We start from the raw sequence: 57293 nt of genomic DNA, 5'->3' as shown, positions 1-57293 counted from the left end.
GTGACTGTCCAAATTGCTCTTTCTTCTGCTCCACCCGCTAATTCCTTTAACTCTTGCTCTGATACTTCTTCAATTGCTTTAACGTTCTTTTTCATTTGGTTTCACCTCCTTTCAAGTGGTGTTTTAATCTCCGCTCACTAAATATTGTTTATTTTTCTGCTTCACAAGAGTTACTTTTCCTTCCTTAATCTCATAAATAGAGTCAGCATGCTGAAGCCAGTCTGTTCGGTGTGTAATAGCAACTACGGTAATTTGTTTATTATAAATATTTTGCAAGACTTTTGTTTCAGTTTCCTTATCTAAGTTGCTTGTCCCTTCATCAATAAGTAAGATCTGAGGCTGTTTTGCTAATACTCTCGCAATAGCAATTCTCTGTCTTTGACCTCCTGACAAACTAATGCCATTTTCTCCAATAACGGTGTGATACCCCATTGGCATTTTCATAATATCATCATGAATACAGGCTTGTTTGGCAGCCTCAACGGCTGATTCATCAGACACGGTTTCACTGAAATATTTGATATTATTTAAAATGGTATCGTTAAATAAATTAATATCTTGAACAATAAAACCCATCGTTTCACGCAGTTTCATCAAGTTAATTTTTGTTCTTTCTTGATTTCCATAGTGAATTTCACCATCTGTTGGTTCATATAAGCCTGAGATGACTTTTAGAAGGGTTGATTTTCCACTTCCTGTTTTACCGACAATCATCATCTTTTCTCCTGGATGAATTTCCATATGAGCTTTTTCAAAAATATAACTTTCTTTTGTGTAGCCAAATGCTAAGTCTCGAATAGTAATGGAATCTTGCTTAGCATTAAACGTATAAGGTTGATCTTGATTAAGCTGTTCATCATCTTCCTGCAACACAGACTCTACTCGATCGACCATTTCTTCCACCATTTTAATAGACTCTAAACTACCGATAATAGAGCCAAGCGGCGTCATAAATCTACTAGCAATACTAGAAAAAGCTACAATAGCCCCAATTGTTAAGGCAGACTGCCCTTGCCACCATACTCCCACCGTTAGTACAAGAAGAGGTAGAGATAAATTAACCGAATTTGAAATTGCTCCTAACAAAGACGAATAATGCATTCTGCCTGAGAAATGATTCAGTTGATGATTAAACGAAGATTTCATTCCTTCTTCAATTGTATCTGTATTACCAATTGTTTTAATAAATGTCATAGATCTTAATACTTCTACAAGCTGCGTTTGGAAATGTGCCTGGCTATTTACTTCTTGTTTTGTGTACGTTTCTATTTTTGGTAAAAGATACTTTGTACTAAGCACTTGAACAAAGGCTCCAGCAAATACAATGACAGATAAAACCGGTGAATAAAACAACATCACAAAACAAAATACAATAAGAAGACTAATATCTAGGATTAAGGTAGAAGCAAGTCTTGAGATGACCTCTCTAATCACAGAGATGTTATTAATTCGCGTTGCAATATCTCCAACTGAATTGACTTCAAAGAACTTTAATGGCAGTGAGACAATCTTTTGAATAAAATGATTTGTCATATTTTTATTAAGATAAACTTGCAGCTTAATAATAAACAGCATCCTTACAAATGAAAGGATAAAGAACAATACAACAGATAAAATAATGAATAGTGAAAGCATATTAAGGGAGATGGACTCTGCTTTCCCTTCTAAAAATGAATCTACAATATACTGAGTCAAAAAGGGCGTTGCTAAGTTTAAGATTTGGAAAATAAAAGAGAGTAGGATAATATAAGAAATTAACTTTTTGTTGTTAAAAAGGTATTTTCCAATTTTCATAAATGAATGTTGTTCTTTTACAGAGGAAAGAGATTCTCCTTTAGATTGGACATCCTTTTTAACATGAATAGCAACCCCGCTATAAGCTTCCTGAAATTCATCTAAAGGAATATCCCTGCGACCTGAGTCAGGATCAATGATCAATGCTTTTTCGTTGTCCATTTTTTCGAGAACAACAAAATGATTATGATTCCAGTGCAGGATAACAGGGAAATCTTTAACAAGATGAGCTAAGTTCTCAAGCTGAGTTGTTCGATAAGCCTTAAAGGTATAGCCGTATTTTACAGCGGTCTCCTTTAAAAAGAATAAATTTGTTCCTTCACGTCCAATAAAATCTCTTCCACCTCTAAAAATTTTAGGGTTTAATCTAAGTTTCTCTTCACCGCTCATTACAATGGCTAAACAGGTAATTCCACAATCATATTTATTTGTTTGAAGAATAACAGGAAGCTTTCTTTTTCGTTTTGTCATTTTGCTTTCCCCTCTTTAAGAAGGTAGGTTAACTTCCAAAGTTAAAAGGTTCGGTAGTTTATCATGATAGGCATAAATCATGCCATATACCATGCCAGCAAAACCTACCATTAGATTTGGTGTTTCTGCAGTTTTTCCAATTCCACATTGGTAAGCACCGTTTTCTTTGCTCATAATACTTTCTGCTAACAAGTTTCGAGAAATCTGAATCATCTTTTCATCTTTCATTTTTCGGCCGTAGTCTAGTAAAATCATTGAATTCCCAACATCTCCATGACATAAGCTTTGCTCTCTCCCGAATCCATCTACAAAAATTTTACCTAAGGCCTTATCCATATCAGCTTGAGCTTGCTCTGCTACCTGTGGGATTGAAGAGTTACTTAATTCAATTCTGCTAAGTAGGATTCCTGGTGCTCCATGACACCACGCAGAAGATGCTGCTTCTTCCTGAGGTTTTCTAAGATCTATCCAATTTCCGTTAACACAATAACTGTTTTCAAATTTCAATCCTTCTTTAATCCCCTCTTCTACTTCTTTCTCAGGGCAGTGCTGATAGAAGAGATGAAGTGCAAAAATAATACCAGCGTTTCCATGAGAAAACCCTGTGAGGGGAATTCCAGCTACCCCTTTCCAAGTCAGTCCTTGTTCTGTTTTAATAGCTTGACTCAAAAGATGATTTGAACATTTCCGGGCTAAAAGCAACGTCTCGTTGTCGCCGGTCATTTCATAATAGCGGATGAGAACAACTAACGCTCCAGCGGTTCCACTGATAAGATCCAAATCTTTATCTTTCTCCACTAGTTCTGGAATGACCTTCGTTATCATTTTGGCACATGTTTTGTACTGTTCTTTTTTTGTAAGCGCGTAAAAGTTAAGAAGAGTATAAACAATAGAAGTAATGCCTGAAAAAGCCCCAATTGATATTTCTGTTTCGTTAGGTAAACCAGACTCAATATTTTCAAACCTTGACATAATATCTTTCATAATGTCTTCTGCTATATCTAGGTAGTTTTCATTATGAGTAGCCTGAAATAAAGCCATATACATCAGGGCCATCCCTGATAAGCCTTCATAGAGCATGTCACCCATCACCGAAACATTCCACTGAATTTCATCGACTCCTACTGGTGTTGTATTCATCCAGCTATACGTTCTTTTTCCATCCTCTATTCCTTGATAAGCTTCCTTAGTAATACGCATAGCTAACTCTTCCGCTTTATGAATTAAATAAGCTTTATGGTCCTTTTCTCCTTCGTATTGTGAGGGATCCTTTGAAACAAAGTGTTTAATAACTTCTTGACGATCATCCTCTGAAGCGAGCATTGATAACTCAATAATATTTAATTGAAACCTTAAATCTTCATCACTCAAATGTCCTATCTTACGTTTCACAAGGTTACTAGGTGTTTCCTTAAAATAGGAAGGAATCCTTTTTCCTCGTGAACTAAGAAGATTTGTAGAGTTTAGTCCTACCTTAAAATAAGGAATATCATTGTTCATTAAATCATTATGCTCATGTTTGATAAGTGGAACATATTCATCGCTATCTTTTGACTCTTCCCATAGTTTTGCAAGAAAAGCTTCGCGATCAATTGAATTGTGTAAAAAACGCGGATGAAAGCTTAGCTCTAAAAGAGAACTATATTTTACCGTTGGTCGTGCGATAAATCGGATATAAGTGTCTGCTTCCAATTTTTCAATAATCTCTATGAGCTTATTAGCATGTTCCTTGATTTTTAGAAACATTTGTTTAAAGCCTGCTTTTAAATCTTCTACATAGTCTTTTGCGTAAATTTGCTTTCCTTTTAAAACAGGATGATTCATAGAAGGATTCATTTCAATGAAGTTCCGTTCAATCTTCATATCATCTGAGTATTGATTAACAATTTGAGGAACTTTCATTACAGATTTCACTTTTCCCCTTCTTCCAATTCCGCTAATGTCTACATTCTTCCCTCCAAAAAAGAAAGGAAGAAGACCAAGAGAACGAACAGATGTATTCAATTTTTGCTGAGCTTTAAAATAGGCATCTTCCTTCACTTCCCTTTCATATGGAACATGAAATAAAGATTCAAGATCGATAAGCACAGGCTGAGAGCCATGCGCAATTAAATTTTCGGAATGAAAGTCAACAGCATTCAAAGCATATAAAAGCGCAATTTGGTTACCTAAGTTTTGGTAAAAAGCATGAATATCTATGCTCCTCTTACATTCTTCAAAATTGATATATTCAGCCCAGCCATAGTTCTCTCTCGCTAAAACTAGCGGCGTTTTAATTGTATAAGACTTATCTTTTATCTCTCCATCTAAGAAAGCAACAAGCTCATTATATAAGCAATCAACTTTCATATTTCGTGGCTTGTAGATTATCGTTCCTTGCTCAACAGAAACTTTCGCTACTTTGCGACCATCTGAATGCGAATCCCCGAGTCCTAGCTCAAATGTCATAATTTTATTGCTTTGTAATGATGAAAAAAATTTATTTGTAATGAGTTTATAATCACTGCTATAACGCTTAAGAAATTCCCCTATAAATTTTTTCACTTTTCTTATTTCATTAGCTATAATTCTTAGCAAACTTGGGTATACTGTAAAGAAGTGATAAACGTATGTGCTATCTGTTAATAAGACATCATTATAGTGCTCGTATTTCTCCTTCTTAGTCTCACCAACAAGATTTTCCTTTTCCCTTTGAAGATTCAAATCAAAAACAAGCGTTCGGTAGCACACTTTTAAAATATGTTGTTGAAACTGCTTTTCTATGTCATCTAGAAAAATAGTTTCTTCTAGAATATGTGACGTATGTAATAAATATTGGGGAGACATTTTTATAAGATTAATAAAATAAGACGCGATTTTTAAAGAAAAAGCATGAAACATCACTCTTTTATCAATTTGGGAAGAGTCAATTTTTTGTTTGGATATTCCTTCAGCAACATTTTTAAATACGCTTAGTTTAAAGTCGGATTTAGAAGTTTCTGTTTTGTAAAGTTTTTTCATTTGATCTAATGAGTCCACTGAAAGTATATGAGAAATGCTTTCATTTGCTAAATGAAGATCATTTTTGTACACAAGAGCAATATTTCGTTCAAAAAAAGCATCTTCATTTATATCGTTTTTATTGACTTTTTTCTCTTTACTCATTAAGATGTTGGTTAAGTTATTCATTTCGCTCACTCCTTATGTTTGGAAAGAGAGGTACTGGCATACCCCTCTTTTAAATATAGAAGTACACTGACCATATTTAAACGCTATAGTGTTTTATGTAGCTACCCGTTTACAAAACTACTATCGTTTAAAAACGGCCATCTTAGGAGTTACTAGCACCAGCACGTGTGAGTAGGACAAATACTGCATTCCCAAGTAATTGTACACTGGTGTCCATCGTTACCTTGTGAAATGCCTCTTTGTTCTGCTCCACCGCTAATTTCTTTAAGCGCGATTTCTTCTAACTCCTCTTCTAACTTTCCAGCAAATCCATAAAGTCTTTCTTCCATATTTGCCACCTCCTAATAATTTAGAAATTAATGGGTTTTAATCCCATTTCTTTTACCATCAATTTCTATATTTTTATATTAATACAAATTTTCTCAAAATTCAGCGAAAGGTTTCATTCGGAAAACCGCATTCTTTTTGCGGTCTTTACAATGATAGATTGCAATAATCTGCATACTGCTGTTCGGTAGCGCAAATATAAAAAAAGAGCAGGAACCCTATTAAGAGTTCTTGCTCTTTTATATTTCCCGCTTGTCCTTTGTACTTCACAAACTTTTAACAGTAATTAATGAATGTTTTGTTGCTTTTATAAGAGCTTCGGTACGGGATTTAACACCGAGTTTTTTAAAAATCCCTGTAAGAATATATTCTACTGCACGCTGACTAATTAACAACTCTGAAGATAACTCTCGATTTGTTAGCCCCTCTGCTACTCCTGATAAAATATATTGCTCTCGTTCATTTAGCGTAAGATCTCTTATTAAAGGCTCTTTTATTGGCTCTGTACCTTGTGCAGATGAAACTTCAGTTCTTCGAAGTTGGCGAAACAGTTCAGTAGGAATGACCGTTTCACCTTGTAAAGCTAACTGAATAGAAGCTATAATCTTTTCCTCTGGAGCAGACTTACTGATAAACCCCACAACCCCAGCTTCAACAAGAAGGTTAAAATGGGTTCCAATATCGAAGCCTGTATAAATTAAGATTTTTTCGTTTGGATACTTGTCCAAAATTTGTTTTGAAAGCTCTAAGCCGTTTAAAGTTGGCATATACAAATCAATAAGTAGAATATCATAGCAGCATTCTTCGATGGCTGTAAACGTATCTTTACTGTCACCTAAAATATCTACTTCCATCTCACCCTTTTTTTCTAAAATAGCTTTTGTACCTTGAGCAACGCCTATATGATCATCAACTAACAGTATCTTTATCATAAATAAGGTCCTCCACTATTGTTTTGGTGTTTCTTTGTATGCTTAATTCAACTTTAATCAACATGCCTTCTCCAATACTAGAAGAGAGGTCAAATTTCCCATTTAGACTATGAGTACGCTCTCTAATCGTTTTAATCCCAAAGTGCTCTCTTTCGCCTTTATGTTCACTCATATCCATTCCTATTCCGTCGTCCTCATATAAAAATAAAAGAGTTGAGCCTTTTTTATAAAGTGATAAAACAATAAACTTAGCTTGCGAATGCTTTCTTGCATTGTTTAGTAACTCTTGAGCAATTCGGTAAAGATTTACCGTTATCTCTTCACTGATTTGTTCTTCACCTGCTAAGTTATGGAGAAATTCAATTGAACAATTTCCTTTTTCTTGATGCTTAGCGACGAGATTTTGAATACTGCCTATAAGGCCCATCTCTAGTAAAAAAGGGGGGCGAAGTTCATAACAAGTTTCCCTTATTTGTTGGATATTTTCGAGTAGCTTTCCTCTTATTTTCTGTATTTGATGCTGTGTGGGAGAATCTTTTTCTAATTCTCTAACCATAAAAATCAGCTCTTGAAGAATAGTATCGTGGATATCTTGTGAAAGTTTAATTCGTTCATTTTCAGATAGAAAGAAAACGAGCTTGCTTAAAAAGGGAGAATGATTAGCTCTTAACTCGTATCCTTCAATTTCTTTAACAAAATCTTTTGTAAGCATAAATGTTTGTAATGTCATACATGTATAAAGAGCCATTCGGTTTAGCCAACCTACATCATAATAGCTCAGTTCAATCTTCTTTTCGCCGTGCTTCAAGTAAATGAAAAGAGACAAAGAGCGATATTTCCCTACTAAAAGAAGATAGCCAGTGGGAATATTCTCTAGTTTTCCAACTTCAAAATAGGTATCTGCTAGGTCAATATGCTCCAAGTCTGCTATCACATCACCTTCTGTCTTAAACACTTTCTCTTCTTGACAGTAACGACACACATACACATTTTGAATGTTCAATACGTTCGAAATTTCATTTTTAAGAATGTGCATCAAATTCTTCATATTGTTTTCTTTGTAACCTTTCTCTAGAAAGCCAAACAAACTCTTTCCATACTTTGATTCTTCCTTGAACAACGTTTCAACTTTTTTCACTTTCCTTCCAATCATAACCAAATACCATATAAGAAGGATGGTTCCCATCAATACGAGCAGCATACAGTTCTGAATCGTTAATATATCTTTAAAGAGAATATAAATAAAGATATTCATAAGCAAGAACGGGAATATTACAGCTCCCCATTCTTGCAAACTATTTTTAGTGAAATGCTTCATTTTGCACCATCCCTCTTCTAAACGGTAAGTAGCCCGGAAAGTTTCTAATTACTAATAAACATATAAACGGCAAATGTAACAACATATAAAGCAAAGAAGCTGAGCATTACTTTTACAGACTTTTGAGAGACTTTAAAAGTGGAACCTCCTAAACCTTCTGTTAATATCTTTCCGATAAAAATAACCGCTGCTATTCCAAGTGATGCAATGGCTATGATAAAAAACAATTGTTCCATTACAAATTCCTCCTTTTAATAACTTCTCGTTTTCTTTGAATAAACATATAAACCGATAAGAGCGGCCAAAATATAAGCAGCAAAGATAGCAGATCCTCCAGCCTGAAGGGCAAAATCACTATACCCCATTTCATAATCAAATGTTTGCATACTAATACGATAAATAAAGGAGAATGGGAACAGTATTGAAACATTTCCAGCTAGAAGAATCGTCATTACGAAGAAAGATAAAACTCCTGCAATTGAAACAACCATGATATTTTTGGTGATAGACGCAAGTAAAGCGGCAATCGGAATAACGCATAAACTCAAGACTGTAAACAAAACAGAAGTTAGAAACATTGATAATACGTCACTAAAACTTTGTTCATTTTGAAAGACGATCCATAATGTTGCCAGATGGAAAACATGATTCACAATGGAAATACTAAACAAAACGATAAACGTAGCGACAATCTTTGAAAAAATAAGCTGAAAATTTTTAAACGGATAGGACATCCAATTTAGCATCGTTTTATTTTTATATTCGATATAAAAATAAAACCCTGAAAAGATAAACACAATAGCTGGTAATAAGAAGGCATACTGATTAAAGACAAACATATAATACTTGGTAGCATCATATGGAGTTTTCTTTAAAAACAGCCCTACTGTATTTACAATATAAGGGAAGAAACTTAGTACAAAAACAAAGTAAATGGATTTTAATCTTTTTAATTTCATAAATTCATTACGCACTAATAAATTCATTTTTCTTCTCCTTTGTTATAAGTTTTAAATATAAATCTTCTAAAGAAAGCGTGTAAGCTTCTATTTCCTCTACTGAATGGCCGTTTTGTTTTAATATGTCTCGCAATTGATCAGGTGGAAGGGTTGCAATAAACTCATGAGTATCTCCATTGCTTGTCACTCTATAGTTTGTAATTTGTTCTTCTATGTCTTTATGGAATGAAATATGCTTAGGCATCTTATATAAGAAAACTTCCTGATCATTTTTCATAAACTGAGATTCGAAAATAACCTCTCCATCGTTCATAATAATGAGTTCATCTGCCATAAGATTAATTTCACTTAAAAGATGACTTGATACGATAGCTGTTACCCCTTTGTCACGCACTTCTTTTAACAACATCTCTCTAACTTCCTTAATTCCTTGTGGATCAAGTCCATTTGTTGGTTCATCAAGTAATAAAAGACTTGGATTATGAGCAATTGCTCTTGCAATGCCTAACCTTTGCTTCATTCCAAGCGATGTTTGAGAAAAAAGCTTATCTCTGTGCTCGTAAAGACCTACCGTATTTAAAATCGAATAAATCTCCTGCTTAGATAATTTCTTTTTCACGTATTTTAAATGAAGAACAATGTTTTCATACAGCGTTAAATTATCATAAAATCCTGGGAATTCGATAATGCTCCCAATTGAATTTCTTACGTCTCTTTTTGGATTTTTGTATAGGTTAGATTCATTAAACAAAACCTCGCCTGACGTTGGTGGAAATATACCGAGCAACACTTTCAACAATGTTGTTTTTCCTGCTCCATTGGGCCCTAACAGTCCATAAATCTTTCCTTTTTCAAATGACAAATCAATGTCTTTTAGAATTTGTTTATCTTTTAAAGAAACGTTAATGTGTTCTGCTTTTAAAATATCAACCATCAACTTTTCTCTCCCTTCGCTTTCCTTTTGTTACTTTTAGTATAGACGCGCTAATTTAAATTAAGGGTTGATTTCAGTTTAAATTTCGTTTAAATTTCATTATATTTTCTTACTACAATAAAAAAAGACTGCCTTCTTAGGCAGTCTTCATTCTTCTTTTTGATAAATTTTAAAAGTAGTACCATTCTTCCCGCTTGAAATTTCTTGTGTTAATCCCATCTGTTTTACCATAATCTCCACAATTGATAGACCAATTCCTGAACCTTTATGATCTGACTTCGCCTGTAAACCAGGACCTTTATCTTCTACAATAAGGTACTCATGTTTATCGTCACTTTCAATACGTACAGATACATATTTTCCACTGCTCGCATGTCTCATAATATTTTGAAACAAGTTATCTAAAATACGCTTCATCCATACTTCATCAATGTTCCAAATTAAACTTTTTTCTAGACCGATATCAACTTCAAATCCCTCTTTTTCAAAAATCGGATACCAGGCTGTTAGCGACGAACGAATAATTTTTAATACATCTACCTTTTTCCTATTCATAGGCATTTTTTGAGCTGTTAACAAATTAAACGAAGATAAGTTATCAATTAAATCCCCAACAAAACTAATCTTGTTATTAATAATCTCAACAGACTGTTTTCCTTGAGGAGATAAATTTTCCCCATTTAAGGTAAACGTATGTCCTCTTATAATCGTAAGTGGTGTTCTTAAATCATGAGAAACGTCTGAAATAAATTTCTTGCGCAGCTCTTCTTCTTGAATTTCTTTTCTCCGGCTTTCTTTTAATTTCTCTACCATTTTATTAAAAGAAAGCTCCACTTGACCTAGCTCATCTTTATTTTTCACTTTAAACTTTTCTGGAATTCCATCTTTCCCTTCTTTCTCCATATGACGTTGGATAAAAATAAGACGTCTTTGAATTCCATAAAAGAAAAACCATGAAACAAAAATAAATAAAGCCCATAGAAATAACAACATCAAATACCATACATATACATATTTTTCACGTAAGATTTTCCACTTCGAGCCTACATATTTCTCTGGAATTTCTAGCATTGCATAACCATTTTTTGTCCCATTGCCTAGCTCTTCTTTCAATAAAAGATTGTTTCCTTTACTTCCCTTCTCCATAAATTCAATTGTATATGCAATAGACCATTTTGAATTTGGCGTTTGCGAAGAATCAAAATATACGTCTCCGTCTGTACTAATCCAAACAATTCGCGCTTCGTCATATTCTTTTGAGTTATTAAAAAATGATAAGATATCTTTTACGCTTTTTCCCTCTAAATGTTCTATATCATTTTTCCATTTTGCTTCAACTTTCTGAGGCTCATAGTGGATATCAATATTATTGCTTGCCACATTCATAAGAAGGAAATAATAAATAAAATTGACTCCAAGGTAAGAAATTGGAAAGAAAAAGATTGATGCTACAATAATAAGTAGATATTTTTTAGAAAGCTTCATTGTCTAATTCGATACCCAATTCCTCGGATCGTTTCCACTATTTTAGGATTATTTGGGTCCTTCTCAATTTTTTGACGCAAATGTCTTATATGAACCATAAGCGTTTTATCCCCTTCAATAAATGTTCTTTCCCATACCATTTCATAGATTTGTTCTTTCGTTAAAATTTGATTTGGATGACGAAGCAAATAAAAGAAAATTTTAAGCTGTTTTTCTGTTAATAAAATCTCTTCCTCTTTCTCAATATTAATAATACGCTTTTCTTTTATATTTACTTTAAGATGATGAATTTCAATGCAGTCTTCACTTACTTTATCAAAACGCCTTAAAAGAATATCAATCCGGGCTGCAAGTTCTTCAGGATGAAATGGTTTAGTAATATAATCATCCGCAAAATTTAACCCTTTTAACTTGTCTTCAATTGAGGTCCGAGCTGTTTGTAACAAAAGAGGAGTTTCAGCATTTCGTTTTTTAATACGCTGTCCAACCGTAAAACCATCCAAACCGGGAATCATAATATCCAACAACACCAAGTCTACTTTCTCTAAGTATTTTTCGTGATCATATGATGATTTTAACCAAATGATTTCAAATCCTTTTGATTCCAAAAATGCTTTTGTAAAAGTACCAATTTCTGTATCGTCTTCTATGTAGAGAATAGTGTTTGCCAATCAGCTTCCCTCTTTCATTAGAATTTTTAATCTAGCTTACTTTTTATCCTTATTCTAACAAATAAAAAGAGGTATATCTCCTTTTTCTCTACAATAAAAATGATAGTTAAGCTCTATTTCATCTCAGTCAATAAAAAAGAATAATTTTTGCCTAAGTCTTTTTTACAAACTAAGAGAGATGGTATAGTATGTATGTATACTCATTTTACATATAGGAAAAAGGAGATTAATTATGGAAAAGATTCTTATTTTCGGTCATAAAAACCCAGATACAGACACAATTTGCTCAGCTATTGCTTACGCTGAATTAAAAGCAGCTCTAGGCTTTGACGTTGAACCTGTTCGCTTAGGAGAGGTAAACGGAGAAACTCAATTTGCTTTAGACAAATTCAACGCTTCAGCACCTCGTCTTGTAGAGACTGTAGCAAACGAAGTAAACAGCGTAATCTTAGTTGACCATAACGAACGTCAACAAAGTGTATCAGATATTAACGATGTTCGTGTTTTAGAAGTTATTGACCACCATCGTATTGCAAACTTTGAAACAACTGATCCGCTTTACTATCGTGCTGAACCTGTTGGTTGTACGGCAACAATTCTAAACAAACTTTATAAAGAACACGGTGTTGAAATTAAAAAAGATACAGCTGGCTTAATGCTTTCAGCTATTATCTCAGACTCTCTTTTATTCAAATCACCAACATGCACTGAAGAAGATGTAAAAGCAGCAAAAGAACTTGCATCAATTGCTGAAGTAGATGCAGAAGAGTATGGCTTAGCTATGCTTAAAGCTGGAGCTGACTTAAGCGACAAAACGATTGCAGAACTTATCACATTAGATGCCAAAGAATTCCAAATGGGTGAGTATCGTGTTGAAGTAGCACAAATCAATGCTGTTGACACAAACGATGTTCTTGTCCGTCAAGAAGACTTGAAACATGCTATGTTAGAAACAATTGCAGAAAAAGGCCTAGATCTTTTTGTTCTTGTTGTAACAGATATTCTTAATAGCAACTCAATGGCGCTTGCAATCGGTAAAGAGACAGAGGCAGTTGAAAAAGCGTTTGACGTTTCTCTTGTTGACGACAAAGCTCTTCTAAAAGGTGTTGTGTCTCGTAAGAAACAAATCGTTCCACCACTAACTGAAGCTTTATCATAATAAAAATCCTTGGAGACCTCTCCAAGGATTTTTTCTATTAAATACCTTATTTTCTTACCAGTTAAGTTTCTCTTTGCAGTGCCTAATAAATAACTGAGGATTTTCCTTTACCAAGTAAGAAAACACTCCTTTTGTTGTATGTAAGTAGAGAAAACCATAGCTTTTTGTTGTAATCCGATACGATACATCAAGAACTGCTTTAATAGCAAACTGCTCCGCTCCTGCTACAATTTTATCTTCGTAAAGTTCAAGCTGATATTCCAACTCCTCATATTCTTGACGATTATGTTTAATCTTTTTTGTAATATGGATATATGGATGTGAACTAATCATTCTTCTCCTCCTCCTCCCTTACTATCATTCCCTTTTCCAACAAAAACACACAGAAGAGAGCACATACTAACTCCTTATAGTTTTCTTTTTAATAAAAAGGAAGACCTACAGTAAGAATTGAATGATATTTATGAATGCGTAAAATTTAGAACTACTCTCTTTGGCGTAGTAAAAAAACTCATAAATATTATCTTCTTCTTTCTAAATTCCTGAAAACAGCCCATAAAATAAAGGCTAACTAAGATTTATAGCTTCAGATTTATGAAAATGTTCTTCTTATAGTTAACACAAAAAAGCTAGGCATTCAATCCTTTGATTCAATGCCTAGCTTTTTTTATGATTACATCTTATACGTAACCTTCGCTCTTCTCCATTGCTCAACCGCTCCACTTCCAGCTAAAACGCCAAAAACAATAAGCAAAAACCCAACAAATTGTGCTATATAAAGCGATTCTCCAAGAAAAAGGTAAGACGAAATTAACGCAAAAAATGGATTTAAATTAATAAATACAGCAGATTCACTCGCTCCAATGTGCTGCATTGCATAATTGTATGTCATATGCCCAAAAGCTGTGGCAAGAAGTGCCGAGCCTATGAAAACAAGCCAAATTAAATAGTTGTCTGTTTTCATCGTAGCTAATCCTTGTGGCTCAACAGCGAGGCTAACAAAGAATAAACCAGCTGAGCCAACAATCATAAGCCATCCTGTCATAAGACGGGCATCAATGTTCGTTGAAGCTTTTTTAATAAGCACAAAACTGATGGCTTGGGATACAGCGGCTAAAAAAATTTGCACATCACCGTACGATGTACTAATTGCCCTACCATGCCCTGCTACAAGGGCAAAACTAACTCCAAAAAATGCAAAAAGAATTCCAACTACCTTCATTACGCTAAACTTTACTTTTAACAAAAATAGAGATGCAATAGCTGTCAAGATAGGAACAAGGCCTAGAATTAGTCCTCCATTCATAGCCGTTGTATTTGTTAGACCGACCGATAAAAAGTAGTGATGACCAACAATATTGAACAAGCTCACAACACAAATAAAACTAAACTCTCTAAACGTGAGTTTTCGCACCACTCCTTTTACAGAAAGAAAAAGAAGGACAGCCACACCTGCTACAAAAATCCGGAAAGCGGTCATTGTGACAGGCGCAAATTCATTCACTAAAAGCTTGAGCCAAATAATATTTAATCCCCACATTGCCATTACTGCTACAAGAAGTGCATATACCGTTGTTTTCTTCACTTTTTCACCTGATTTCCCCTTATTCACATATCCCATGTTTATTGTAACTCCTTTCCAGATTTCCTGAAAGAATGAATTTGACGGACAAAATAAAAAGATGGAAAAAGACCTAGTCTTTTTCCATCAGTGGCCAATCATATAAAAGTTAATCATAAAAGCGATACAAATAATATAAAGAAACGGATGAATTTCTCTATAACGACCTGTTAATAATTTTAGAAATGTATAAGAAAGAAAACCAAAAGCAAGTCCGTCCGCAATACTAAACGTAAGAGGCATCATAACAATTGTTAAAAATGCAGGAATAAGCTCTGTAAAATCTTCCATATTAACGTTTTTAATATCACTAAGCATAAGCGCTCCAATAATAATAAGCGGAGGTGCTGTTGCAACAGTTGGAATAAACTGAATAAGAGGAGCTAAAAACAGAGTCAGTAAAAATAAAACAGCTACTGTTAACGATTTTAATCCTGTTCGGCCACCTTCTGTAATTCCTGTCGCATTCTCAATATATGTGTTAAGAGCTGTACTTCCAAATAAAGCACTTGCCATCGTACCGATAGAGTCTGCTGTTAACGCCCGATTTAAATTAGGGATCTTTCCATTCTCATCTTCTAACCCTGCTTTACGTGATAATCCGATGAGTGTTGCTAATGTATCAAAAAGTTCAACAATTGTGAATGAAAACACAATAGAAAAGATACCATATGCAAATGCTGCTCCAATATCCAGCTTCATAAAAGTCGGCGCAACGCTCGGTAGATGGATGGTGAACACATCACTTACATGAGTTGGAAGACTTTGCACACCTGTGATCATGGCAAGAAGCGTTGTTAAGATAATTCCTAATATAATAGCACCTTTCATCTTACGCGCCATAAAAACAGCAGATAACAAAACTCCTACTAGCGCAATAATAGGGCCTAGACTTGCTAACTTTCCTAACCCAACAAAGTTAGAATCGTCTCCTACAATAATTCCGGCATTTTTTAATCCAATAAAGGCCACAAAAAGCCCGATCCCAACTGTAATCGAAGATTTTAGCACAGAAGGAATAGCATCGATAATTTTTCCTCTTATCCCTGTTGCGGTGAGGATGAAGAAAATGACCCCTGAAATAAAAACAGCTCCTAGTGCTGTTTCCCACGAAAGTCCTTCTCCAATTACAACAGAATAAGTAAAAAAGGCGCTGAGCCCCATTCCAGGACCTGTAACAACCGGGAAGTTCGCCCAAAGAGCCATAAGAAGAGTACTAAAGGCAATAGCAAAAATTGTAGCTGCTAATGCTGCTTCTTTTGGCATTCCTGTCTCTGATAAAATAAGGGGGATTACAACGATAACATAACTTACAGTCATAAACGTTGTCAGACCTGCCAACATTTCTTTTTTCACCGTCGTGCCTCGAGCAGATAGCTCAAAAAAACGATCCAAAAAAGCGAAAGAATCATTTGATGACTCTGGCTTTTGTTTTTCCAAATTCTTTCACTCCTTTTTTGCTGAAAGAAAAAAAGAACGGAAATATCCGCTCTGACATTTCATACGTATTGCGTTATATTATAATAAGAAAAAAAGAGATTTACTAGGGAAATAAGAGAAGTCTTTATTTTCAAATATTACGCGCAGCGTTGATAGAGAAAGGATATTCCACATGTCATTTTATTCAAGTCCCATTCGCTTACTCATCACACTCATACTTGCTGTTGTCGGAGGTACTATATTTTCATCTTTTCACATTCCACTTTCCTGGATGCTTGGCTCATTAACAGCAACGCTCGTCTTCTCACGAGTTTCATCCTTTCCACTTCTTTGGCCTGTTCAATTGAGAAATGTAGGGCTTCTTTTGATTGGCTATATGCTTGGTCGCTCGTTTACAAAAGAGACGCTGCTTCGTATGGTTCATTATCTTCCATCAATGCTTCTTCTAACAATTCTTATTTTAGTATTTAGCAGCATCCTTGCTTATTATGTTTCAAAGGTAACAAATATTAATTTAAAGAGTACTTTAACAGGCAGCATTCCTGGAGGTCTTTCTCAAATGATTGTGCTTGGGGAAGAGCTGAAGGGAATTGATTTAACTGTTGTTACGTTTATTCAAGCAACAAGGCTTATGGCCGTTGTTTTCACAGTGCCATTTTTGGCTTCTTTTTTTAGCAATCAAGAACGAACGCCAATGAAAAGTATTTTAACTACTTTCTCGCTTCATGATCTCTTTACATACATAGGAATTCTTTTAATTGGTTTGCTATGTGCTATAGCCGGAAAATACTTTAAACTTCCCACACGCTTCCTACTTGGTCCAATTTTAATAACTGGTATTTTTGTTATTGCAGGCGGGACAGCTCCACATCCCCCTGATTTTATTACGGATGGAGCTCAACTCTTAATGGGTACATATCTTGGACTCATTTTAAAACCAAACAAACTCACACATAAGGCTCGCTTTAGTTTTTTTGCCACTTGCACAGCTTTTTCACTTATTTTGTTTTCTTTTCTTTCTGGAATGCTTCTTTTTTTATTTTACGACATTCCTATCACAACTGCTTTCTTAAGTGTTGCGCCTGGGGGAATGGCTGAAATGGCCGTTGTAGCAGAAGAAGTTAAAGCATCACTAGCTGTTGTAACAAGTTTTCAACTGTTTCGCATCTTATTTATTTTATTTCTTATGCCTCCATTTCTAAGATGGCTCTTTAAACAAGCTTTTTTCAAGCGTTTAGAACAACGGACAGAAAAACAAAGAACATAAGTAAAGACCCCGCTTCTTTCCAAGTAGAAGTGGGGTTTTCCCAAAATAACAAAAGATGGGGATTTGGGTGTAGGGAACCTCAGTATGTATACTGAGAGATAAGATACATCTTCAGGAGACAATCTAATCTTGTTTTTATAATAAAAGAAACTCTCTTTTCTCTCCACCTTTATGTAAGAACTTCTAACATATTTATTCTCTTTTTGTTCCCTCTCCTCTCTTTTTCACTTATATAATAGAAAATAAATTTCTTTATGTCATTTTCTATAACGTTACATAAACAGAGAAAGTTGATTTTTTTATAAAAATATGAGTAAAAAAGTCATATTCTCCACATACTACCTTTAATACTTTGAATAGAAGGTGAGAAAAGTGAAAAAGATGGTAGTTAAAATTGCTGCCTCTCTGTTTATTTTGTCATGGACAATGGTTGCTCCTGTTGTATATGAAACAATGTCACATCACACACTAGCAGCAGGAGATATAAAAGGAAAATGGGAAAACACTCAAAGTGGAACAATGATGGAACTAACGCCAAGTGGACAGCTCCTTCGCTCAGGCGTTAAAGTTGGTAAATATCAAATTGTCAATGCAACAGAACTTCAGCTTTCAACAGAAGCTGGGGTACGTACTGTTAAGTATGAGTTAGAAGGTAACACATTAAAATGGGGTAAGCATTTAGAAGAAACGTTTAAACGTGCTCAATAAAAGAGGAAGTGGCTTAAGCCACTTCCTCTTTCTCTAATAAAATGATTAGACCCATCATAAGGACAGTTGTCACAATACTTAACGTTACAATAAAGGAAGTTGAAGCAGTCGCAATAGCACTTATGTCCTTCATCGAAAAGTAGAAGATTGAAAGAAGAATAATAAAAGATGGTAAAATCCAAAAGGAAACAAGTGATCTTTTGGATTTGACTCTAACCCAACGATATAAGGTTTCAACGATAACGCTTCCTGTTAGCATAATTAAGCCAAGAAAATAATAAGAAACAGCGCTCGGTTTTCTTATTGCATCTTCTACAATTATGGAAAGAAACTTTGCTAATGAAATATATACAACAATACCAATACTAAATCCAGCAATGAGCTCCCATCCTTTATATTTCAAGGTTGAAAAGCAATTTATAATCAGTCCGAGAGAAAAATAGATTAAAAACAGAACAACAAACCATATATAATATAAAAAAGGCAGATATCCCGAAAAAAACTCGATTAAAAAATTCACTCCTACTTTTAATACTTCAATAAGCACACTTTCCACTCCTTTAAATTAAGATGCTTTATGAAGAACACTTGTAAAACTTACTGTAATTGTCGTTCCTTTCCCAACTTCACTTTCTACATTAATTTCCGCACCGTGTAATTGTGTAATTTGTTTAGATATCGCCATCCCAAGACCTGTTCCACAGCTCCGCTCTTCTGTATTTGTTCCCCGGTAATAGCGTTGAAACAAGTTAATTTTTGTCTCTTCGCTCATTCCTGAGCCATTGTCTTTCACTCTAATGAAAACATCCTCTTTTGTAGCCAAAATAGAAACCCACACATCTGTACCTTTCTCATTATGCTTAATGGCATTTGCAATAATGTTTTCTAACACACGCTGAAATAAAGCTTGATCAATAGAAACATAAATAGACTCTTGATAATTTTCAAAATGAAGGTGCTGACCATGACTTGGATCATTAATAAACGAAATGACACAGCGCCTTACAAATTCATTCAATTCCACCTGTTCATAGTCAAGTGAGATTTGATCGTTTTGAAGTCTGTATGTTAAATTCAAATCATTAATAAGCTCAGACATATACGCTCCTTTTTGTAAAATTGTCCGGGCAAACTTTTGGGTCTCTTCCTTACTCCAGTTATACTGCTCATCTGCTACAAGAAGCTGTGCATATCCGTTAATCGAAGCAAGCGGAGTTTTTAAATCGTGAGATAGCCCTGTAATCCATTCTTCTCGCATCTCGTCAATCCGAAGGCGCATTTCTTTGTTGTAACGAAGCTTTTCGGTTAAGTTGGCAAGTGAGGTGTTGACTTCCCGGAAAAGACGATATGACCTTTTTAACTTTCCATTTTTCTTAAAAGCCTTGCTTTCCATGCGTTTTGTTAGGGGCTCTTCATACTTACCGTAGGCTAAATTATGGAGCCATTCCACCATATGTAGGGTTGGTTTTGTAAGACGCCTTGAATACCAAAGGGCAAAGAGGATCCAAATCACTAAAATAATAACCGCTACAAAAATGAAAATGTTTATAAAATATTCCTCAAGTGATTGAGCATCACTATACGGAAATTGAATTGATATATTCCGAGGAACACTTACGACCCATGTTTTCCCTGTTTCTTTATCATAACGAGAAGAAATGTCTGTCTCATATCTAGCACCATATGTTGCATTAGATGTTAAATCTTCTAAAGTATATTGATCTTTACTATATTTAGTTTTATTGAAAGAGAATTCTTCTCCCCCATCTTTGCTAAACACTTGAAGAGAGACATCGTTTTTTCTTAACTCTTTTTTCAACTGTTCTGGAAGTATCAACTCGCCTTCTTCCACTTCCCCCTCCTGTTTAGCTTTTTCAATCCATTGCTCAGCTTTTGGTTTTTCACCGTAAAGAAGCGTATACTTCTCACTGCTTCCTCTATAAAGAAAAAGTTCGTAGTTTGACTCAGTTCTTCTTTCCCATTTATCTGCAAGTTCTGCTGGATTGTAGCGTGTTGGAACATCACTAGGAGTATAAAAAGATGCTTTTACATGCCCTTTATTGTCTAATACTTGGAGCCAGCCTCCATGTTCTTTAATAGCGTCTAAATATTTTTGGCTGAATGTTACTTCTCCTTCTCCTTCATCCATAAGATCTCCCATGTATTCAAGACCACCTCTAGCAAAATCTCGTTTTATCTCATACTCTCCCATACCAAATCCAAGAAACATAAAAGCACCAAAAGTAACAAGAAGAACGAGCACCATAGAAAGTAACGATTGCCACCCATAATGGAAAATAAACCTTCCTTTTAATTTCATGACAAAGTTCCTTCTGTCATAAGTTTATATCCAAGCCCTCTTACCGTTACTAAATGTCTTGGCTTACTTGGATTTTCCTCAATCCGCTCCCGAATACGACGAATATGAACCATTACCGTATTTTCATCTCCTTCAATAATCCGTTCGTTCCATACTTTCTCATAAATTTGCGCTTTGCTAAACACTTGGTTTGGATGCTTACAAAAAAAGAGAAGAAGCTGAAAAACTTGAGCCGGACACTCTATTCTTTGTCCTTTCACTGTAAGCTCTCCTGCTCGTTCACAGAGCATAACGTTTCCAAATGAAAACTGTTCTTGCTCACGTGTAACTTCTGCTTCATTTAACCCACGACGTCTTAGCTGTGCTTTAATACGAGCCACAACTTCAAGCGGATTAAATGGTTTTGTAATATAGTCATCTCCTCCAATCGCAAATCCTGTTAATTTATCAAGGTCTGACTGGCGGGCTGTTAAAAATAAAATAGGGGCATTTGTAAGCTGCCTAATTTGCGGACACAAATCAAACCCAGAGCCATCTGGAAGCATGATATCTAACACAATTAAATCAAACTGTTCTTGCTTACAATATGAAAACGCGTCTTTTACGTTATGAGCTATTTTAATATTCGGAAAACCTTCTTTCTTTAGCACAACACGAAGCATTTCTGTTAAAGCCTTCTCATCATCAACAAGCAATATTTTTTCATTATTCATCACTAACACTCCTTGGAACATTATTCCTAATAATCCAATCGTAGCATTATCCTAAAAAATTGAGAATTACTTTTTATTACTATTTAACCATAATTAAGGTATTGTTAAGCTAGCAGTTGAAGGCTGGTAATGTTCATACGATATAGTGGAGTTAGAACTTATATAAAGGAGATTAAATATATGAAAAATGCTCTTTCCCCTCTCAGAGGTACTGAACGAATTTCTTCTGTTGATACAATGAGAGGCTTTGCGCTCTTTGGAATTTTGCTTGTTAATATGCTTATTTTTCAATATGGACTATTTGGCGAATATGAATATATTGAAACCTCTCAAGGTTTGGAAAAATTTTCAGCCTCCTTCATTAATATTTTTGGTACTGGGAGCTTTGTAACTCTTTTTTCTTTTCTATTTGGATTTGGCGTTATGATTTTAAGAGATCGAAGCCGAGAAAAAAAGCGACGTTTTTGGACCGTTTACTTACGCCGCCTCCTTCTTCTTCTCGCATTTGGACTTTTACATGGAACTTATATTTGGGAAGGCGATATTTTAACATCTTACGCTTTATGCGGCTTTTGTTTATTTTTGTTTCTTTGGTGCAAACCAAAAGTATGGCTTACAATTGCTCTTGTGATTATCGGTTTGATGAGCGCTTTTTCATTTATTCCTGCTGAAGAAGGAAGTGAAGATACTCTAGCAACAAGTCCTTCCTACCTTGCACAAGAAAAAGAAGTATATTCAACAGGCTCTTATAGTGAAGTTGTTCATTTTAGAAACAATAGTATGCCTTTTGAAGATACAAGTGATGGAGAAATGATTGCTTTTGGTATCTTTGGGGTTCTTGCTTCTCTTCCTATGTTCTTTTTAGGAGCGTATGTTGCTGCTAAAAGGTGGCTACATGAACCAGATCGCTATGTTTCTCTTTATAAAAAAATGTGGTGGATTTCTCTTCTCATTGGATTTCCATTAAAGATCGTCCCACAGTTTATACAGAATGACAGTTTAGAAGGTCTTAGCTCTTCTCTAGGAGCTCCTCTTGTGGCCATTTTTTATATTTCAAGCATTGCTCTTTTAACCTATAGTAATCGATGGAAAAAACTATCGAATGCGTTAGCTCGAGCTGGAAAGCTTTCACTAACAAACTATCTTTCTCAATCAATTGTCTTTACGTTCCTTTTTTATGGGTATGGATTTGGGTTATTCAGCAAAGTAGGGGTTACAGGCGGTATTGTATTTACTATTGTTTTCTTTACGATTCAGCTTTTTCTTAGCAAACTGTGGCTCCAATTCTTCGTCATTGGACCTTTGGAATGGGTTTGGAGACTTTGGACTTATTTGAAGATTCCTAGCATTAGAAGAAAGAAAACAAAGCGGCCTACGCAAATTTCTGCTGGTCTGTAATCTATCTTTCTATTTACAAAAAAGCATCTTTCTTTTATGATGTGTATAAGCGAAAAAACTGTATAGTATAACGCACTAGGGGTGCTAATTAGCTGAGATGTGAATGTTTGTTCCGATCCCTTATAACCCGATCTAGATAATACTAGCGTGGGGAAGTGTAGCAATATACGACTTTTATGTTGATTGACTCTACATTTTTGTCTATGTGACTGCATCTTCCTTAAGATGCAGTTTTTTTGTGTTTATAAACTTTTAGGAGGAAGTAGAAATGAATGAACAGCTTTGCGGTACAAGTAGAATCTATGGATGTCGCTTCTCTCTTTATCCAATGTGCGATAACTTTATTGAAGTGATTAAAACGGCGCTAAGAGAAGTTGATACATCAAAAGTATGGATTAAAACGGATAATGTGAGCACATGTGTACGCGGGCGGAATGAACATGTTTTCGACGTTGTAAAAGCTATTTATCTTCACGCAGCTAAAACAGGGGTTCACGTTGTATTAAATGGTTCCTTCTCTGTTGGATGTCCTGGAGACTCTGAAGGTGATGTTTACTTATCTGAAGATGATGTGCTCTTAAACGAGGAGAAAAGCAAGGATATTTCTATTGAAACAGCTATGCAGTTCGCTCTTTATCCAATGGGCATTCCCTACTATATGGACGTGATTATGGATGGCGTTAAAACAGCAAAAAAACAGGGAGTATTTGTTGCTGGTGTTCACTATGCAACGCATCTTGATGGCGATACGCACACTATTTTCCGGACAATTAAGGATGCTTTTCTTTCTTCCCAAAAAGAAGCAAGTCACGTTGTGATGACCGTCAACTTATCAGCGAACAGCCCTTCAACAAAAAGAAAGCCTGGTGATGGAAAATGACAAAGAGCTGGAAGCTAAAGGAAATTGTCGTAATGTCTGCATTAGCTGTTGTATTTGCTGTTGTGTACCTTCTTTTCACACAGCTTGGAAATGTTTTATTCGGAATGTTTGGACTCTTAGGATATGAATTTATTTTCGGAATATGGTTTATCGTTTCAATTATTACAGCCTATATCATTAGAAAACCAGGAGCAGCCCTCATTTCAGAAACAATTGCTGCTGCTGTTGAATTGCTGATTGGAAATGCCTCAGGTCCTCGTCTTCTTTTGACAGGAGTTGTGCAAGGGATAGGTCCTGAGCTTGTATTCGCAGCTACTGGTTGGAAACGATACTCGCTGCCAATTCTCATGCTATCTGGTATGGGTGCCTCTGTAACAAGCTTTATCATGGGCTATTTCTTGTCAGGCTACAATGCTCTTGATCCTTCTTATGTTAGTACAATGCTTGCTGTCCGACTTGTCAGCGGAGCTCTTCTTGCTGGTTTACTTGGTAAATGGCTAAGTGATCAACTTGCAAACACAGGTGTTTTAAATGGTTTTGCGCTTGGAAAAGAACGTAAAAAACGGGTGGGAACAAAAAATGATCGAAAATCAACTGCCTCTTAATGTTAAAAATGTAAGTTTTTCATTTGAAGAAGATGAAGAAAAAAAGCTGCAGAATATTTCTTTTTCAGCTTCTAAAGGTGACAGTATTTTTGTATTAGGACCGAGTGGTGCAGGCAAAAGTACTCTCACCTTTTGCCTTAATGGATTGTATCCAGAAGCCGTTGACGGTAGTTTGAATGGAGAAGTACAGATTTTCGGAAGAGATCTTTCTTCCTTTGAAGCCGGAGAGGCCTGCCAACGCGTAGGAGTAGTATTTCAAAATCCAGACAACCAGTTTTGTATGTTAACGCTTGAAGATGAAGTTGCTTTTGGGCTTGAAAATATTAACTATCCAACAGAAAACATGGAAGAGCGGATTGATGAAGTACTTTCTCTTGTTGGACTTCTTCCTTATAAACAAAGCTCTATTTCTATTCTATCTGGAGGACAAAAACAAAAGCTAGCACTTGCTTGTGTGCTCGCTCTTCAACCAGACATTCTTATTCTAGATGAACCAACTGCAAATCTTGATCCTGCTTCAACGAAAGAACTTGTTTCACTCGTCTCAACGCTACAAGAGGAATATAAATTTACGCTTTTAGTTATTGAACATAAATTAGATGATTGGGTTCATCTCATAAAGCGCTGTTTAGTTTTTAATAAAGATGGAGAAATGATCCTTGATACTTCGTTAGAAGACTGCTTTAAACATCACTATGAGCTTTTGATTGAACATGGGACATGGATTCCACATATTAGTTCCCTTGCCTATACAGGAATTGAAAAAGGCTGGTACAAGCAAGGAGCTCTCCCTCTTTCAATGGAAGAGTTTATAAAAGGACTTCAGTCTCCTCCTCCCTTTTTCAATAGGGAGAAAAATGAAAGAGAAAAGGAAACGCTTATTGATGTTCAAAATGTTTCTTTTTCTTATCAAAAGAAAGGACCTTCCCTTCTTAACAATCTTTCGTTTAAGATTGGCCGAGGTGAAATCGTAGCTCTTATTGGAACAAATGGCGCTGGAAAGTCTACGCTCTCCACCTTGCTCTCTCGTTTAAAAAAACCTTCTTCAGGCCAAATTTTATTAGAAAATAAGAATTTAAAAGAATGGGACGAAAAAGCACTTCGTCGAAAAACAGGCTATGTTTTTCAAAATCCTGAGCATCAGTTTGTAACAGATAGTGTTTTTGAAGAAGTAGCATTTGGCCTTCGTCTCCAAGGTTTATTAGAAGAAGAGATAACAGAGAAAACGAAACATGTGCTAGAAGCGTTCCGACTTCTGCATGTTAGAGATCAAAATCCCTTTTCACTAAGTCAAGGTCAAAAGCGACGCTTAAGTGTAGCAACAATGCTTGTCGATGAACAATCCTTTTTAATTTTAGATGAGCCAACATTTGGACAAGATGCACAAACAACAAAAGAGCTTCTAACCCTTTTAGATCAGCGGGTAAAGGACGGGACAACAGTGCTTTTAATTACTCATGATATGGAGCTTGTTCACGAAAAAGCTGATCGGGTTCTCGTTTTACATGAAGGAAAGTTACTTTTTAACGGACAAACAGAATCACTTTGGGAAGAACAAGCTTTGCTTCAAAAAGCTAGTCTTGACCTCCCGCTTGAAATAAAAGTTCAATGTGCGCTAGAGAAAGAAGGTGAACTCCTTGCAACTTGAAGAGGTTAATCCTGCAATAAAAGGACTTGTTGTTTTACTTTCTGTTATTTTCTTATCACTCTTTTTGACAGTGTGGACGCCTTTATTATTCTTTATCATCACCGTTTTAGCCACATTTGCATTTGGGAAGGTTTCTTTTAAAAAATGGCTCCTTGTTCTGCTTCCTTTTCTGCTTGTGGCTTTTGGCTACTTGTGGACTTCCATCGTTTTTGCAGACGAAGAATTTAAAATAGGAAGCAAAATTATCGCTCATTTTTGGTTTATTACGGTTACAGAGTCAACGCTTCAAAATGGACTTAGCCTTGCTTTGAGAGTGCTTGGTTTTGCCTCCCTCTCCCTATTATTTATTTTTACAACAGATAAAACAGAACTGATGTTAAGTCTTATGCAGCAATGTAAGCTGCCACCTAAATTTGCTTACGGGATACTAGCAGGTTATCGCTTTCTACCTCAGATGAAAGATGAGTTTCAAACCATTCAAAATGCTCATCGCATTCGCGGAATTAAACGGGCTACAACGCTTAAAGACCGCATTCATCAGTTGAAACGTTATATTATCCCTCTTTTAGCAAGCGCTATTCGTAAAGCTGAACGAACAGCACTTGCTATGGAATCAAAAGGATTTACAGGAGCGAAAGGACGCGTTTTTTATAAAACAACGTCTATCAAAAAGAAGGATGTCATTTTCCTTCTCTCTTCTTTCCTCGTGATGGCCATTTGCTATTATGCTCCTAAGCTTTTTCACTTTACGTTTTAAAACAAAAAGGAGCGATTTCTCCTGTGAGAAATCGCTCCTTTTGTGTTACATCATCATTCGTTTTCCTTCTTTTAGCTCTACTTCTTGTTTAAACTCTTTTCCTTCTCGCTTGCCTTTTACTCGAATAAAGTAGTAAATGTAACAAGCAATGAAAAAGCCGCCTCCCCAATAAAGAGCTAATCGTTGTTCTCCATCAAACGCCATGCTTGCCATAACGATACAGTTTGCAATTAAAGCAACTGCAGGTAAAAATGGATAAAGCGGAGTTTTAAACTTTAAATCTTCTACTTTTCCGCCTTGTTGCACATATTTCTTTCTAAACGCTAGATGTGACCAGGTAATTGCAATCCAACCGATTTGTGCTCCTAATCCTGCAAGTGACAGAAGCCATACAAATACGGTTTCCGCTGCAAAAACGCTTGAAAGAAGCGATAAGAGTGCTACAGCAAGTGTAATCAGCAACGCATTCATTGGAATCCCTTTTTTATTTACTTTAGCAATTGAAGGGCTTGCCATTCCTTCTTTAGAAAGCGAATAAAGAATACGAGTTGCTGCATAAAGACCTGAGTTTGCAACAGACAAAAGTGCAATTAAAATTACAAAATTCATAATATCTGCTGCATATGGTACGCCAACTTTATCTAACACAGCCACGAATGGACTTTCAACAACACCCGCCTGCTCTCTTGGTAATACTCCTGCTACAATAACTACAGAAAGAACAAAGAAGAAAAGCGTTCTCCATACCGTTTGTCGAATGGATTTTGGAATTGTTTTTTCAGGGTTTTCACTTTCTCCTGCTGCAATCCCAATAAGTTCTGTTCCTTGGAACGAAAAGTTTACGCTAATCATGGTAATAAGAAGAGCTGTTACGCCATTCGGGAAAAGACCGTCACTAACAAAGTGAGAGAAAAATGGCGCACTTTCTCCACCTTTCATGTCTACAAGCCCAAACATGGCAGCTCCTCCGACAATAATAAATAATAAAATGGCTAATATCTTAATACTTGAAAAGACAAATTCTGATTCCCCAAATGCTTTTGCTGATAAAGCATTTAGTAAAAAGACAACAACAGTAAAGATTAAACACCACATCCAGATTGGCGAATCTGGAAACCATCGTTGCATAAGCTGACCTGATGATAAAAATTCTAGGGCAACCGTTACACCCCAACCTAACCAGTATAGCCAGCCAATAGCGAATCCCGTTGCAGGACCAATAAATTTTGTAGCATATGTCTGGAATGATCCTGACTCAGGCATTGCAACAGATAACTCACCTAAACAAACAAGGGTTAAGTACATTACAAGTCCACCTACTAAGTACGATAAAACTGCACCTAGTGAACCTGCTTGGTTAATTGTATATCCTGATCCTAAAAAGAAGCCTGTTCCAATACAGCCTCCTAAGGAGATCATAAACAAGTGTCGGGCTTTCATTGTTCTTTGTAAGCCATTATTTTGTTGTTCATTATTACTCATTAAAACACTCCTTTAACCGTATTCAAAATAATGAATAGGTTATACATAAAATAAGCTCATTTCTCTATTCTACTGAACTTGAAAGAGAAGTTCTAGAGGTAAATAAATAGACTGAATATTAGTTTATTTGAATAATTTTACCCTTCGTTTTTTTCTCATTACAAATAACCGGTAAAAAGGCCGTACAGCACATTTTCTACCGGCACTCCACTTCTTCTTCTGCCACAATAATTACATCATTATACATAAAAAACGAATTTTTATTAAGAGGCTAACGAACTAGAAATTTAATCTATTCATTACTCTTCATTTATTTTTATGCTTCTTTTTTTGTAAAGAATCAATATTTCCAATGATAAGAAGTAAAATAGCGAAAAATAGTTTACTATACGAAGATAGTGAAATACTCTCCATCCAGTCGTCTACAATGGAAAGAGATCCATAAAGAAAGAGAAGTTCTACTCCATACTTTAAAAGAACGGTTACTTTATGCTGTGCAGAGATCCCTGTTATTATAATCTTCAATAAATACTCAAAAAGCTCTAGAAATCCACTTACAAAAGAAAGAAGTAAAATAAATAAGCAAACAGACCAAATAGAGTCATAACTTGAGTTTGAAATATGAAAAAAACCAACTGTTCCAAATAAAATACCAAAGAAAATGATGCTAGCTGAAAATAAGACGAGAAGTACAATTAAAGTTATAGCCATAATATGGCTTCCTACGCTTTTTGAATTTCTCTCCATAGTTTCCCTCCTAACCATTATTTTAATCCTTATTCTTCCTTCTTCACAATAAAAAAAGACACGGCTGTATGCCGTGTCTTATTTTTCTCTTCTAGCGAAATCGACGAACTGGAATTTGTCAAGACGATGTCTTGATTCCGTGTATTGAAAAAGAGTCGCATCTTCAAGATAAACGTAGTTGCGCACAACAACAACATGGTCATAACCTTTTAAATCTAAATATGCGTAGTCTTCTTCTGTACATTTTTCCACAACAAACTCTTTTTTAGCAAAACTAATAATCAATCCTAAGTCTTTCTCTAAATACTCGTAAATAGAGTTCTTACAAATCTCAACTGTCAATTGCTCAACAATACTTTTTTTGAAGTAATCTTTGTCTAAAATAACGTTTTCTCCATCAAAATTCCGTGAGCGGACAACTTGCCACACCTTCTCCCCTGGTGAGAGTTCTAAAACTTTCTCTAAAAAAGCGTTCCCTTCCATTTCCGTAAGCTCGTTTACTTTTGTTTTAGGGGGATTACTCATCTCCTTAGAGAGCTCTTTAAAGCTAACAAGGCCTGAAATAGGGAGGTTAAATTGTGTCATATCCAGAACAATAGATCCCTTCCCACGAATCTTTTGGATATAGCCGTTTTGAGCTAACAAGTTTAGCGATTTACGAATTGTTTCTCTTGATGTTTCATAATGCTCGGCAAGTTCGTGCTCTGAGGGAAGTTTGTCACCTGGCTTGTACTCCCCTCTTTTCACGTCTTTTACAATATTTTGATATATACTCATATATTTATTTTCTTTCATTTTCATCACCATTATAAAGTGTAATTGTTGTTCATTACGTATGGCAATAGCTATTGTTACTTTTTAGAAAGATAAACAACTGACTCATAAGGTCGTAATGTTATTGTTCTTTGTAACGAAGGAGCATCACTGTAGTTTCCTAACAGAAGCTCACCATTTTCTATCACACTTTCAGGTAAAGAAAATGATCGTTCTTCACTATAAAAGTTATTCAGTACAACAAGCTGTTCTTCTTCTGTATTACGTGTATAGGCAAAAATCCGCTCATCTTCTCGTAGTAATAGCTTATAATCTCCTTCTGTAATTATGTTGTACGTTTTTCGAAGTTCTATCAATTTTTGATAGTGATAAAAAATAGACTCTTCATCTTCTAATGCTTCTTTCACATTAATACGCTCATAGTTCGGAGCAAGCGAAATCCATGGTGTTCCTGTCGTAAAACCACCATTCTTATCATCATTCCACTGCATTGGTGTTCTCGAGTTATCCCGAGACTTTTGCTTTAAAATGGCTAGAATTTCTTCCTCTGACCATCCTTCTTCTTTTTTTTCTTTAAACATATTCAGTGATTCAACATCGCGATATTGTTGAATATCGCTAAAATCGGAATTTGTCATTCCAATCTCTTCACCTTGATAAATGTATGGTGTTCCTTTCATCATATGAACAACAGTTGCGAGCATTTTTGCTGATTCTTTATGATATTCTTGATCATTTCCATAGCGGGAGACAACACGCGGCTGGTCATGGTTGCACCAAAAAAGCGCATTCCACCCGTCCCCTTTCTCCATATATGCTTGCCAGTGTGAAAGGATTTCTTTGAGCTGTAAGAAATCAAATGGTGCGTTGCTCCATTTCTCACCGTCTTTGTAATCTACTTTTAAATGATGAAAGTTGAAAGTCATATTTAGCTCCTGTCTTTCTGGATTCGTATACTTTACACATTCCTCTGGAGTGGTTGATGACATTTCTCCAACCGTCATTACGTTATATTTTGAAAATACCGTTCTATTCATTTCATTCATATATTCATGAACACGCGGGCCATCTGTATAATATTTACGGCCGTCTCCATTATCATCATCTAAAAAGCGCTGATCTTTTGAAATCACATTAATAACATCAAGACGGAAGCCATCCACACCTTTTTGGAACCAGAAGTTCATCATTTTATAAACTTCTTGGCGTACCTTTTCATTTTCCCAATTTAAATCAGCTTGGGTAACATCATAAAGATGTAAATAATATTGGTTGCTATCTTCGTCATATTCCCATGCAGATCCACCAAACTTGGATTTCCAGTTTGTTGGTGGACCTCCTTCTTTGCCATCTTTCCAAATATAGAAATCTCGATAAGGGTTAGAGGGACCTTTCTTTGCTTCTTTGAACCATTTATGGTTTATTGACGTATGATTAACAACAATATCCATAACAATTTTTAATCCTTTTTCATGTGCTTGAAAAAGAAGGTCTTCGAAGTCTTCCATCGTTCCATAAGGTTCGTAAATCTTGTAGTAATCACTAATATCGTAACCGTTATCATTTTGAGGTGATTCATAAATTGGGGTTAGCCAAATAACATCAACACCTAATGTTTTTAAGTAATCAAGCTTTTTTGTAACCCCTTTAAGATCGCCAACTCCTGTTCCTTCTGTATCATAAAAACTTTTAGGGTAGATTTGATAAACTACGGCCTTTCTCCACCATTCATGTTTCATAACCTTTTATCCTCTCCTCTTTTTATCTCTTTATTGGCTTATAGAACGTTTTACTTTCACTTCTTTTCGATTTGCAAACTTCCCCATTACAAGGGTTAGTAAAAATGGAACAACAATGCTTATGCCCATTCCTATGAAAAAGACAGGCCAAAATGATGGCATAATAGAGAAAAAGGCAGGTAAGCCTCCAACTCCAACGGATGAAGCTTTAACAAGGTTTGTTGCTAACACTACCCCTCCAATAGCGGAACCAATAATTGCTGCAATAAAAGGATAACGGAAACGTAAATTGACGCCAAACATAGCTGGTTCTGTAACACCTAAGTAAGCAGAAAGAGATGAGGCACCTGCAAGACCTTTAACTTTTTCATTTTTTACAACAAGCATCATCGCAAGAGCTGCTGATCCCTGAGCAATATTAGAAAGAGCGAGCATAGGCCACAAGAAAGTTCCGCCAATTGTACCAATAAGCTGAAGATCAACTGCTAAAAATGTATGATGCATTCCTGTAATAACAAGCGGTGCATAAAGCCCTCCATATACAAGGCCTCCAACAATTGGGGCTTTATCAAATAAATAAACAACTCCGTCTGTAATAAAGCCACCAAGATTCATTGTGATTGGACCAATGATAATAAAGGATAAGAACCCTGTTACTAAAAGGGCTACTGGAGCTACCACTAACAGCTGAATCGCATCTGGTATTCTTTTTCTTAAGAATTGTTCAATTTTAGCAAGAACGTACGAAGCTACTAACACAGGAAGAACTTGCCCTTGATAGCCCACTTTCTCAATTTCAAGACCGAATAAGTTCCATGTTGCAATATCACCTTTATTTTGTGCTTCTCCATATCCCCACGCGTTTAAAAGATCTGGGTGAACAAGCATCAATCCGAGAACAATTCCTAATATCGGACTTCCCCCAAATTTTGTAACCGCTGACCAACCAATTAATCCAGGCAAGAAGGTAAAGGCTGTATTAGCAATTAAATTAATAATATTTGCAAAATCTCCCCATTGTGAGTATACATCGACAACAGATTTGCTATCAAAAAAGATATTTGGGTTTGTTAATATGTTATTAATCCCCATCAAAAGACCTGCTGTTACGATAGCTGGTAGAATCGGAATAAAGATGTCAGCAAGAGCTTTGACAGCACGCTGAAGCGGATTCATTTTTTTAGATGCTTCATCTTTCACTTCTTCTTTTGAAGCTTCTCCAACCCCTGTAATGTTTACAAATTCCTTATACACTTTATCAACTGTTCCCTGTCCTATAACAACTTGGAATTGTCCATTTGTTGAGAAAGATCCTTTAACAAGATCTATATTATTTAGTTCTTCATGATTTACTCTACTTTCATCTTTTAACACAAGTCGTAAACGTGTTACACAATGTGTTGCTGTTGAAATATTTTCTTTTCCGCCTAAAGCATGGACAATTTGTTCTACAGATGCTCTATTCACTATGGAAACGCCCCCCTTTTTTTGTTAACGCTTACAAAAACCTCATTTAATTCCCTTTTCAATAAGATTCAATAAAAACAAAAACATGTATATACAAGTTATAATGTCATTTTACCTTGTATATACATGTCTCGTCAACTATAAATAAATGGCTTTCATTTTCTTCCTCTTCTTTCTTCATGTATAATAAAATACGAATAGTAGATTATGAATTTTAATCTATTCATCATATGTTTTTAGATTAGGCTGGTGATTATTTTGGTAGAATTGAAAAACGCAGAAAATATGCTATTAAAGCACTTCGGATATGAAACATTTCGCCCTGGACAAGAAGGAGTGATTACGAGCATCCTCGAAAAACGAAATACGCTCGGTATTATGCCAACTGGCGGTGGGAAATCGATTTGTTATCAAATTCCGGCTCTCCTTTTCGAAGGAATTACCCTCGTTATTTCTCCATTAATTTCCCTCATGAAAGACCAGGTAGACGCTTTAAACTCTATTCATATCCCTGCTACATTTTTAAATAGTTCTCTTTCATATGAAGAAATATCAAATATAATGTGGGAAATTGAAAACGGCATTTATAAAATTGTATATGTGGCACCAGAACGATTTGAGTCTTTAGAGTTTGTTACATGGCTTGAGAAGCTCCCTTTAACATTTATTGCTTTTGATGAAGCTCACTGTATTTCAAAATGGGGACATGATTTCCGTCCAAGCTATCGGTCTATTGTAAACCGAATTTTTTCACTTCCTCAAAATGTCGTTGTAGCAGCTTTAACAGCAACTGCTACAGAAGAAGTAATGAAAGACATATGTACTCTTCTTTCTATTGAAAAAGAAGATACCTATGTAACCGGATTTGCACGCGAAAATCTATCGTTTCAAGTTCTTCGTGGAGTTGATAAGCAAAAATACCTTCTACAGTACATTGAAAATCATCAAAAAGAAGTGGGAATTATTTACGTTGCTTCTCGCAAGCTCTGTGATCAACTTTCAATATTATTAACCAAAAAAGGAATAAAAGCTCGGGCTTATCATGCTGGTCTTTCAGATGTTGAGCGACAAGAGGCTCAAAATGATTTTATTTATGATAACTGTCAAGTAATTGTCGCAACAAATGCCTTTGGAATGGGAATTGACAAATCTAATGTCAGATATGTTATTCACTACAACATGCCTAAAAATATTGAAAATTACTATCAAGAAGCAGGGCGCGCTGGCCGTGATGGAGAAGAAAGCGAATGTATTCTTCTCTTTCATTCTCAAGATGTGAGTGTCCAGAAGTTTCTTATTGAACAATCCACATCAGCAGAACGGCAGCAACAAGAATATGAAAACTTACAAACGATCGTTCAATATTGTCATACAGAGCAATGCTTGCAGAGCTATATTCTTTCTTATTTTCAAGGAAAAGAAGATCAGAGCACATGTGGAAAATGTTCAAATTGCCTTGATACGGGAGAAAAAATTGATATTACAAAAGAAGCGCTCATGATTATTTCTTGTGTGAAACGAATGAAAGAACGCTTCGGTGTTACATTAGTTGCTCAAGTGTTGAAAGGCTCCAAAAACAAGAAGATTCTCCAGTTTAACTTTCAAACTTTGTCAACCTATGGATTGATGAAAGAGAAAACCGAAAAACAAATTTCTTCCCTTATTCATTATTTGCTAGCTGAAAAGTACCTTTTACTTACAAACCATCAATATCCGACCGTTTATATCGGCGAGAAAGGATACTCCCTTTTACAAGGAAAAGAAACGGTATGGAAACGTGAGATTGAAACAAAAACAGCTCCAGAGCAAATGATAGATGAACAATTATTTGAGCGTTTGCGAACATTGCGAAAAGAAATAGCTGATGAAAAAGGCTATCCACCATATTTAATTTTTGCAGATGGCACTCTTAAAGATTTTAGTCGCTACTATCCAACAACAAAAGAAGCCTTTTTGAATATGAATGGAGTTGGCGAAGTCAAGTTTGAACGTTACGGCCAGCCGTTTTTAGAAGCTATTTCAGCTTTTGTATTAGAAAATAATATTACTCCAATCCAAAAGCTATCAGATACTCCATCTTCTAAACAAGAAACAGGAGATCAAAAAAGTTATGTTGTTTCATATGATCTTTTTCAACAAGGTCATGATACTAAAACAATTGCAAAAGAGCGTTCTATGACAAAACAAACGGTTGAAAAACACATTTTGAGAGCTGTAGAAGAAGGCTACCCAATGGAATGGGATAAAATTTTCACGGGTGAGCAAGAAGAAGCCATTTTAACGGCTATTGAAAAAGTAGGAACAGAGCGATTAAAACCAATTAAAGAAGAGCTTCCAGCATCAATTGAATATTTTATGATTCAATCTGTACTATGCAAACATAAACTATAAAAAGCAGCTCATATGCGAGCTGCTTTTTTTACATGACCATCTTCTTTCCTTCATTAAGCTGAAGTTCTTGTTCATATGTTTTAATGCGGTGTTTTTTCTTCACTCTAAGATGATAAACAAGGTAACAACAAATATAAAATCCTCCTCCCCAATACAGTGCCATACGCTGTTCAGCATCAAAGGCCAAACTTGCCATAACAATACAATTTGCAATTAGGGCCACAGCGGGCAAAATGGGATAAAGCGGTGCTTTAAACTTTAAATCTTCTATCTTCCCACCTTGACTAATGTATTTTTTTCTAAAGCCAAGCAAAGAAGCCGTAATGGCAATCCACCCAATTTGAGCACCGAGTCCTGCTAATGAAAGCAACCAAACAAAGACCGTCTCAGCAGCAAATACTCCTGATAATAATGAAAGACCTGATATAGCAAGTGTGATAAGCAGAGCGTTAATTGGAACTCCCCGTTCGTTTACTTTTCCTAAACGAGGGCTTGCCATTCCTTCTCGTGACAAAGAGTACAACATACGTGTTGCAGCATACAGCCCTGAATTAGCTACTGATAAAAGAGCAATTAGAATAACAAAATTCATAATATCAGCTGAATACGGTACACCGATGCGGTCCAAAACAACAACAAAAGGGCTTTCAGAAACTCCTGCTTCCGTCCTTGGAATAACACCTGCGAGAACAAATACAGACAGAACAAAGAAAAAAAGTGTTCTCCAAACCGTTTGGCGGATGGAACGAGGAATTGTCTTTTCAGGATTTTCACTTTCCCCTGCTGCAATGCCAATTAGTTCTGTTCCTTGAAATGAGAAATTAACGCTAATCATTGTAATAAGAAGAGCTGTCACTCCGTTCGGGAGAAGACCATCAGTTGTAAAATGAGAGAAAAAGGGAGCAGCTTGACCGTCATTCATTTCAATCAAACCAAACATAGCAGCTCCGCCAACTCCAATGAATAAAATAATGGCAAGAATTTTGATACTTGAAAAGATAAACTCTGTTTCACCAAAAGCTTTTGCAGAAAGAGCATTTAAGAAAAACATAAGAGCAGCAAAAATGAGACACCACATCCAAACAGGTGAATCTGGAAGCCACCTTTGCATAAGCTGTCCAGCTGATAAAAATTCTAAAGCAATCGTTACAGCCCATCCTAGCCAATAGAGCCACCCAATAGCAAATCCTGTTCCAGATCCGATAAATTTTGTTGCATATGTCTGAAATGATCCTGATACAGGCATCGCAACGGAAAGTTCACCTAGACAAAGCAGTGTTAAATACATAATAAATCCACCAACTAAGTATGCAAAAATGGCTCCTGTTGAACCAGCTTCATAAATCGTATATCCTGACCCAATAAAGAAGCCTGTCCCAATACATCCACCTAAAGAAATCATAAATAAGTGCCTGGAATTCATTGTCCTCTTTAATTCATATTGTTGCTCTTTTTCTCTTCCCATAGAAACACCCTTTCGTTTTCTATCTCTGATCAAGTGAGTAAGCTATCTTTTACTTGTTAAATATATAGTGCAAGTTTTATGCCATATAAACATTCCTAGTTAAACGAGTATTCAGATTAATATAAACGCCCAATTTTTAATTATCCTGCCAAAAAACTTGGCATTCCTTACTAAAAAAGAGACCAATCATCACTGCCATAAAAAATTAACAGGAGATTGGTTATCTTGTTTTCTATTCACTTAATCTTTTAGTCTTTATCAAGATGAAGTTAACGTAAGCAGGTTTTTTTGTTCGAAGAGCAGGTTTTCTCCTAAAAGAGAACCAACTAATGCAACAGCGACTTCAGCTGTTCGATTAAGGTCATCTAAAATAGGATTAATTTCGACAAATTCAGCAGATGTAATAAAATTAGCTTCTGCTAGCATTTCCATAGCAAGATGACTTTCTCTATAGCTAATTCCACCCACAACAGGAGTTCCGACACCAGGAGCTTCTTTTGGATCAAGTCCATCTAAATCAAGTGAAAGATGAACGTGATCTGTTCTTTCTTTCAAGTATGAAACCGCTTCCTCCATTACCTTTGTCATTCCCAAACGATCAATCTCATGCATTGTATATACGCGAATTCCTTTTTCTCTTATTAATTCTTTTTCTCCTACATCAAGAGAACGAGCTCCAATAATAACGATGTTTTCTGGCTTTACTTTTGGAAGGTATCCACCGATGTTTGTTAGAAGAGGATGACCCATTCCTAAACTTACAGCAAGCGGCATACCGTGGATATTTCCTGATGGCGATGTTTCAGCTGTATTTAAATCACCATGTGCGTCATACCAAATCACGCCTAAATTTTCAGCACGTTTTGATACACCTGCAAGCGTTCCAATCGCAATGCTATGATCTCCACCAACAACAAGTGGAAAACGTCCTAAACTAATGACCTCTTGGATTTTTGTACACAGCCGTTGATTTCCTTCTGCAACAGCCTCTAAGTTTTTTAAGTGAGTAGATGACGTTGATTTTGCTCTTTCTCTAATTTCGATTTCAATGTCTCCCTCATCATAAACTTCGTATCCTAAACGTTGTAGTCTTTCACTTAAGCCTGCACATCTAATTGCGCTTGGCCCCATATCTACCCCTCTTCTTGCTTGACCTAAATCCATTGGTGCTCCAATAATCGAAATTTCTCTTTTCATGTTTCTCCCCCTCTCGTTTCTTATCTTTTAGTGTAAGTGATAAAGGGTAAATGACTCAACTCGACATTTTTTTGATTATTTATACATATTTAAATTGTCAAATATTTTTGCTTTTTAGCTTGTTATTCTGCTTGTGAGGAGGTCTTTTTAGTTATAGATCACAAGAAAAACAACTGTATACTCACACTTTTTCCTTTCATTCTTTCTCAATATTTAACCTCTTCATTCGATATTGTAAACTTTGACGACTTAATCCTAGCACATGAGCTGTTTTCGAGATTTTAAAATTGTTTTCTCTTAAAGCATGGACAATACAATATCTCTCAAATGACTTCATTTGGTCTTTCAGAGAAAGAGTTTGAAAAGCCTTCATTTTAAACAAAGGATCTTTCTCTTCTACTTCTTCACGCGCTTCCCATTTCGCTCTATATTGCATAGGTAGATGATAACGTTCAATCCTCTCCTCCTCATCCCCCATAATATTCATGGCAGCCTCAATAACATGCTCTAGCTCCCTTACATTACCGGGCCATTCATAAGATAAAAATAGTTGTAAAACATCTTCACTTATCTTTTGGACATCCATCTGAAAAAGCTTATTATATTTTAGAATAAAATGCTGAGCAAGAAGCGGAATATCTTCTTTTCTTTCTCGTAACGGTGGAATAAAAAGGGTCACAACTCCTAAACGATAATATAAATCTTTTCGTAAATGCTTATTTGCAATAGCATCAATTGGATCTTCGTTAATATGTGCAATAATTCTTACATCAACAGACGTTTCCTTCGTATCTCCTATTCTCTTCACCTTCTTTTCTTGCAAAACACGCAACAGCTTAGCTTGAAGATGAATATTTAAAGAATTAATCTCATCGAGAAGCAAGGTTCCTCCTTCTGCTTGTTGAAATAATCCTGCATGATCAGCAGCCCCTGTAAAAGCACCTCGTTTTGTACCAAAAAGCAAGCTTTCAATCAAGTTATCTGGAAGAGCAGCACAGTTTTGAGAAATAAAAGGACGTGATGCACGATTGCTCTCGTAATGGATTCCTTGAGCAAAAAGCTCTTTACCTGTTCCTGTTTCTCCTACAATCAGTACGTAAGACGAGGTACGCGTTGCTCGTTTAGCACTTTCAATTACTTCTTGAATAGCTGAGCTTTTCCCAATAATGTTCTCAAAAGTAAACTTACTTTCTTTCTTTCTCTTTATATTCTCTCTTACTAACCTCTCAATCTTGGTAATATCCCGTGCAATTTCCACTGCCCCTTGGATCTCCGTTTTTTCTATGATAGGAAATGTATTGTTGACCGTTGTTACTTCTTTCCCTTTATTGTTAAAGTACGTTTGCTTCTCGTTTTTTGTTTCTTCCCCTGCCTCTAATGCTCTAAGCAATGTACTTTGTTGACCTTTTTTAAACATAAACACTTCAAGTAAATCTTTATCTAACACATCTTCACTTTTCATAAATTCCATTTCCATCATCTTTTTGTTATACAAAATGGTTTTACCATCTTTATTTACAACATGTAATCCAACATCTAGTTCATCCATAATTCGCTCATAAGTTCGCTTTAAATATTTTAAATATTCCACATTATTTTCATGCATCTAAGTTCGCTCCTTTTTACACTGCTTGTTTTTTATTTAATCAGAAACAATTTTAATACGCAAAATTTTTTATAATATTTCTGACGAGATAAAAGAAAATGCCAAATTTTAATGCTTATTTCTCTCCATAAACGCTTATTTTTTTTGCTTTTTATCTTCATATTTTTAGAGCTAGCCTATTCTTACAGCAAAAAAATAGTTGGCACAGTTCTTGCATTATAAAGTAGACAGAAGCACAAAACGCTTTCTCTTTCCTGTGCTTATAGTCCGAATAAACAGGAACTACTACATGATTAAGGATAAATTAGGAGGTTTTACAATGAGTTTAAAATACAGTTATTCTGAAGAAGTTATTAAGCAAACAGAAGCATATGGAGCAAATAATTATCATCCTCTTCCAATCGTTATCTCAGGAGCTGAAGGAGTATGGGTAAAAGACCCTGAAGGAAATCGTTATATGGATATGCTTAGCGCTTATTCAGCTGTTAACCAAGGGCATCGTCATCCAAAAATTATTGATGCATTAAAAAAACAAGCAGATCGTGTAACGCTCACGTCTCGTGCTTTTCATAGCGATCAACTCGGTCCTTGGTATGAAACAATTTGTAAACTGACAAAAAAAGAGATGGCTCTCCCAATGAACACAGGAGCAGAAGCTGTTGAAACAGCTATTAAAGCTGCAAGACGATGGGGATATACAAACAAGCAGATTGAAGAAAATAAAGCAGAAATTATCGCGTGTGATGGAAATTTCCATGGAAGAACAATGTCGGCTGTTTCGCTTTCATCTGAAGAAGAATATAAGCAAGGATTTGGTCCACTGCTTCCTGGGATAAAACGAATTCCTTACGGTGACTTAGAAGCTTTACAAAAAGCTATTACACCAAACACAGTTGCTTTTCTTATTGAACCGATTCAAGGGGAAGCTGGCATTGTTTTACCCCCAGAAGGTTTTTTAAAAGCAGCAGCAAACATATGTAAAAAGGAAGATGTTTTATTTATTGCAGACGAAATTCAAGTTGGTTTAGCTCGTACTGGTAAAATGTTTGCATGCGATTGGGAAGATGTGGAACCTGATATGCTTATCCTAGGTAAAGCATTAGGAGGTGGGGTTTTTCCTATCTCTTGCGTTGTAGCAAACAAAGATATTCTAGGCGTTTTTAATCCTGGTTCACACGGTTCGACATTTGGCGGAAACCCTCTAGCTTGTGCCGTGTCATTAGCTTCTCTCCAAGTGTTAGAAGAGGAACATTTAGCAGAACGCTCTTTCAGATTAGGTGAATATTTTAAGGAACAACTAAAGAAAATTAACAGCTCCCTTATTAAGGAAATTCGAGGGCGCGGCCTTTTTATTGGCGTAGAGTTAACAACATCTGCTCGCCCTTATTGTGAACGTCTGAAAGAAGAAGGACTTCTTTGTAAAGAAACACATAATACTGTCATTCGCTTTGCACCACCACTTATTATTTCTCAAGAAGATTTGGATTGGGCTATTCGTAAAATTCACTCTGTGCTTTCTAATTAGTAAAATAACGGTCTTCCCTTAACAAGAAAGAACTCTCTAAGTTTAGAGAGTTCTTTCTTGTTAAAGAAGCTTTTCTCCTAGTAAAGAACCGATTAAAGCAACCGCAACTTCGGCAGTTTTGTTGGAGTTATCAAGTATTGGATTTATCTCTACAAATTCAGCTGAAGTAATAAATTCTGCTTCTGCAAGCATTTCCATTGCTAAATGACTTTCTCTATAACTAATCCCTCCAACAACAGGAGTACCAACTCCAGGAGCTTCTCTTGGATCTAAACCGTCCAAATCAAGAGAAAGATGAACTTGATCTGTACGTTTCTTTAAATAAGAGATAGTCTCCTCCATTACTTTGGTCATTCCTAATCGATCAATCTCATGCATTGTATAGACTTTAATTCCCTTATCACGGATTAATTTTTTCTCTCCATCATCTAGAGAGCGAGCCCCAATTATTACTACATTTTCTGGTTTTAGCTTTGGCATATATCCGCCTATATTCGTTAGTTTTTCATGTCCTATTCCTAAGCTAACTGCAAGCGGCATGCCATGGACATTCCCTGATGGAGAGGTTTCAAGTGTATTTAAATCTCCATGCGCGTCATACCAAATCACCCCTAGATTGTTAGCCCGTTTTCCTACTCCTGCAAGCGTACCAATTGCTATACTATGATCTCCCCCAATCACAAGAGGAAAGTTTCCTTTTTCCACCACTTCCCTTACTTTTGTGCTTAGTCGCTCATTTCCCTTTGTTACAGCTTCTAGATTTTTTAAAGATGTATAATCATGAAGGTCTGCTCTTTCTTTAATTTCAATTTCGATATCTCCTTCATCCGTAACATCATAATTCAACTTTTTTAGTCTTTCACTTAAGTCAGCATACCTGACTGCGCTAGGTCCCATATCAACTCCTCGCCTCATTTGACCAAGGTCCATTGGCACGCCAATAATGGAAATCTTCTGTTTCATCATTCTCTCCTCCTTCGGTAATTTATCTATATTGTAATCGCTTACAAAAAGTGACTGCACACCTCCTTTTTAACGTTTCATACACGGTTATCTTTCTTGTTTTCCTTTGCTTCTGAACGTCTCAGCTATCAACTCTAAGCTTCTACAGTATATATTTTCAAGACATTAAAAAACCCCACATTACGATGACTGGAAGATCGTAATGTGAGGTTGGGATCACAGAATAAATAAAGACTAAAAAAGAGAATAGTAAAACGTCAAATGTAAAATTTGATCGCTTTTTCAGATGTTTTTTGTTACAGTATTAATAAGTTATTTACAAATTTACTACACATTTCGACACATGTCAACAAAATAAGACATTTTTTCACAACTTTTTAGCTACTTTTCGCTTCTTTTATCCAATGTGATGCATCATTTAGCGTACCTATGGCCCATTTTTTATTTTCAAAAGTAAATGTGCTAACAGCTGTGTTTGCTAAAACCATTTTTCCTGTTCCATTTTCCCCGCTTGTAACATAATGAATAAATACGTTAATAGCTGCTCCATGGCTTACAACAAGAACATCCTCACCTTGATGATGGGTCATAATATTTGTAAGTTCCTTCACCATTCGTTTTTGCATGTTTCCTAGTGATTCTATATTAAGAGGAAGATCCTCTTTCCAATCTGTACCGAGATTAGGGAATTTTTCTTGCAACAAAGGAATCTCCGCTCCTTCTAGCTCCCCAAATGATCGTTCACGAAGTTCCCGAAGGCCTTCTGATACTCTCATGTTTTTTACTTTTGCAATTTCTTCAGCAGTTCCATACGCACGCTTAAGATCACTAGCATAAATCACATCAATATTTTCCTTTTGAAACCGTTTTGCTAACGCCTGAGCTTGCTCAACTCCTGTACTATTCAATGAAATATCTGTCTGCCCTTGAACGAGTCCATTTTTATTCCAATCAGTTTGACCATGGCGAACTAAATACAGCATGTTTTTCGCTCCTTTTTTCGTCAAAAATTTTAATCCTCTTATTCTATCATACTCATTTTCTTAATATGACAAGTGATGAGTTTTATTTATTAAACATAGTAAACCATTTAGAAAGTGAATAAATTCTTATTTTTTATATCGTAAGCGTTTTCTAACGATTGCGTTATTACTTAAATTAATATAGAGTAATATCATAAAATAAAAAAATAGATTGAAAATTCTTTTTATAAGAGGTGTAAGAAATATGCTACAAACAATTGAAGTAACAAAAACTTCTCAGAAAAAAACAAAACCCAAACACAGTGAACTTGGTTTCGGAAAATTTTTTACAGACCATATGTTTACAATGGATTACTCTACTGACAAAGGGTGGCATAGTCCAAGAATCACTCCTTACGCTCCGCTTACTTTAGAGCCATCTTCAATGGTATTCCATTACGGTCAAGCGGTATTCGAAGGCCTTAAAGCATACAGAACATCGGACAATCGTGTTCAACTCTTTAGACCTCTTAAAAACGTAAAACGAATGAATCTATCTAACGAACGTTTAAGCATGCCGGAAATCCCTGAAGATTTAGCAATGGAAGCTTTAAAAAACTTAATCGAAATTGACAAAGATTGGATTCCAACTGAAGAAGGGTGTTCTCTTTACATTCGTCCATTTATTATTGCAACAGACGCATTTTTAGGGGTACGTCCTTCATCAACATATAAATTTATGATCATTCTTTCTCCTGTTGGTGCGTATTACAACAGCGGTGAGCAGCTTCAACCTGTTAGCATTTACGTTGAAAATGAATATGTTCGTGCTGTACGCGGTGGCGTAGGGATTGCTAAAACAGCAGGAAACTATGCAGGAAGCCTTCGTGCTCAAACAGAAGCAGAGAAACTTGGCTTTGATCAAGTGCTTTGGCTTGATGCGATTGAAAAGAAATATGTTGAAGAAGTAGGAAGTATGAATATCTTCTTCAAAATCGGTGGAAAAGTTTATACACCTGAACTTAGCGGAAGTATTTTAGATGGGATTACAAGAACTTCAGTGATTGAACTTCTCGAACATTGGAATATTCCAGTTGAACAAAAACGTATTTCAGTTGAAGAAATTTTTGAAGCATATGAACGTGGGGAATTAGAAGAGATTTTTGGAACAGGTACAGCTGCGGTCATCTCTCCAGTTGGAAAATTAAAATGGGGAGAACGTGAATTAACAGTAGGTAATGGAAAACCTGGTCAGCTTTCTCTAGACATTTACAATACAATTACAGGTATTCAAACAGGTTCTGTAGAGGATGAACTGAACTGGACACTTAAAATTGATTAACAAATAAAAAGGATGACCGCTAGCTGCGGTCATCCTTTTCACTGTCCTTCAAAAAAGTATAAAGAACTTTATCAACTGCAGAACTTTCATGAAGTGCTGAGTGCAATAAAGGAAACTCTTTTTTCTTTATGTTAGGAACATAGTGTTCTAACGTAAACGCACTTTCCGTCAGAACGCTTCCATCTCCACCTTTATGTTTTACATTTCCAGCAACTGAAAGAATCGGAATACATAATTCTTTCAGCTTTGTTGCTTCTTTTTGAAGTTTTGTAATGGCTTCTGAGTGATATTGTAAATCTTTTGCTCCTTCTGACATACGATTGCTTTCTGTTTTAGGATAGTTTATAGCAAGTTCATCAATATCTAATCCTCCAACAGGGGTACCTATCGTTGTAAGTGATTTAACATTTTTATCTTTCGTCTCTTCTAAATATTTAATAGCGGCAAGCCCACCCATGCTATGACCAACAAGATGGTAACCTTCCACTTTTTCACTTTCTTTAAGTTTTTTTACTACGTTTTGGACCCATTTTCCTTGTTTACTTATGCTTGCATGATCATCTTCAAAAATAACTTGTACAAAAGGAAACTGATCTGTTTTTTGCTGAAAATGATATTTATGCTCACACGAAACGACACCACGTTCATTAACACGACAAACAGCTGCTTTATATCCTTGGCCATTTTCCTCAAATCGCTCCATAAGAGTCTTATAAGAACGTTCTCCACCTAGAAAACCATGGAGAAGCAAAACAGGTTCATATCGTCCTTGCTCACCGACGGCTTTTTGTGTTTTCCATATTCCAAGGAAAACAATAAGCAATGTTAGTAATCCAATTATAAATGCTTTCAATTGTTGCTCCTCCTGTTGACTTATAGTTCTTGTATTTCGGAGCGCTTTTATTAAAATAAGCGGTTATGAATTTTAGATTGATATTGCTTGAATGCACGTGAATGGCTTAGCTTCCTTTTCTCCATCAAAAGATTAAAGCAAAGCAGTTTCTCACTTATTTTCTCCTCAAGATGCTCCTTTTCTTCTTTACCCTCACAAACAGCAAGCAAATCTTCTAATTCTGCAATATTTTTTTTCAACATCATTTCTTCAGGAAGATATCCTGAGTTTTTCAAAATTTTATAGCTAGTACGAAGTTCCTCTGGCACATGTGATAAGTCTTCTAGCTTGAGCGGTTCTCCTTTTCCCTCTAGATTTTCAAAATCTCCGTCAGCAATTGATTTCTTGATTTTCTCTTCTACTAACCTAGTGAAATCCATTCTTTCATCTCCTTCTAAAGAACATCGTTATTCTAGTTTTTCAGAAGCTATCACTTCCCAATTATGATTAACAGAAACATCTATAGGAGAGAACTTTGTAATATATTCAGCAATTAAATCTGTCATTGCAACTGTTATATCTCTTACAACATCCTTATTTTTAAACATCTCATAATCTCCACCGCCACCTGCTCTATACGCATTTGTGACAATTTCATAAAAGGCTTCTTCCTCTATTTGTGCTCCATCTTTTTCTAGAAATACAATACGCTCGCCTACTTTTTTGGAAACATCAACTTTATATTGTATGCCTTCCCACATATCGTAATTATAGGCTTGTGGTTTTGGATAAGAAAAGTCTTTGCTTACGGTTAATTCTCCATTTTCATCCAACGCAAAATAGGAAGCAGATCTTTCTAAAGCTGCTTTCATATCAGAGCCTGTTACTCTAATAACTTTTAATGTATTAGGATAAATATAATTCGAGACAATGTCACGCATTGTAATCTCTTTATCAAATCCTTTTACACTGTCGTTAAACAAAGCTGTACAAGAAATTTGGGCCCCTGACGCGTACATTTGGACCTTATTTATAAATTCAATAAGTGGATGTTCTTTTATTCTCGCTTGGAAGACATCATCAATTTTCATACTTTCTTTTGCAGTTCCAATTTTCTCATCGAGCCACTTTTGCGTCCCCTCTTCATAATAACGAACAAGTTCTACTATTTCCTCGTCTTCAACAATTTCTTTTGTAGATAGTGTCATGCTCTCTTTTTTTAGAATAGAATAGCCCTCTTCCTCTTTTTCAAACTTAACCACAACTTTTCCTACTTCTTGTCCAAAAAAGCTCGGCTGGACAATTGTCACACCATTTACTTCTCCTGCTAAGGAGCGATGCTGATGCCCTGTTAAAAGAACATCAATACCTTCAATATGCTGACAAATCTCATAAGCTTGATTTTCTCCTGTTAATGTTTCAGTAGCTTCACCTGTTTCCAAATCCCGTTCAAATCCCCCATGATAAGACACAACGAGAAGATGTGGTTTTTCGTGTTCATGAATATATGATACCCATTTTTCAGTTACTTTTAGAGCATCTGCAAAGACTAGGTTTTCAATATGAGCAGGCTCTTCCCAATTTGGAATATAGTGAGTTGTCACTCCTAAAACAGCTACCTTTATCCCATTTATTTCTTTAATTATATAAGGTGTTCCTAAAAAAGGTGTTTCTTTTTCTTTCTCCAAAATGTTAGCACACAGCCATGGAAAGTTTGATTGTGCTACAGCTTCCTCTAAAGCTTCACGTCCGTAATTAAACTCATGATTTCCAACAACTGCCCCGTCATATTTTAAATGATTTAGGATAGCGATCATTGGATTTTTATGATTTCGTTCATATTTCATATAGTATGTAAGCAACGGACTTCCTTGAATTAAATCTCCGTTATCTATTTTTAACACATATTTACTTTTTTCTTCCTCTTGTTTGAGCATTGTTGCTATTTTAGCTATCCCGAGATCTGCTCTCTCATTTGTTCCATACTGAATTGGTAACACATGTCCATGTATATCGCTCGTTTGTAAAATAACTAGCTCCATATAACTACTCCTTTGTATTTATTTGATATATTCTAATAATTGCTATTATGCAAGAGTGAAATTTATTTTACTAGTGAATTTACATTTTCTTAACAAGTAAGAATCAATGCATGTTGCTATAAATCCCTTAGAAAGCACTTTCTTAACATTTTATTCCTAAATACAACATTTAAAGTCTTGTAATTATTCAAAAAACTTGCTAAACTATAATTGTTCATTGTAGCTCTTTCTTTATTTTAGAAAACGCTTTTTTAGAATAAGAAGAGTGGAAATGGATATACATTTTCAAGTGGTTTTGTTCCACAAGTAGGAGGCAATAACATGTTAGAAGGTAAAGTAAAATGGTTCAACGCTGAAAAAGGCTTTGGTTTTATTGAAGTAGAAGGTCAAGACGATGTATTCGTTCACTTCTCTGCAATCCAAGGTGAAGGTTACAAAACTTTAGAAGAAGGTCAAGCTGTTACATTTGAAATCGTTGAAGGCGCTCGTGGTCCACAAGCTGCTAACGTTCAAAAGTAAGCTCTTCACCAACATGGGACGTATTGAAAGCTTTGTGCTATGAGAGTCTCATTAAATAATGAAATTTTCTCTTTTGAGGAGATTTCCTTCTAAACAAAACGGTCATAACTTGTTATGACCGTTTTTTCTATTGTTTTATTTCTCAACCAGCAGGAGGCACTCTCTTACTTTTGTATCCTTCTGGAATAAAATCAAGCATATATTCTAGTAAACATTTTGGATTGGATCCTTGCATAACGTACTGTCCATGCACGCGCGGCATAAATCCTGAATTAACAGTATGTTCAATAAGCTGTAGCAGAGGATCATAATATCCTTCGACATTTAATAATCCAATTGGTTTTTTATGAATACCAATTTGAGCCCAGCAGATGACCTCAAAAAGCTCTTCAAATGTTCCATATCCTCCAGGTAAAGCTACATACATATCGCTTAGCTCTGACATTTTCGCTTTTCGCTCATGCATATCCGCTACTTCAATAAAGTCGCTCACACCTCTGTGAGCTATTTCTTCTTTAAATAAACCTCTAGGCATAACTCCAGTAACATGGCCCCCCTGTTCTAGAGCGCCATTTGCTACTTCTCCCATTAGCCCTAATTTAGAACCACCATAAACAAGATGAAACCCATTCATTGCAATGACTCGCCCAAGTTCTCTCGCTTGTTTAGCATACTCTGGATTAAGTCCCATGTTAGACCCTGCAAAAACACATACACGTTTCAATGTCTGCGCACCATCCTTTTTTATAGTAGTAATATAAACCTTCTATAATATATAGTTTCTTGAAGAGTCTTATTAACCCTCTTTTTTAATGTTCTTTAATTTTTTTTCATTTTGAGTTTACGTTTAAATTTTTAGCTACTCTCAATTTACTCCGATAATAGAAGCCATCTCTTGACTTGGTTCTTCAACACTTCTCAGCTTTAAGACAGCTTTCTCCCCAACGCTAAATCGTTTTTTCAAACACCCTATCACACGCACTGTACAGTTGCTAAGCTTTATTGTGTAATGAATTTCTTTTCCTTGGAAAAGAACATTTTTAACAGTACAGGGAATTCCTTCGCCTACACAATCTAACAAAAGCTGTTCAGGTCTTATTGCACAGCTTCCCTCCTCTTTTAAAAAGGTTGAAAAAGGGATATCCCACGCTAGCGTCTGATGCGAAAAAGGATGAAAATAATTCCCTTTCCAATTACCAGGGATGAGGTTCGCTTTCCCAACAAATGTGGCTACAAAAGAAGTTTTCGGATTGTGATAAATATCTTGGGGTGTACCAATTTGTTCAATTGCTCCTTCTTTCATAACAACAATACGATCTGCCATTGCTAAAGCTTCTGTTTGATCATGAGTAACATAGAGAATAGAAGTATTTGTAACCTTATGAATCGTTTGAATTTCATTGCGCAATTCAGCCCGTAGCTCAGCATCTAAACTACTTAACGGTTCATCCATTAATAAAAGAGAAGGATTTGGAGCAAGAGCTCTTGCAATGGCAACCCGCTGCTTCTGACCTCCTGATAATTCATGAGGCATACGTGTTGCTAAATGTTGCAAGCCAACAAGTTCAAGCATTTGCTGCACGCGCTGATCTGCATTCTTTTTAATTTCCTGATCAATAAATTTATGATGTTTCAATGGAAACATCACTTGCTCTTTTACTTTTAAATGTGGCCAAAGGGCCAAAGATTGAAATACCATGCTAATATTTCGTTTCTCAGGTGGAACCACTTTTCCCTTTTCTGCTACACATTCTTTATTCATCATAATTTCTCCGTCCGTTGGTGAATCAAACCCAGCTATAAGGCGCAGAAGAGTTGTTTTCCCACACCCAGATGGACCTAAAATTGCAATAAATTCCCCATTGCTAATATCTAAATTAATTCTGGATAAAGCTGATGTTTCTCCAAATTTTTTTGATACATTTTTAACAACTGTATTCATACTTTCCCTACTTTCTTGTTGAAGCATTTTATAAGCAAATAGATAATGAGGCTTGTGAGCATTAAAAACAGTAAAATAAGGGTTGAAAGAGCTGTCGAATACGTTGTGTATCCTCCTTGTTCGAAACTAAAGATTAACAGTCCGATTGTCTCGGATCCGCTCGACCATAGCAATGAAGAAACTGTAAGCTCTGTCAATGTTGTAATAAAAACGAGAAAAGCGCCACTGAGTACTCCTGAAAATAGAAGCGGAAGCATAATATAACGCCATTTTGCTATACCTCTAGCACCACTAATATGTGCGGCTTCCTCCATCTCAGTAGAAACTTGCGAAAGAGCCGTCATACTACTTCGGACTTGCAAAATGAGAAACCTTGTAACGTACGCAACAAGTAATATCCATATCGTTCCATATATTCCAGGTTTCCACCCTGGAACAGGCTGTACCCAAGCTAAAATCATAGCAAGAGCAAGCACCATACCTGGAAGTGCATATGGTAAGCTAATGATTCCTTCTGTTAATCTTGTTTCATGGCGATCAAATCGTATTCGTATATAAGCTATAGCCGTTCCAATAAAAAGACAAATGATAGTTGTAAAAAAAGCAAGCTTTAAACTATTTACAATTCCAATTTTTACTTTTTCATACTGAAACAAAATATATTTATAATGTTCCATCGTCATATTTTCAAATGAAAATGGTAAGCCATATGCCTTAATAAAAGAAGTTCCAACCATTGAAAATAAAGGGACAATGCTTATGAAAAGCAGAAATGACCATAACACTATTTCTATCGCCAATCTCCCTTTCTTTAAAAAAATGCGTGGTTCGTTTTCTACTCTACCTGTTTCCTGATAAGAAAATCGTTTTAGCAGTATATATTGAAGAAAAGTAAAAATGAACACAATAACGCCGAGTAAGACTGATAACGCAGCTCCCCTTGCAAAAGCATCTTCTCCAAACCCAATCACTTCTTGATAAATAGCAGTACTTAAAACAGGGATATTGGCTGGTATACCAAGAAAGGCTGGTATACCAAAATTATCAATAGTTGTTAAGAAGGCTAGCATCGCCCCACTAATAATACCTGGAAGTGCTAGAGGCAGTGTAACGGTCTTACACATCGTAAATCGCGTTCCTCCCGAAGCTCTTACTGCCCATTCCAAGTCTCTTGGAATCTTTCTTAATACATGAAGAGTCAGCAAATAAACAAGTGGATAATGAACAATTCCAAGCAAAAAGATTAGTCCACTATAGCTATAAAGATTAAGATGAGAACCCCCTAAAAAAGGCTTTAAAAAACTTATGAAAAAGCTGTTTCTCTCTGTAAATTGAGTCCAAGCGAGCGTCATTATATAGGATGGAATCAAAAAAGGTAACATAATGAAGAGTTGTAGAAGTTTTTTTAAACGAATATCTGTGTAAGCAACAAGCCAAGCGAACAAAACCCCTAAACAAATTGACACTATCGTTGCTCCCCCAACAACGATAGCTGTATTCTTTAACATCGACCATGTAGCAGCTTCTGATAAAATAGAGCTATAATTCAAAAAACTTATTTCATGACCTTCTGTGAAGCTCATTATAATAAGGCGAACAATAGGTAGCAGAAAAAAGAAAAATAGAAGACAAAATATCCCGAGTTTAATGAATAAAGCATGTGTTAAACGTGTCGACAAAAGAGAAGACAAAGAAATTTGTCTTCTTAACGAAAAGCGTTCCATTTATAGCACCTCTCTAGTTTCCGAAAATTCTTTTAAACCGCTCCTTATCTTCTTCTCGTGACTTATACAGCTCTGATAATGGGGAGTCTAATATTTGAATACTTTCCATCGATTTTAAACCATCAGGTGCCTCTATCTCTTGTCTGATAGGTGCGTAACCAAGGTTAGCAGAAAGCTTTTGTCCTTCTTCCGACAGAATATAGTCAACAAATGCTTTTGCAGCCTTTTCATTTTTTGTACCTTCCATAATACCAACAGGTTCTGTAATGACCGGAACTCCTTCCTTAGGATAAATGAGTTCAATAGGTGATCCTTCTTTTTTAGCTCGCAAAGCAAGATAGTCAACAACAAGTCCGTAGTCTTTTTGGCCACTCGCAACTGCTTTTAATGCTGCACCATTTCCTTGTACAACGGTCATATCGTTCTTCTTTAACTCGTCAAAAAAATTCCAATTTAATTTCTTTTGTCTGCTCATAACGCCCACATTATAATCCGCAGCTCCTGAATATAAAGGACTTGGCATCACAGCTTTCCCTTTTGTTTTCTTATCAGTTAACACGCTCCACGTTTCTTTAGGCTCTTTCACATTTGTCGTATTTACAGCTAACACTGTTGCCATCATTTTCGTTCCTGTATACATATAATCATCATCCACAAAATCGTCTGGTATATGCTCGATTTCTTTCGACTTATAGGACAAAAGCAAATCTTGTTCTTTTAACTTTTCAAATGTAACGCTATCTGCTACAAGCATAACATCTGCTTTTACATCTCCTGCTCTTTTCTCTGCTTGAACTTTTCCCACTACTTCCTCTGTTCCAGAACGAAAAGCTTTAACCTCTACATCAGGGTATTTTTTATTGAACCCTTCAATGAGCTTTGTAACATCTTCATCAGGTTGTGAAGTATAAAACTCAAGCGTGCCTCCTACACCCCCTTGCTTACGTTCTTCTCCACTGCTGCTCTCTGTTCCACACGCGCTAAGTAAGAGAACTGGAACAAGACAGGCGTTCAGTAACCAATTTTTCTTCATTATGGCAACTCCTTCTCTACAATTTATTTGTCTTTGAACCATCTTTCTAATTTACGAATATGCTTTCGCTGACTTATTAAGTTTTCTAAAGGTGTAACAGTTATGTAACTCGCTCTTGTTAAGTTGTTCTCTCTAGTTTCTTTATCTTTTCTTTCGTTCTCCTTTTGTTGTAGTACATAAAAATCCTGATGATCATCATGTATGGTAACGTACTTGTAGCGGCTAAAAGTAAAATCAAAATCCACCACTTTTACACCTTGACAGTTTTTCTCTGTCAAAGTGGGGAAATGAATATGAAAGCAAACTCCTTTTGGATGTTTATGAGCTAGGAATACTTCTATAAGCTCATTAAAATATTTCTTAAAGGACGAAAAGTTCACCTCATTTTCTGCTATACCATCTATTGAAAGAGCAAGAGACGGAATTTGAAAAAACGTGCCCTCCATTGCTGCTGCTATATCTCCGCAGTAAGCAAGATCTCTTCCTGACGGTGAGCCTATATGTATACCTGAGACAATAAAATCAACTTTTTTCTTAATCAACTTCTCAATACCAATTTTTACGCAATCCACTGAAGTACCGTTTACAACCCATGATTTTATTTCGGCACCAAAAGCCGTTAGCTCTGTAACTTTTAGTGGCTTATGTAATGTAACCGTATAACCTGCCAAAGAGCTCTCTTTATGAGGGCAAACAACGAAAACTTCGCCAAAATGGTTAAGAACTTCAACGATGGATCCTACAGCAGGTGAAAATATTCCGCTACTGCTTGTAATTAAGAAACGCATAGAATTGTTCGCCTCTCTTTCTTTCCGTAACCATTTAGAACATGTTTCTTGTAGTTTTATTTTAAAGAACATTTATAAAGGACATATAAATGTTCTTTATACTTTTTTTATTCATTATGTAAATGTCCTATATGCTAATAATTAAAGAATGAAGTAAGCAAAAGGGCTATAAATAAGCTTCTTTTTGATTTTTCATCATTTCTTTTATAAAAAGTATGTTAACTCTTTACACGTCCTTCACAATTAAAAAAGCAGAACTAGATTGTACTAGTTCTGCTTTTCTAATAACTGTAACCGTTTCATAAACGTCTTTTGATAGCTTTCAGATAGAAATGGCACACTTAAAATTTTTTTCACTTTTTCTTTATTACTTTTATCCTTATACTGTACTTCATTTATGTATGAAATCGTAATTTCGTCTTGATGCCGTCTTAAAAATTGAACTGAGTCTTCTTTAGACACTACTCCTTCTGAAAGAACACGAAAATAAAACCCTGTATAACCTGTCCCCTGAAAGCGAAGTGGAAGATCTTTTGTGTCGTGACGATGAGCTAATTTAAAGCACGGCTGTCTTGGCTGACTTACTTGTACAACAGCTTCCCCAATCTGAAATTCATCACCTATACATACCTTTTCTTCTGTCAATCCAAGGAGCGTTAGATTTTCTCCAAAGGCTCCATAAGAAAGAGAAAGCCCTATTTCACTGCTAAAATAAGCATAGTGTTCAAATGGATAAACACATACTGCTTTATCTTCTCCCCCATGATTCACAAGATCTGCTTGACCGTCTCCAACGAAGTTTACTTTAGTTAATAGAAGAGGTTTATCTACTGGCTGTTTCTCAATACCTGTTTGAATACTTTTTCCTTTATAAATTAACTCTTTTGGTTTTCCCACATTAACAGATACTATTTGTCCTTGCAAAACTCTCCCCCCTTTTTTAACCTTATTTTAACAAACAAAAAAGCGTAGGAATACCTCCTACGCTTTCTCTTATAAAAATAAATCTAAAATAAAATACATAATTGCTCCAAGTGCTGCAGAAATCGGAAGCGTAATAATCCATGTAATAATCATACGCTGAGCTGTTCCCCATTTTACACCTTTCACACGATGAGCAGAGCCAACTCCTAAAATAGAAGAAGAGATAACGTGTGTTGTACTAACAGGAAGATGAATATATGTAGCTCCAAAGATAATAGCTGCTCCTGTTAAGTCTGCCGCTACTCCATTTACAGGACGGATTTTCATAATTTTCCCGCCTACAGTTTTGATGATTTTCCATCCACCGATAGATGTTCCAAGACCCATTGCAATTGCACAAGAGAGCTGTACCCAAAATTGAACTTCATCTGTTTCTTGTAAGTTCGCTGCAATTAAAGCCATTGTAATAATCCCCATCGCCTTTTGGGCATCATTTGTTCCGTGTGTATAAGACTGAACAGCTGCAGTCAAAATTTGCACACGTCGAAACTGCTTGTTTGTTTTGGATAAGTTACTATCTTTAAAAACCAATTTAATAATAGTATACATAATAAACCCAACAACAAAGGCAAGGATTGGTGAAATAAGAAGTGCTTCAATAATTTTAATAAATCCATTATAGTTAATAGCTCCAAAACCAGAAGAAGCAATAACTGCTCCTGCAATCGCCCCAATGATGGCATGTGAAGAGCTACTTGGAATCCCGTAATACCAAGTAATCAAGTTCCATGCAATCCCTGCAATAAGCGCAGCCAAAATTACAACTAGTCCATTATCGAGCTTGAAGGGATCTGCAATATCCTTGGTGATGGTTTTAGCAACCCCTGTAAACGTCATCGCTCCAACAAAGTTCATAACTGCGGCTAAAATAATTGCATGACGTGGTTTTAAAGCTTTCGTTGATACAGATGTTGCAATTGCATTTGCTGTATCATGAAATCCGTTAATAAAATCAAAAGCTAAAGCAAAAATGACAATTAAAATGGTTAAGACAAATAAAGAATCCATACTAATCCCTCATTACGCGTTCTTCATGATGATAGTTTCTAGATTGTTCGCTACATTTTGGCAGCTATCTGCAATTTCTTCAAGTGTTTCATAAATTTCTTTATATTGAATAACTTTGATTGGGTCTTTTACAAGAGCAAACAAGTTCTTCAAAGATTTACGAAGTAAATTATCACAATTGTGCTCGTATTCTTTAATCTTAATAGCATGTGGTTGAATATCTTTAAGACGATTGTTTGATAAAAGCTCAATTGTTACTAAGATTTCGCGAACACATTCGCGGATATAGCCAATAAACTTATCCATATGCTCATCTGTTTCAGTAATAGAATAAATTTCCATTGAAGCTGAGAATGCTTCAATACCATCTAAAACATCATCCATACTCATTGTAAGTTGAAGAATGTCCTCACGCTCAATCGGTGTGATGAATGCTTTATTCAATTCGCGAATAATAACGTGTACGTGATTATCTCCTTTTGTTTCAAACTCTTTAAGTTTGTCCGCAAATTCTTTCAAAGTGGACTGATTTGTTACCTTAAAGCTCACAAAGAAATCTGCTGTTTCATCCAAGTTTTTCGCAATTTCCATTAATAGTAATGAAAATTTATCTTTTTTCTTTCTCATTGCCACTTTCAAACCCTCCAATATTTATCATAGAGCCAAAATGAACATTTACATGCTTTATGCAATAATAAATTAGAAATATACTTAATTTTAAAAACGCTTTTAATAAAAGCATTCCTAAAAAGTAGCATTTTTATTTCTCTTTAAAAAGCTCGTTTATCATTTTCTCTCTAATAATAAACGACTTATCATTTTAGCCTATCCTTATTTCCATTTTTCATCCGTTCCGCAGCTTGTACTTTTATTAAAAGCACGAAACAAATTATAACATACCTTTAGTGAAACAGAGAACGATAATCTACTACATTTTTCTCTCTTTTTCGTCACTCATTACAATTGTGCCTATACTTTTAGATTTCAACTATGTAAATTGTCCTATTTAATTCCATTATTCCCCTTTATGTTATAGAATAATTTTCTCTATTTCATAAAATGAGGACAAAAAAGCCGCCTTTATTGAAAGACGGTTTTTTCTCTATGTGAGGCGTTCCCGGATTTTTCCTGAGAAGAAATCAATTATTGCGACCATAATAATAATACCTAGCAAAATAATTCCTACTCGTTCCCAATCCCTTACACTTAGGGCAAAAATAAGAGGAGTTCCAATTCCTCCAGCCCCAATTACCCCAAGGATAGTTGCTGCTCTAACATTAATTTCAAATCGATACAAAAGAAATGACAGATAGCTCGGTAATACTTGTGGAATAACAGCGAACCAGATTGCTTTTATAGGATTTGCTCCTGTTGCAACAAGCGCCTCTGTTGGTCCTAAATCAATGCTCTCAATATCTTCTGAAAAAAGTTTACCAAGCATTCCGATAGAGCCGATACCTAAAGCAAGCACTCCAGAAAATGATCCAGGGCCAACAGCTTTAATGAAAAGAAGGGCCATAATAATATCTGGGAAAACACGAATAAAACTTAACACAAACTTTCCTGCTCCAGAAATCCCTTTATTTTTCACAATATTTTTTGCCGCCCAGAATGAAAAAGGTACACATAATAAACCTGCAATAACAGTACCTAAAAGTGCAATTGCCAACGTATCTAAAAGACCTCGAAGCAAGTCTTCTCCATCTGGATAATACACATAATCCCAGTCTGGATGAAGAAGTCCTGAGAAAATAGCTGAAACAATTTCTTTAGACGTATCTTTAAATTCAAGAGCTGGCATCCCTGCGAAAGCCCAAACATAAATAGCAATAACAATGGCTAAAATTGCACCATTACGAATCTTTTTCCCTGTTCTTTTCGATGGCTGCAACGATATATTATTCATATTAACTTCTCCCTTGTTTTTGTACTAATATAATCAATAATTAATACAACAATAAGAGTATAGACGATAAGTGAAGATGTTTTGTCGTACTCAAAAAAACCAAGCGTCTGCTCATAAAACAGACCAATTCCTCCAGCACCTACGAGACCTAAAACAGCTGCAGCCCTCACATTAACTTCAAATGTATATAATACAAAAGAAATATACTGAGGAAGAACTTGAGGAATAACTCCAAACATAATCCATTTTACTTTATTAGCTCCAACAGCTGTCATTGCTT

At 35.7% G+C, this 57293-nt stretch carries 52 protein-coding genes and 1 riboswitch (1 of these 53 running past the window's edge); of the genes, 12 read left to right on the top strand and 40 right to left on the bottom strand.

All coding sequences use genetic code 11. The features are described from left to right. The 11 genes from BM012_RS27245 to BM012_RS15170 form a co-directional block, all read right to left on the bottom strand. A partial coding sequence (locus BM012_RS27245) for a type A2 lanthipeptide (protein ID WP_139210346.1) occupies positions 1–95 on the bottom strand: 95 nt, incomplete at its 3' end. Between the two features lie 28 nt (positions 96–123). Continuing rightward, positions 124–2265, bottom strand: coding sequence for a peptidase domain-containing ABC transporter (locus tag BM012_RS15215; protein WP_061803390.1), 2142 nt, complete (start codon positions 2263–2265; stop codon positions 124–126). A 15-nt stretch (positions 2266–2280) separates the two neighbouring features. Then, entirely contained in the window at positions 2281–5433 is a 3153-nt protein-coding gene (locus BM012_RS15210; protein WP_061803389.1) for a type 2 lanthipeptide synthetase LanM family protein, read from the bottom strand. A gap of 152 nt (positions 5434–5585) precedes the next feature. Then, positions 5586–5762, bottom strand: coding sequence for a hypothetical protein (locus BM012_RS26100; protein ID WP_074842839.1), 177 nt, complete (start codon positions 5760–5762; stop codon positions 5586–5588). A gap of 264 nt (positions 5763–6026) precedes the next feature. Continuing rightward, on the bottom strand, positions 6027–6692 hold the full coding sequence (locus BM012_RS15200; RefSeq protein WP_061803388.1) for a response regulator: 666 nt from the start codon (positions 6690–6692) through the stop codon (positions 6027–6029). Continuing rightward, positions 6670–8010 carry a sensor histidine kinase gene (locus tag BM012_RS15195; protein ID WP_061803387.1) on the bottom strand — a complete coding sequence of 447 codons (1341 nt, stop codon included), beginning with the start codon at positions 8008–8010 and terminating at the stop codon, positions 6670–6672. Before BM012_RS15195 ends, BM012_RS15200 begins: the two co-directional genes overlap by 23 nt. Positions 8011–8054: 44 nt before the next feature. Beyond that, positions 8055–8246, bottom strand: coding sequence for a hypothetical protein (locus BM012_RS15190; RefSeq protein WP_019393715.1), 192 nt, complete (start codon positions 8244–8246; stop codon positions 8055–8057). Between the two features lie 15 nt (positions 8247–8261). Next, entirely contained in the window at positions 8262–8996 is a 735-nt protein-coding gene (locus BM012_RS15185; RefSeq protein ID WP_061803386.1) for an ABC transporter permease, read from the bottom strand. Then, on the bottom strand, positions 8977–9903 hold the full coding sequence (locus BM012_RS15180; protein WP_061803385.1) for an ABC transporter ATP-binding protein: 927 nt from the start codon (positions 9901–9903) through the stop codon (positions 8977–8979). Before BM012_RS15180 ends, BM012_RS15185 begins: the two co-directional genes overlap by 20 nt. 147 nt (positions 9904–10050) lie before the next feature. Further along, entirely contained in the window at positions 10051–11388 is a 1338-nt protein-coding gene (locus tag BM012_RS15175; RefSeq protein WP_061803384.1) for a HAMP domain-containing sensor histidine kinase, read from the bottom strand. Next, complete coding sequence (locus BM012_RS15170; RefSeq protein ID WP_061803383.1) at positions 11385–12059, bottom strand: response regulator transcription factor; 675 nt, start codon at positions 12057–12059, stop codon at positions 11385–11387. Before BM012_RS15170 ends, BM012_RS15175 begins: the two co-directional genes overlap by 4 nt. 232 nt (positions 12060–12291) lie before the next feature. On the opposite strand from BM012_RS15170, the gene BM012_RS15165 reads away from it, so the two are divergent. Continuing rightward, positions 12292–13218 (top strand): manganese-dependent inorganic pyrophosphatase, encoded by a 927-nt coding sequence (locus BM012_RS15165; protein ID WP_061803382.1) that lies wholly within the window; start codon positions 12292–12294, stop codon positions 13216–13218. Between the two features lie 54 nt (positions 13219–13272). Here BM012_RS15165 and BM012_RS15160 read toward each other — a convergent pair whose 3' ends face one another. From BM012_RS15160 to BM012_RS15150, 3 genes are all read right to left on the bottom strand, one after another. Further along, a complete protein-coding gene (locus BM012_RS15160) occupies positions 13273–13551 on the bottom strand; it encodes a hypothetical protein (RefSeq protein ID WP_019393721.1) in 279 nt (92 codons plus the stop codon). Between the two features lie 340 nt (positions 13552–13891). Further along, positions 13892–14839, bottom strand: a complete 948-nt coding sequence (locus BM012_RS15155; protein WP_206765086.1) for a DMT family transporter — start codon at positions 14837–14839, stop codon at positions 13892–13894. 87 nt (positions 14840–14926) lie between these two features. Then, positions 14927–16279 carry an NCS2 family permease gene (locus tag BM012_RS15150; RefSeq protein WP_061803381.1) on the bottom strand — a complete coding sequence of 451 codons (1353 nt, stop codon included), beginning with the start codon at positions 16277–16279 and terminating at the stop codon, positions 14927–14929. Positions 16280–16451: 172 nt separating this feature from the next. On the opposite strand from BM012_RS15150, the gene BM012_RS15145 reads away from it, so the two are divergent. Then, positions 16452–17546 (top strand): AbrB family transcriptional regulator, encoded by a 1095-nt coding sequence (locus BM012_RS15145; protein ID WP_061803380.1) that lies wholly within the window; start codon positions 16452–16454, stop codon positions 17544–17546. 372 nt (positions 17547–17918) lie between these two features. Then, the gene (locus BM012_RS15140) at positions 17919–18254 is read left to right on the top strand and encodes a hypothetical protein (RefSeq protein ID WP_061803379.1); all 336 of its coding nucleotides are present in this window, start codon (positions 17919–17921) and stop codon (positions 18252–18254) included. Between the two features lie 13 nt (positions 18255–18267). On the opposite strand, the gene BM012_RS15135 is transcribed toward BM012_RS15140, so the two are convergent. Genes BM012_RS15135 through BM012_RS15125 form a run of 3 tightly spaced genes read right to left on the bottom strand, consistent with a single transcriptional unit; the run spans position 18268 to position 21287 of the window. Further along, the gene (locus tag BM012_RS15135) at positions 18268–18801 is read right to left on the bottom strand and encodes a DUF5823 family protein (RefSeq protein WP_061803378.1); all 534 of its coding nucleotides are present in this window, start codon (positions 18799–18801) and stop codon (positions 18268–18270) included. Between the two features lie 18 nt (positions 18802–18819). Beyond that, complete coding sequence (locus tag BM012_RS15130) at positions 18820–20574, bottom strand: sensor histidine kinase (RefSeq protein WP_061803377.1); 1755 nt, start codon at positions 20572–20574, stop codon at positions 18820–18822. After that, positions 20571–21287 (bottom strand): response regulator transcription factor, encoded by a 717-nt coding sequence (locus tag BM012_RS15125; RefSeq protein ID WP_061803376.1) that lies wholly within the window; start codon positions 21285–21287, stop codon positions 20571–20573. The genes BM012_RS15130 and BM012_RS15125 overlap by 4 nt, the downstream gene beginning before the upstream one ends. Before the next feature lie 180 nt (positions 21288–21467). Here BM012_RS15125 and BM012_RS15120 point away from each other — a divergent pair, with 180 nt between their 5' ends. The 5 genes from BM012_RS15120 to BM012_RS15100 all read left to right on the top strand — a co-directional run bounded on the left by BM012_RS15120 (position 21468) and on the right by BM012_RS15100 (position 26575). Continuing rightward, the gene (locus tag BM012_RS15120; RefSeq protein WP_061803375.1) at positions 21468–22685 is read left to right on the top strand and encodes a DUF418 domain-containing protein; all 1218 of its coding nucleotides are present in this window, start codon (positions 21468–21470) and stop codon (positions 22683–22685) included. Positions 22686–22752: 67 nt separating this feature from the next. Then, a riboswitch (TPP riboswitch) is annotated at positions 22753–22856 on the top strand. A 97-nt stretch (positions 22857–22953) separates the two neighbouring features. Next, complete coding sequence (locus BM012_RS15115; RefSeq protein ID WP_061803374.1) at positions 22954–23565, top strand: YkoF family thiamine/hydroxymethylpyrimidine-binding protein; 612 nt, start codon at positions 22954–22956, stop codon at positions 23563–23565. Then, on the top strand, positions 23562–24170 hold the full coding sequence (locus tag BM012_RS15110; protein WP_061803373.1) for an ECF transporter S component: 609 nt from the start codon (positions 23562–23564) through the stop codon (positions 24168–24170). Before BM012_RS15115 ends, BM012_RS15110 begins: the two co-directional genes overlap by 4 nt. Further along, a complete protein-coding gene (locus BM012_RS15105) occupies positions 24145–25818 on the top strand; it encodes an ABC transporter ATP-binding protein (RefSeq protein ID WP_061803372.1) in 1674 nt (557 codons plus the stop codon). Before BM012_RS15110 ends, BM012_RS15105 begins: the two co-directional genes overlap by 26 nt. Then, positions 25808–26575 (top strand): energy-coupling factor transporter transmembrane component T family protein, encoded by a 768-nt coding sequence (locus BM012_RS15100; RefSeq protein ID WP_061803371.1) that lies wholly within the window; start codon positions 25808–25810, stop codon positions 26573–26575. The genes BM012_RS15105 and BM012_RS15100 overlap by 11 nt, the downstream gene beginning before the upstream one ends. Before the next feature lie 45 nt (positions 26576–26620). Here the strand turns inward: BM012_RS15100 and BM012_RS15095 are convergent, their stop codons facing one another. The 5 genes from BM012_RS15095 to treP all read right to left on the bottom strand — a co-directional run bounded on the left by BM012_RS15095 (position 26621) and on the right by treP (position 32784). Then, the gene (locus tag BM012_RS15095; protein ID WP_061803370.1) at positions 26621–28057 is read right to left on the bottom strand and encodes an amino acid permease; all 1437 of its coding nucleotides are present in this window, start codon (positions 28055–28057) and stop codon (positions 26621–26623) included. A gap of 306 nt (positions 28058–28363) precedes the next feature. After that, complete coding sequence (locus BM012_RS15090) at positions 28364–28804, bottom strand: YrvL family regulatory protein (RefSeq protein WP_061803369.1); 441 nt, start codon at positions 28802–28804, stop codon at positions 28364–28366. Positions 28805–28882: 78 nt separating this feature from the next. Continuing rightward, positions 28883–29599, bottom strand: coding sequence for a trehalose operon repressor (treR, locus tag BM012_RS15085; protein WP_061803368.1), 717 nt, complete (start codon positions 29597–29599; stop codon positions 28883–28885). 56 nt (positions 29600–29655) lie between these two features. Further along, positions 29656–31317, bottom strand: a complete 1662-nt coding sequence (gene treC / locus BM012_RS15080; protein WP_061803367.1) for an alpha,alpha-phosphotrehalase — start codon at positions 31315–31317, stop codon at positions 29656–29658. A 30-nt stretch (positions 31318–31347) separates the two neighbouring features. After that, positions 31348–32784 (bottom strand): PTS system trehalose-specific EIIBC component, encoded by a 1437-nt coding sequence (treP, locus tag BM012_RS15075; protein ID WP_061803366.1) that lies wholly within the window; start codon positions 32782–32784, stop codon positions 31348–31350. A 258-nt stretch (positions 32785–33042) separates the two neighbouring features. On the opposite strand from treP, the gene recQ reads away from it, so the two are divergent. Then, positions 33043–35175, top strand: a complete 2133-nt coding sequence (gene recQ / locus BM012_RS15070) for a DNA helicase RecQ (RefSeq protein ID WP_201030241.1) — start codon at positions 33043–33045, stop codon at positions 35173–35175. 28 nt (positions 35176–35203) lie between these two features. On the opposite strand, the gene BM012_RS15065 is transcribed toward recQ, so the two are convergent. The 3 genes from BM012_RS15065 to BM012_RS15055 form a co-directional block, all read right to left on the bottom strand. After that, positions 35204–36640 (bottom strand): amino acid permease, encoded by a 1437-nt coding sequence (locus BM012_RS15065; RefSeq protein ID WP_061803365.1) that lies wholly within the window; start codon positions 36638–36640, stop codon positions 35204–35206. A 258-nt stretch (positions 36641–36898) separates the two neighbouring features. Continuing rightward, a complete protein-coding gene (gene rocF, locus BM012_RS15060; protein ID WP_061803364.1) occupies positions 36899–37837 on the bottom strand; it encodes an arginase in 939 nt (312 codons plus the stop codon). Positions 37838–38033: 196 nt separating this feature from the next. Then, positions 38034–39443, bottom strand: coding sequence for a sigma-54 interaction domain-containing protein (locus BM012_RS15055; RefSeq protein ID WP_061803363.1), 1410 nt, complete (start codon positions 39441–39443; stop codon positions 38034–38036). Between the two features lie 319 nt (positions 39444–39762). Here BM012_RS15055 and BM012_RS15050 point away from each other — a divergent pair, with 319 nt between their 5' ends. Beyond that, positions 39763–40968, top strand: a complete 1206-nt coding sequence (locus tag BM012_RS15050; RefSeq protein WP_061803362.1) for an ornithine--oxo-acid transaminase — start codon at positions 39763–39765, stop codon at positions 40966–40968. A 60-nt stretch (positions 40969–41028) separates the two neighbouring features. On the opposite strand, the gene rocF (BM012_RS15045) is transcribed toward BM012_RS15050, so the two are convergent. Further along, a complete protein-coding gene (rocF, locus tag BM012_RS15045) occupies positions 41029–41931 on the bottom strand; it encodes an arginase (RefSeq protein WP_061803361.1) in 903 nt (300 codons plus the stop codon). Between the two features lie 377 nt (positions 41932–42308). Then, positions 42309–42914 (bottom strand): histidine phosphatase family protein, encoded by a 606-nt coding sequence (locus BM012_RS15040; protein WP_061803819.1) that lies wholly within the window; start codon positions 42912–42914, stop codon positions 42309–42311. Between the two features lie 244 nt (positions 42915–43158). Here BM012_RS15040 and BM012_RS15035 point away from each other — a divergent pair, with 244 nt between their 5' ends. Beyond that, positions 43159–44235 (top strand): branched-chain amino acid aminotransferase, encoded by a 1077-nt coding sequence (locus BM012_RS15035; RefSeq protein ID WP_061803360.1) that lies wholly within the window; start codon positions 43159–43161, stop codon positions 44233–44235. Between the two features lie 19 nt (positions 44236–44254). Here BM012_RS15035 and BM012_RS15030 read toward each other — a convergent pair whose 3' ends face one another. From BM012_RS15030 to BM012_RS15020, 3 genes are read right to left on the bottom strand one after another with little or no spacing between them, the layout of a single operon-like run. Further along, positions 44255–45088: an alpha/beta fold hydrolase gene (locus BM012_RS15030; RefSeq protein WP_061803359.1), complete on the bottom strand. Its 834-nt coding sequence runs from the start codon at positions 45086–45088 to the stop codon at positions 44255–44257. Positions 45089–45138: 50 nt separating this feature from the next. Then, positions 45139–45507, bottom strand: a complete 369-nt coding sequence (locus BM012_RS15025) for a DnaJ family domain-containing protein (RefSeq protein WP_061803358.1) — start codon at positions 45505–45507, stop codon at positions 45139–45141. A gap of 27 nt (positions 45508–45534) precedes the next feature. Then, positions 45535–47109 carry a bifunctional metallophosphatase/5'-nucleotidase gene (locus tag BM012_RS15020; RefSeq protein ID WP_061803357.1) on the bottom strand — a complete coding sequence of 525 codons (1575 nt, stop codon included), beginning with the start codon at positions 47107–47109 and terminating at the stop codon, positions 45535–45537. A gap of 321 nt (positions 47110–47430) precedes the next feature. Between BM012_RS15020 and cspD the strand changes: the two genes are divergently transcribed. Further along, positions 47431–47628 carry a cold-shock protein CspD gene (cspD, locus tag BM012_RS15015; protein ID WP_019393750.1) on the top strand — a complete coding sequence of 66 codons (198 nt, stop codon included), beginning with the start codon at positions 47431–47433 and terminating at the stop codon, positions 47626–47628. A gap of 142 nt (positions 47629–47770) precedes the next feature. On the opposite strand, the gene BM012_RS15010 is transcribed toward cspD, so the two are convergent. From BM012_RS15010 to phnE (BM012_RS14965), 10 genes are all read right to left on the bottom strand, one after another. Continuing rightward, complete coding sequence (locus BM012_RS15010) at positions 47771–48352, bottom strand: LOG family protein (RefSeq protein WP_019393751.1); 582 nt, start codon at positions 48350–48352, stop codon at positions 47771–47773. A 141-nt stretch (positions 48353–48493) separates the two neighbouring features. Next, complete coding sequence (locus BM012_RS15005) at positions 48494–49570, bottom strand: ABC transporter ATP-binding protein (RefSeq protein ID WP_061803356.1); 1077 nt, start codon at positions 49568–49570, stop codon at positions 48494–48496. Beyond that, the gene (locus tag BM012_RS15000; RefSeq protein ID WP_061803355.1) at positions 49567–51294 is read right to left on the bottom strand and encodes an ABC transporter permease; all 1728 of its coding nucleotides are present in this window, start codon (positions 51292–51294) and stop codon (positions 49567–49569) included. The genes BM012_RS15005 and BM012_RS15000 overlap by 4 nt, the downstream gene beginning before the upstream one ends. 13 nt (positions 51295–51307) lie before the next feature. After that, on the bottom strand, positions 51308–52327 hold the full coding sequence (locus tag BM012_RS14995; RefSeq protein ID WP_061803354.1) for an ABC transporter substrate-binding protein: 1020 nt from the start codon (positions 52325–52327) through the stop codon (positions 51308–51310). A 23-nt stretch (positions 52328–52350) separates the two neighbouring features. Next, positions 52351–53115, bottom strand: a complete 765-nt coding sequence (gene surE, locus BM012_RS14990) for a 5'/3'-nucleotidase SurE (RefSeq protein WP_061803353.1) — start codon at positions 53113–53115, stop codon at positions 52351–52353. A gap of 267 nt (positions 53116–53382) precedes the next feature. Next, positions 53383–54039, bottom strand: a complete 657-nt coding sequence (locus BM012_RS14985; RefSeq protein WP_061803352.1) for an MOSC domain-containing protein — start codon at positions 54037–54039, stop codon at positions 53383–53385. Positions 54040–54108: 69 nt separating this feature from the next. Then, positions 54109–55107 carry an inorganic phosphate transporter gene (locus BM012_RS14980; RefSeq protein ID WP_061803351.1) on the bottom strand — a complete coding sequence of 333 codons (999 nt, stop codon included), beginning with the start codon at positions 55105–55107 and terminating at the stop codon, positions 54109–54111. A gap of 12 nt (positions 55108–55119) precedes the next feature. Next, positions 55120–55734: a DUF47 domain-containing protein gene (locus BM012_RS14975; RefSeq protein ID WP_061803818.1), complete on the bottom strand. Its 615-nt coding sequence runs from the start codon at positions 55732–55734 to the stop codon at positions 55120–55122. A gap of 475 nt (positions 55735–56209) precedes the next feature. Next, positions 56210–57013 (bottom strand): phosphonate ABC transporter, permease protein PhnE, encoded by an 804-nt coding sequence (gene phnE, locus BM012_RS14970; RefSeq protein ID WP_061803350.1) that lies wholly within the window; start codon positions 57011–57013, stop codon positions 56210–56212. Continuing rightward, positions 57010–57293: the 3' end of a phosphonate ABC transporter, permease protein PhnE gene (gene phnE, locus BM012_RS14965; protein WP_061803349.1), read on the bottom strand. Its footprint extends 526 nt past the window's final position; the window shows 284 of its 810 coding nt (coding positions 527–810); the start codon falls outside the window, past its right edge; the stop codon is at positions 57010–57012. Before phnE (BM012_RS14965) ends, phnE (BM012_RS14970) begins: the two co-directional genes overlap by 4 nt.

The sequence above is a fragment of the Priestia endophytica DSM 13796 genome (assembly GCF_900115845.1).
Classification (GTDB): Bacteria; Bacillota; Bacilli; order Bacillales; family Bacillaceae_H; genus Bacillus_I; species Bacillus_I endophytica.
Note: the sequence above shows the minus strand (reverse complement) of the source record. Positions and strands in the feature narration are given on the sequence as shown.

What these genes read in the sequence shown, in the direction of transcription:
- BM012_RS15195 (WP_061803387.1), bottom strand. Translation starts at nt 8,010, where the DNA reads ATGAAGCATTTCACTAAAAATAGTTTGCAAGAATGGGGAGCTGTAATA.
- BM012_RS15165 (WP_061803382.1), top strand. Translation starts at nt 12,292, where the DNA reads ATGGAAAAGATTCTTATTTTCGGTCATAAAAACCCAGATACAGACACA.
- BM012_RS15145 (WP_061803380.1), top strand. Translation starts at nt 16,452, where the DNA reads ATGTCATTTTATTCAAGTCCCATTCGCTTACTCATCACACTCATACTT.
- BM012_RS26100 (WP_074842839.1), bottom strand. Translation starts at nt 5,762, where the DNA reads ATGGAAGAAAGACTTTATGGATTTGCTGGAAAGTTAGAAGAGGAGTTA.
- BM012_RS15090 (WP_061803369.1), bottom strand. Translation starts at nt 28,804, where the DNA reads ATGGAGAGAAATTCAAAAAGCGTAGGAAGCCATATTATGGCTATAACT.
- BM012_RS15040 (WP_061803819.1), bottom strand. Translation starts at nt 42,914, where the DNA reads ATGCTGTATTTAGTTCGCCATGGTCAAACTGATTGGAATAAAAATGGA.
- BM012_RS15105 (WP_061803372.1), top strand. Translation starts at nt 24,145, where the DNA reads ATGATCGAAAATCAACTGCCTCTTAATGTTAAAAATGTAAGTTTTTCA.
- BM012_RS15020 (WP_061803357.1), bottom strand. Translation starts at nt 47,109, where the DNA reads ATGGAGCTAGTTATTTTACAAACGAGCGATATACATGGACATGTGTTA.
- BM012_RS14980 (WP_061803351.1), bottom strand. Translation starts at nt 55,107, where the DNA reads ATGGATTCTTTATTTGTCTTAACCATTTTAATTGTCATTTTTGCTTTA.
- cspD (WP_019393750.1), top strand. Translation starts at nt 47,431, where the DNA reads ATGTTAGAAGGTAAAGTAAAATGGTTCAACGCTGAAAAAGGCTTTGGT.
- BM012_RS15160 (WP_019393721.1), bottom strand. Translation starts at nt 13,551, where the DNA reads ATGATTAGTTCACATCCATATATCCATATTACAAAAAAGATTAAACAT.
- phnE (WP_061803350.1), bottom strand. Translation starts at nt 57,013, where the DNA reads ATGAATAATATATCGTTGCAGCCATCGAAAAGAACAGGGAAAAAGATT.
- BM012_RS15005 (WP_061803356.1), bottom strand. Translation starts at nt 49,570, where the DNA reads ATGAATACAGTTGTTAAAAATGTATCAAAAAAATTTGGAGAAACATCA.
- BM012_RS15185 (WP_061803386.1), bottom strand. Translation starts at nt 8,996, where the DNA reads ATGAATTTATTAGTGCGTAATGAATTTATGAAATTAAAAAGATTAAAA.
- BM012_RS15110 (WP_061803373.1), top strand. Translation starts at nt 23,562, where the DNA reads ATGACAAAGAGCTGGAAGCTAAAGGAAATTGTCGTAATGTCTGCATTA.
- treR (WP_061803368.1), bottom strand. Translation starts at nt 29,599, where the DNA reads ATGAAAGAAAATAAATATATGAGTATATATCAAAATATTGTAAAAGAC.
- BM012_RS15095 (WP_061803370.1), bottom strand. Translation starts at nt 28,057, where the DNA reads ATGAGTAATAATGAACAACAAAATAATGGCTTACAAAGAACAATGAAA.
- BM012_RS15200 (WP_061803388.1), bottom strand. Translation starts at nt 6,692, where the DNA reads ATGATAAAGATACTGTTAGTTGATGATCATATAGGCGTTGCTCAAGGT.
- BM012_RS15155 (WP_206765086.1), bottom strand. Translation starts at nt 14,839, where the DNA reads ATGGGATATGTGAATAAGGGGAAATCAGGTGAAAAAGTGAAGAAAACA.
- BM012_RS14975 (WP_061803818.1), bottom strand. Translation starts at nt 55,734, where the DNA reads ATGAGAAAGAAAAAAGATAAATTTTCATTACTATTAATGGAAATTGCG.
- BM012_RS15055 (WP_061803363.1), bottom strand. Translation starts at nt 39,443, where the DNA reads ATGCATGAAAATAATGTGGAATATTTAAAATATTTAAAGCGAACTTAT.
- BM012_RS15190 (WP_019393715.1), bottom strand. Translation starts at nt 8,246, where the DNA reads ATGGAACAATTGTTTTTTATCATAGCCATTGCATCACTTGGAATAGCA.
- BM012_RS15065 (WP_061803365.1), bottom strand. Translation starts at nt 36,640, where the DNA reads ATGGGAAGAGAAAAAGAGCAACAATATGAATTAAAGAGGACAATGAAT.
- BM012_RS15000 (WP_061803355.1), bottom strand. Translation starts at nt 51,294, where the DNA reads ATGGAACGCTTTTCGTTAAGAAGACAAATTTCTTTGTCTTCTCTTTTG.
- BM012_RS15120 (WP_061803375.1), top strand. Translation starts at nt 21,468, where the DNA reads ATGAAAAATGCTCTTTCCCCTCTCAGAGGTACTGAACGAATTTCTTCT.
- BM012_RS15130 (WP_061803377.1), bottom strand. Translation starts at nt 20,574, where the DNA reads ATGAAATTAAAAGGAAGGTTTATTTTCCATTATGGGTGGCAATCGTTA.
- BM012_RS15215 (WP_061803390.1), bottom strand. Translation starts at nt 2,265, where the DNA reads ATGACAAAACGAAAAAGAAAGCTTCCTGTTATTCTTCAAACAAATAAA.
- surE (WP_061803353.1), bottom strand. Translation starts at nt 53,115, where the DNA reads ATGCGTTTCTTAATTACAAGCAGTAGCGGAATATTTTCACCTGCTGTA.
- BM012_RS15035 (WP_061803360.1), top strand. Translation starts at nt 43,159, where the DNA reads ATGCTACAAACAATTGAAGTAACAAAAACTTCTCAGAAAAAAACAAAA.
- BM012_RS14995 (WP_061803354.1), bottom strand. Translation starts at nt 52,327, where the DNA reads ATGAAGAAAAATTGGTTACTGAACGCCTGTCTTGTTCCAGTTCTCTTA.
- BM012_RS15125 (WP_061803376.1), bottom strand. Translation starts at nt 21,287, where the DNA reads ATGAATAATGAAAAAATATTGCTTGTTGATGATGAGAAGGCTTTAACA.
- BM012_RS15180 (WP_061803385.1), bottom strand. Translation starts at nt 9,903, where the DNA reads ATGGTTGATATTTTAAAAGCAGAACACATTAACGTTTCTTTAAAAGAT.
- BM012_RS15175 (WP_061803384.1), bottom strand. Translation starts at nt 11,388, where the DNA reads ATGAAGCTTTCTAAAAAATATCTACTTATTATTGTAGCATCAATCTTT.
- BM012_RS15115 (WP_061803374.1), top strand. Translation starts at nt 22,954, where the DNA reads ATGAATGAACAGCTTTGCGGTACAAGTAGAATCTATGGATGTCGCTTC.
- BM012_RS15210 (WP_061803389.1), bottom strand. Translation starts at nt 5,433, where the DNA reads ATGAATAACTTAACCAACATCTTAATGAGTAAAGAGAAAAAAGTCAAT.
- treC (WP_061803367.1), bottom strand. Translation starts at nt 31,317, where the DNA reads ATGAAACATGAATGGTGGAGAAAGGCCGTAGTTTATCAAATCTACCCT.
- BM012_RS15050 (WP_061803362.1), top strand. Translation starts at nt 39,763, where the DNA reads ATGAGTTTAAAATACAGTTATTCTGAAGAAGTTATTAAGCAAACAGAA.
- rocF (WP_061803361.1), bottom strand. Translation starts at nt 41,931, where the DNA reads ATGAAACAGAAGATTTCCATTATTGGCGTGCCAATGGACCTTGGTCAA.
- BM012_RS15025 (WP_061803358.1), bottom strand. Translation starts at nt 45,507, where the DNA reads ATGGATTTCACTAGGTTAGTAGAAGAGAAAATCAAGAAATCAATTGCT.
- rocF (WP_061803364.1), bottom strand. Translation starts at nt 37,837, where the DNA reads ATGAAAAGAGAAATTTCGATTATTGGAGCACCAATGGATTTAGGTCAA.